Here is a 55,111-nt window from a genome sequence, read left to right as displayed (position 1 = left end):
GATTATCGCCGTCCCGACCCGCAGACCGCGCCCTCGCTCGCCAAGGCCGCGGGCCTCTATATGATCTGCACCATCTCCAAGCATCGCGCCGAGCGCCGCGGCTATGCCGACGCTCTGATGCTCGACTGGCAGGGCCGCGTGGCCGAATGCACCGGCGCCAATGTGTTCTTCGTGAAGGACGGCGTGCTGCATACGCCGCTCGCCGACTGCTTCCTCGACGGCATCACGCGCCGCACCGTCATCGATCTCGCCCGCCGGCGCGGGATCGAGGTCGTCGAGCGGCGCATCATGCCCGAGGAGCTGCCCGGCTTCAGCGAATGTTTCATCTGCGGCACGGGCGCGGAGGTCACGCCGGTCGCGGAGGCGGGCCCCTATCGCTTCACGCCCAGCGCGATCTCGCGCACGCTGATCGAAGATTATACGCGCGAAGTGAATCCGAAGGCGGTCGCCGCCTGAAGACGATTTGCTTCTTTGTCCTTCGTGTCTTCGTGGTAAAAAACCACGAAGGACACGAAGGACACGAAGGGCCCGAGGGGTTGGCGAGGCATGGGAAAGGTCACGGGTTTTCTGGAAATCGACCGGCAGGACCGCAAATACAAGCCGGCCGCCGACCGCATTCGCCATTATGACGAATTCGTCATCCCTCTGTCCGAGGAGGCGACGCGCAATCAGGCGGCGCGTTGCATGGATTGCGGCATTCCGTTCTGCCACAACGGCTGTCCCGTCAATAATCAGATTCCGGACTGGAACGACCTCGTCTATCACGGCGACTGGCGCCGCGCGCTCGCCAATCTGCACTCGACCAACAACTTCCCGGAGTTCACCGGCCGCGTCTGTCCCGCGCCTTGCGAGGCCTCCTGCACGCTCAATCTCGCGGACCAGCCGGTCACGATCAAGACGATCGAATGCGCGATCGTCGACCGTGGCTTCGAGGCGGGCTGGGTTCTGCCCGAGCCGCCGAAGCAGAAGACCGGCAAGCGCATCGCCGTCGTCGGCTCCGGCCCGGCGGGGCTCGCGGCGGCCCAGCAATTGGCGCGCGTCGGCCATGACGTGCATGTCTATGAGAAGCACGCCAAGGCCGGCGGCCTGCTGCGCTACGGCATTCCCGACTTCAAGATGGAGAAGCATCTCATCGACCGGCGCGTGGCGCAGCTCGAGGCCGAGGGAGCGGCTTTCCACTACAATGTGAATGTCGGCGTCGATCTCGATGCGGAAACGCTCGTCGCCGAGCATGACGCCGTGATCCTCGCCGGCGGCGCCGAGCAGTCGCGCGATCTTCCCATTCCCGGGCGTGAATTGCGCGGCGTGCATTTCGCGATGGACTTCCTGCCGCAGCAAAATCGCCGCGTCTCCGGCGAGCCGCTGGCGACCAATGAGCCGATCCTCGCCTCCGGCAAGCATGTCGTCGTCATCGGCGGCGGCGACACGGGCTCGGACTGCATCGGCACGTCGGTGCGCCAGGGGGCGCTTTCGGTGACGCAGCTCGAGATCATGCCGCGTCCGCCGGAGAAGGAGAACAAGCTCGTCACCTGGCCGGACTGGCCGCTGAAGCTGCGCAGCTCCTCCTCGCATGACGAGGGCTCGACGCGCGACTTCGCCGTGATGACGCGAGAATTCATCGGCGGCGACGGCGCCGTCATTGGGCTGCGCTGCGAGCGCGTCGACGGCAAGCTGCAGCCCATTCCCGGCAGCGAATTCACCTTGAAGGCGGATCTCGTGCTGCTCGCCATGGGCTTCGTCTCGCCCGTGCGCGAAGGGCTGCTCGAGAAGCTCGCGGTCACGCTGGACCCGCGCGGCAATGTGGCGGCCGACGTCAAATCCTATCGATCGTCACGCGAGAAAATCTTCGCGTGCGGAGACATGCGGCGCGGGCAATCGCTCGTCGTATGGGCGATCCGCGAGGGCCGGCAATGCGCCGCCTCCGTGGACGTCTTTTTGATGGGCGAAACAAATCTACCGAGGTGAGGAGACCCATGCCCACAGCCCTGTGGTACTGCGAGAATATCGGAAACTCGATCCTGCCCTATATGCTGCTCGCCATGCCGATCGGCGGCGCCTATCTCTATGGGCAGAACAAGAAACGCATCGCCTGGATATTGATCGGCGTCTGGGCCTTCGCCCAGATCATCATCTCCGGCATAACCAACGCCAATTGCGTCGGCTGACGAGATAGAGCGCGCCGCGTCGCTGCGTATTTCTCCTTCTCCCCGCTCGCGGGGAGAAGGAAGGCGGCAGGCGCCACGTCGAGCGAGTTATCGGAAACCGCGTCAGAGCACGCGGACCTGCGTTCCGACCTTCACGCGATTGTAGAGGTCGGTGACGTCGCCGTTCAGCATGCGGATGCAGCCGGAGGAAACGCCATGGCCGATGGTCCAGGGCTCGTTGGAGCCATGGATGCGGAACATGGTGTCGCGGCCTCCCGAATAGAGATACATGGCGCGCGCGCCGAGCGGATTATTCGAGCCGCCGACCATATGGCGCGGCAGATCCGGGCGCCGGCGCAGCATGGCCGAGGGCGGCGTCCAGGCCGGCCAGGCCTGCTTGCGGCCGATATGGGTGTGGCCACGCCAGGTGAAGCCCGGCCGGCCGACGCCGACGCCGTAGCGGATCGCATTTCCGTCGGCCATCGAGAGATAGAGATAGCGATTTTGCGTGTCGACGGTGACGGTCCCCGGCCGTTGACGGGTCGGATCGGCGACCATTTCCCGGGTCGAGGAATATTCGCCCGTGAGGCGGCCGTCGGAATTGGACGGAGCGCTCGCGACGGAACGCCCACTGAACAAGAAAGCGAACGGATTTTCGAAAGCCTGCGCCGCCGGCGCGGCGCCGCCGAAACCCAGCGCGAGCGCGACGGAAAGAGACGAACGACGAAAAGACATGGCACATACTCCCTTCGAGGCGAGATCGGCGCGATCCTCGGGCCCCTCGAGCGGGAGAAAAATGCGGCGCGCGCTCGGCTGTTCCGTCCGGAAGATCGCCGCGTCGCGCTTCATTCGACGTGAATTGAACGCCGAGTTGACGGCTTCCGCGCATTTCGAGCGAAACCGCAGGGGACGCGCGTCAGCGCGTCTCGGCGGCGGAGGAGGCGGGCGCGGGGGCCGGCGCGGGCCGGGCGTCTCCTTTGGGCCAGGAGAAGTCGTCGGCGCGGCCGCGCTGGCTCTTTTGCTCGCCGCCCTCGAGGAAAACATGGTCGACGAGCGCGCGCGCCGCTGCGGCGCCGGCCTCCTCCGCGGCGGGAGCGGAGGCTTTTCCGCGCCGCGCCAGTTCGCCGCCCTCGGCGGAGACGGCGATTGCCGTGAGCGATTGGACGGGACCGATCGCCGGACGATCCGGCAGCGTCGGCGCGGCCGCCGGCGTCGGCTCGGCCGGCGCGATGATCTGGACCGGCGGGGCGACGGCGGCCGCCTCTGCGGAGGGAGGCGCTTCCGCCGAAGGCTGGGCGGCTTCGGCCGGAGCGCCCTCCGGCGCCGCCGGACGACGCGCGTCGAAGAGGCGCTTGATCTCGCCCTCGACGAAATGGGCGAGCTTTCGCGCTCCGACATCGGTGAAATGGACGCCGTCCGCCGACCTCAGCTTGACGATGCGCCCGTTTATGTCCGGGCCGAAGGCCTGATATTGGTTGCGCTCGTCGGCGAAGGCCTCCCAAATATCGATGAAGGGCGCGCCGTCCTGCGCCGCCGCCTGGCGGTAGATGTCGTTGAACTTCGCCATATCTGCGGCGAAATGCTCGCTCTTGGTGACCGGCAGGCCGACCCAGACGAGCGGAATCTTCTTCTCGCGGAAAGCGGCGCGGATGCTCTCGACGCGCTGGGCGTAGCGCTCGCGCCAGCGCGGCGACAGTGTCTCGATCGTCTCGGCCCCCTCATGAATGGCCTGGCGATCGTTGGAGCCGATCATCATGACGGCGATGTCGATCTTCTCGCCGCTCGCGAGCAGCTCGCGCGCCGCCTTCGGCCAGTCGAAATAATCGTCGCGCACGAGGCCGGTGCTGTCCTTGGCCCTGTGCAGAACGCGAATGTCCGACCGATCCGAGTAGGCGTCTTCCAGGCCGTCGGCGAGCATCTGCCCGAGACTGTCGCCGATCACCGCCACTTGAAAGGGCGGCGGGGCGTTGGGGTCCTCGGGCTTCTGCGTCTTGTCCTTTTTCGCGGCCTTGCTCTGGCCGTGCCAATAGGCCGGCGCGCCATATTCGCGGTGCGGCACGAGGCGGCGCATCCGGCCGGTCTCGCGCGCGGGCGGATGCGCCTGCTGGCGGGCGTGGGGGCGGCCGCCGAAGAGGCCCTGGAAGAAATCCGCGACAGGGTCCTGCGCGCGCGCGGCGTCGGCGCCGCCGAGGAGCAGCGCCAAAAGGAGGACCGCGAATAGGCCGAGGGAGCGAGACAGACTGCGCATGTCGCCAATATAGCGCGGCCCCGGCGGCAAAGCGATCCGGCGCTCCGCCGAGGCGGCGGGCTCGCTCCGTTCCCGCCTCGTCGTTTCGCCGCCGCTTCAGCGCAGATGGGCCGGCGCCTGCGGATTATTCGCGGGATTGGTGTCGTGCTTGGAGAGCTTCTCGACGACGCCGCCGCCGACGAGCGGCGAAAGATCCGCCTCGAGCGCGTCCGCGGCGGCCTTGGGATAGACCTCCTCGCCTTCGACATGGATCGAGAAGGATTTTATGTGCTTGGCTTTTTTGACCGGGTCCTCGATCGTCGCCTTGGTCCATTTATAGAGCGGGAAATGCTCGACGCCCTGCGTCTCCGCTTGCGTGACGTAGCCGACGAAGGCGTCGAATTGATTGCGCAGCGCCGCATGGCGCTTCGCCAGAATCTCGCCGATCGGCGCGAGCGCCGCATTTTGCGGATCGGTGCGGGCGATCTCGGCGAATTCATCGCTGATGGTGAGGCGGATCTGATAGTCCCACTCTTCGCTCATGCTCTGACTCCTCGAGGTTCGTGGATCGATGGGCGCGGCGACGCAGAGCGTTCGCGTTTTCGCTTTCATGTTACGTTTCTCGTTCATCGAATATCCTAGTGAATAAGTAGGTTGTGTCAACGCCGCCGACGCCCGCTTGCGCGCGGCTTGACGCGGCGCCTCGCGCTCCGGCATCAATCCGCATCCGGGCTTTTTCGGAGCGGCGCATGTTCAAGCACTCGATCCTCGCCTGCGCCCTCGCGGCGCTCGTCTTCGCCTTTGCGCCGGTCGGAGCCATAGCCGAGCCGGATCTCGCGCCTGCCGCGCCGCGGGGCGGGGCGGGCGCATTCGACTTCTATGTGCTGACGCTCTCCTGGTCGCCGGCCTTTTGCGAGAGCGGCGAGGGCCGCGAATATCGCGCGCAATGCGAGCCGGGTCTCGGCAAAGGCTTCGTCACCCACGGCCTGTGGCCGCAATATGAGCATGGCTTCCCGAGCGATTGCGACGGCGCCGCCTCGCCCTCGCGCATGGCTCTCGAGCGTGTCGCGGGCGTCTATCCGGACGAAGGGCTCGCCCGGCACGAATGGCGCAAGCACGGTCGTTGCTCGGGCAAGAGCCCGAGCGACTATTTCGCCGATGTGCGCCGCGCCCGCGAGAACGTCGCGATACCGGCGCCTTTCGAGCGGCCGAAAGAGCCGCAGACCTTCGCGCCGCTCGACATTCAGCGCGCCTTCATCGCCGCCAATCCACGGCTGCGCCCGGGCATGCTCGCCGTCACCTGCCGCAAAGGCGCGCTGCAGGATGTGCGCATCTGCTTCTCGCGCGATCTGCGCGAGTTCCGCCCCTGTCCCGAGATCGCGCGAAGCGCCTGCCGGGCGGGCGAGGTCTCCGTGCCGGCTCCTCTGTAGCCGATGAATTATCGCCATGGTTTCCACGCCGGCAATTTCGCCGATGTGTTCAAACATGCGCTGCTCGCGCGGCTGCTGCTTTATCTCACGCGCAAGGAGACGCCGTTTCGCGTCATCGACACACATGCGGGGGAGGGCGCCTATGATCTTGCCGCGGACGAAGCCGAGCGCACGGGCGAATGGCGCGGAGGCATAGGGCGGCTCGCCGATCTCGACGGCGCGGACGCGGGGCTGCGCGATCTGCTCGCGCCTTATCTCGACATTGTCGGGCCGCTCGATGCGGAAGGGCGGCCGAGCCTCTATCCGGGCTCGCCGCTGATCGCGACGCATTTCCTACGCGCGCAGGATCGCGCCGTCTTCTGCGAATTGCGGCCGGATGCTTTCGAGGCGCTCGAGGCGCGTTTCGCGCGCGACAAGCGCGTGAAGACCATTCATCTCGACGGCTATGTCGGGCTGTCCGCCTTCGTGCCGCCCAAGGAGCGGCGCGGGCTCGTGCTCGTCGATCCGCCCTTCGAGCAGCGCGACGAGAGCGAGCGAATGGTGAAGACGTTCCTCGAGGCGCATCGCAAATGGCCGACGGGAATTTACGCTCTGTGGCGGCCGATCAAGGACGAGGCGGAGTCATGCTCTTTCATCGGCGCTCTGCGCTCTTGCGGCGTGAAGCGGATTTTGCGCCTCGATCTTTGCGTCGGCGGCGCCGTGGACGATACGAAGCTGCGCCGCACCGGCCTCGTCGTCGTCAATCCGCCCTTCACTTTCGAGGAAGAGGCGCGGATGATTTCCGCCTATCTCGCGGTGCGGCTGGCGCAGGGGCCGGGCGCGGGATTCGAGATCGAATGGGTGAGCGGGGAGTGAGATTTTCTTCGCGAAGACGTAATGAGAGCCGTCATTGCGAGCGAAGCGAAGCAATCCAGAGCCGTGAGGCGGCCCCTGGATCGCTCGTCGCGACGGCGGAGACAGATAGATATGCGACAGACATGAGACAGCCGGCCGTCTACATCGTCGCGAGCAGGCGTAACGGAACCCTCTACACCGGCGTCACGTCGAATCTGTCGCAGCGCGTCCATCAGCATCGAGAAGGTCGCCGGGCTTTACCGCGCGATATGAATGCAAGACGCTCGTCTGGTATGAATATTATGAGCGGATGGATGACGCCATCGCTCGGGAGAAACAGATAAAGGCCGGGTCGCGGACAAAGAAGCTCGCGCTGATCGAGGCGATGAATCCGACGTGGCGGGACCTCTACGACGAGCTCGCTCTCTGAACTCCGTCATTGCGAGCGCAGCGAAGCAATCCAGAGCCGTGGGGCGGCCTCTGGATTGCTTCGTCGCTTCGCTCCTCGCAATGACGGCCCTTTCCGAATGCGAAGGATGGCACGAAAAGCCGGTGACGTGGTCCAGGAGCCGCCTCACGGCTCTGGATTGCTTCGCTGCGCTCGCAATGACGTCAGGCTATTCCGTAGGAACCTCGCGCACAGCGCCGCGCGCGGCGCTCGTCGTCATCGCCGCATAGGCGCGCAGCGCCTTGGACACTTTGCGGGCGCGCGCGGCGGGCTTCCACGCGTCCTTGCCGCGCGCGTCCTCCGCCGCGCGGCGCTTCGCCAGCTCTTCGTCCGAAACCGCGAGGTGGATGGAGCGCGCCGGAATGTCGATCTCGATGCGGTCGCCCTCTTTCACCAGGCCGATGAGGCCGCCCTCGGCCGCCTCCGGCGAGACATGGCCGATGGAGAGGCCGGAGGTGCCGCCGGAAAAACGCCCGTCGGTGATGAGCGCGCAGGCCTTGCCCAGGCCTTTCGATTTCAGATAGCTCGTCGGATAGAGCATCTCCTGCATTCCCGGCCCGCCGCGCGGCCCCTCATAGCGGATCACCACCACATCGCCGGCGACGATTCTGTTGCCGAGGATCGCGTCGACGGCCGCGTCCTGGCTCTCGAAGACGCGCGCCGGGCCGGCGAATTTCAGAATGGAGTCGTCGACGCCCGCCGTCTTCACGATGCAGCCGTCCTGCGCCAGATTGCCGGTCAGAACCGCGAGGCCGCCATCCTTGGAGAAGGCGTGGGCCGCGTCGCGCACGGCGCCTTTCTCGCGGTCGAGGTCGAGCGTGTCGAAACGGCGGCTCTGGCTGAAGGCCACCTGCGTCGGCACGCCGCCGGGCGCGGCGCGAAAGAAGGTCGCGACGCTCTCGCTATTGGAGACGCGCGCGTCCCAGCGCGCGAGCGCCTCGCCGAGCGTCGCCGAATGCACCGTGGGCAGTTCCGTATGCAACAGGCCGGCGCGCGCGAGCTCGCCCAGAATGGCGTAGATGCCGCCGGCGCGATGCACATCCTCGAGATGAATGTCCGGCACGGAGGGCGCGACCTTGCACAGCACCGGCACGCGCCGCGACAGGCGGTCGATGTCGGCCATGGTGAAGGGGACGTCCGCCTCATAGGCGGCGGCGAGAATATGCAGCACTGTGTTGGTGGAGCCGCCCATGGCGATGTCGAGCGTCATGGCGTTCTCGAAAGCCTCGAACTTCGCGATGGAGCGCGGCAGCACGCTCGAATCGTCCTGCTCGTACCAGCGGCGGGCGAGATCGACGATGAGATGGCCGGCCTCGACGAAGAGGCGCTCGCGATCGGCGTGCGTCGCCAGCACAGTGCCATTGCCGGGCAGGGCGAGGCCGAGCGCCTCGGCGAGGCAGTTCATCGAATTGGCCGTGAACATGCCGGAGCAGGAGCCGCAGGTCGGGCAGGCCGAGCGCTCGATGACGGCGACATCGGCGTCGCTGACCTTGTCGTCGCCGGCCGCGACCATCGCGTCGACGAGATCGAGCGCATGGGCCTCGCCATGCAGCGTGACCTTGCCGGCCTCCATCGGCCCACCCGAGACGAAGACGGTGGGGATGTTCAGCCGCAGCGCGGCCATCAGCATTCCGGGCGTGATCTTGTCGCAATTGGAGATGCAGACGAGAGCGTCGGCGCAATGGGCGTTGCACATATATTCGACGCTGTCGGCGATGATCTCGCGCGAGGGCAGGGAATAGAGCATTCCGTCATGGCCCATGGCGATGCCGTCGTCGACGGCGATCGTGTCGAACTCCTTGGCGACGCCGCCGGCCTTCTCGATCTCGCGGGCGACGAGCTGGCCGAGGTCTTTCAGATGCACATGGCCCGGCACGAATTGCGTGAAGGAATTGGCGACGGCGATGATCGGCTTGCCGAAATCGCCGTCCTTCATGCCGGTCGCGCGCCAGAGGCCGCGCGCGCCCGCCATATTGCGTCCATGGGTGGTGGTGCGGGAGCGGAACGGCGGCATGGGCGGTCTCTTCTCTTTCGGAACGCGTGTCGCAGATGGACTATCCCAAGGAGGGGGCGGTCGCAACCGCCGGCCGAAGCCGGGCTCCTCGAGGCGGAGCCCCGATCCGACGGGGCTCCGAGCAGCAGATCACGAAAAGGAGGACGGCGGCTTCGCCTTCAGCTGCACCCAGTCGTAATTCCGCAGGTTGCGCATTTCAGGCACGTCCCGTTGCGCACCAGAGTGAAATTCGCGCATTCGGGACAGGCTTCGCCGACATAGCCCTTCATGCGCGCCTCGGCGCGCTTCTCGGCGACGGTGGTGCATGGACCCTTTAGCGCTCTTTCTTCATCAGCTCATTAAGAGACGAGACGCCTTCCTTCTCCAATACGGTTTTTAGCTGAGCATCGGATCGATATCCTTTGGCGAGTTCTGGGCCGTATTCTTTTCGAAGCGTGCCGATGAGGGTGTTGCCTCTTTTGCGATGAATTTCGCCGTTTTTATCTCTATGTCGATTGTCCAATCCTGGCTGTTTCATGCCCGTATTCTCCTGGAGGTTAGGTGTATTCTGTCACCCTGCCGCATACATCACATTGCAAGCACGTGCCCTTGCGGGTTAGAGTGAAGCAACCGCATTCGAGGCATTCTTCGCAGACGTACCGTCTTTCTGATTTCAAGGCGTCGATCTGGCGCTGAACTACTTGGCGTTCAACGTTGCAGGCAGATGCAATTGCACCGACGTCAAGACGAAACGAGAAGAGGAACTTGCGCGGAACAAGAAGGTTATCTGCAAAAGTATCAGCTTGCCACTCCGCCAGCTCCTCCTTCGGCCAAGCTTTTAGGCGTTCAGAATCGGAGGCAGAGAATGCTTTTGCCGTATCATCGTGTTCAACAATGTGCCCGAGCTCATGGGCGATAATGAATCTTTCGGGGGGATAGCCCACGCGTGCCGCCTCCAACACGTCGCCGTCTACGAACAAGCGCAAAGGCTTATATTTTACTCGCGCAGGCTTGCTGCCCTTGGGGGCGTCGAATAACAAGACTCTTAGAAGACCCTTCTTGGGAACCTCTCGTTTTTCGAACAGCCTAATAGCATCCAGAGGATTGAACTCTGTGCGCTGGTCCGCATCGAGGAGCTTACGCAGTTCTTCTGCATCGGCTGCCAGCTGTTTAGCGGTCGTCGCAGAAACCTTGTAATCGGACGGGTGCGACATGATCGGCCCTCCCGTGCTCTCAGGAGCAGCCTGTTGTTCCTCCGCATGTGTCGCACTTCAAACATGTGCCATTACGCACAAGCGTAAAGTTACCGCACTCTGGACACGCTTCGCCCTCGTATCCTTTTAGTCTGGCTTGCTCGCGTCGAGCGTTTACCGACGAGTTGCTCCAGTCCACGTCCTTAGAAAAAGCCAACCCGCCGCGGGTTGGATCGTCAGTTTCATCACTCACGGGCTCCACCACGTTCGGCGTCGGCTCATTTCGCAGCGCCGTCGCGCCGCCGCGCACCAGCATCAGCCGATCGGTCTTGGAGCGCAGCAGCCCTTTCGAGACGATGGAGGAGGCGGCCTCTGAGGCCTTCCCCTCATGCTCACCCTTGCCCAGCACGTCATGGCCGATGTCGTCCGGCGACACATGGGCGAGATCGTGGCGGCCGAGATAGGACACCGCCAATTCGCGGAACACATAGTCGAGGATCGAAGTGGCGTTCTTGATCGCGTCATTGCCCTGCACCGGGCCCGCCGGCTCGAAGCGGGTGAAGGTGAAGGCGTCGACATATTCCTCGAGCGGCACGCCATATTGCAGGCCGAGCGATATGGCGATGGCGAAATTATTCATCAGGCTGCGGAAGGCGGCGCCTTCCTTGTGCATGTCGATGAAGATCTCGCCGAGGCGCCCGTCGACATATTCGCCGGTGCGCAGATAGACCTTATGGCCGCCGACGGCCGCCTTCTGCGTATAGCCCTTGCGCCGATCGGGCAGCTTCTCGCGCTCGCGCACGACATGATGCACGACGCGCTCGACGATGCGCTCGGCGATCGCCGCCGCCCGCGCCGGAGCGTTGGCGGAGAGGATCTCGTCGGCGACCTCCTCGGCCTCGTCGTCGGCGTCGGCGACGAGCTGCGCGGAGAGCGGCTGCGAGAGCTTGGAGCCGTCGCGATAGAGCGCATTGGCCTTGAGCGCGAGCTTCCAGGAGAGGAGATAGGCCGCCTCGCAATCCTCGATCGTGGCGTCATTCGGCATGTTGATCGTCTTGGAGATCGCGCCGGAGATGAAGGGCTGCGCCGCCGCCATCATGCGGATGTGGCTCTCGACCGAGAGATAGCGCTTGCCGGTGCGGCCGCAGGCGTTGGCGCAGTCGAACACCGGATAATGCTCGGGCCTCAAATGCGGCGCGCCTTCGAGAGTCATGGCGCCGCAGATATGGACGTTCGCCGCCTCGATCTCCTGCCGGGTGAAGCCGAGATGGGCGAGCAGGTCGAAGCTCGCGTCTTCCAGCGCCGCCGAAGGAACCTTCAGCGCGCCCGTGAGGAAATCCGCGCCGAGCGTCCATTTGTTGAAGACGAATTTGATGTCGAAGGCGGAAGGCAGCGCTTTTTCGACCGTCTCGATCTTCTCGTCGGTGAAGCCGCGCGCGCGCAGCGAGGCGGTGTTGATGGCCGGCGCGTTGGAGAGCGAGGCGTGGCCGACGGCATAGGCCTCGATCTCGGCGATCTCGGCTTCCCTATAGCCGAGCGCGCGCAGCGCCTCCGGCACGGCGCGGTTGACGATCTTCAAATAGCCGCCGCCGGCGAGCTTCTTGAATTTCACCAGCGCGAAATCCGGCTCTATGCCGGTCGTGTCGCAATCCATGACGAGGCCGATCGTGCCGGTCGGCGCGACCACCGAGACTTGGGCGTTGCGATAGCCATGTTCCTCGCCGAGCGCGAGCGCCTCGTCCCAGGCGCGCGTCGCGCGGGCGACGAGCGCGGCGTCGGGGCAGGCGGCGTGGTCGAGCGGCACGGGCGCCGTCGCGAGACCCTCATAGCCGGCGCGCTGGCCATGGGCGGCGCGGCGGTGATTGCGAATGACGCGCAGCATCGCTTCGCGATTGGCGTCATAGCCGGCGAAGGCGCCGCGCTCCTTGGCCATTTCCGCCGAGGCGCGATAGGCGACGCCGGTCATGATCGCCGAGAGCGCGCCGCAGAGCGCGCGGCCCGCGTCGCTGTCATAGGCGATGCCCGAAGACATCAAGAGGCCGCCGACATTGGCGTAGCCGAGGCCGAGCGTGCGATAGTCGTAGGAGAGCTGGGCGATCTCGCGCGAAGGGAATTGCGCCATCAGCACGGAGATTTCCAGCACGATGGTCCACAGCCTGACGGCGTGCTCGTAGGAATCGACGTCGATGCGCTTCGTCTCGCCGTCGCGGAACTGCAACAGGTTCAGCGAGGCGAGATTGCAGGCCGTGTCGTCGAGGAACATATATTCCGAGCACGGATTCGACGCGCGTATGGCGCCGCCGGCGGGGCAGGTGTGCCAATCGTTGATCGTCGTGTGGAACTGAATGCCGGGATCGGCCGAGGCCCAGGCGGCGTAGCCGATCTTCTCCCACAGATCGCGGGCCGGCAGCGTCTTCGACGGCTTGCCGTCGAGGCGGCGCGTCAGCGTCCAATCGCCGCCCGTCTCCACCGCCTTCAGAAACTCGTCGGTGACGCGCACCGTATTATTGGAGTTCTGGCCGGAGACGGTGAGATAGGCCTCGCTGTCCCAATCCGTGTCGTAAGTGTCGAAGGAGATGTCCTTATAGCCCTGACGCGCGAATTGGATGACGCGCTTGATGTAATTGTCCGGCACTTCGGCGCGGCGCGCGGCGCGGATCTCGCGCTTCAGCGCCGGATTCTTTTCGGGATCGAAGCAGTCGAAGCCCGGGCCCTCGCAATTGACGCAGGCGCGCATCACGGCTTTCAGATGCTTCTTGACGATCTTGGAGCCGGCGACGAGCGAGGCGACCTTCTCCTCCTCCTTCACCTTCCAATCGATGAAGGCTTCGATATCCGGATGGTCGACGTCGACGACGACCATTTTCGCGGCGCGCCGCGTCGTGCCGCCGGATTTGATCGCGCCCGCCGCGCGGTCGCCGATCTTCAGGAAGGACATGAGGCCGGAGGAGGAGCCGCCGCCCGAGAGCTTCTCCTTCTCGCCGCGCAGCTTGGAGAAATTGGAGCCGGTGCCGGAGCCGTATTTGAACAGGCGCGCCTCGCGCACCCAGAGGTCCATTATGCCGCCGTCGTTGACGAGATCGTCCTCGACCGACTGGATGAAGCAGGCGTGCGGCTGCGGATGCTCATAGGCGGTCTTGGATTTGGTCAGCTTGCCAGTCTGGTGATCGACATAGAAATGACCCTGGCTCGGTCCATCGACGCCATAGGCCCAATGCAGGCCGGTGTTGAACCATTGCGGCGAGTTGGGCGCCGCCATCTGCCGCGCCAGCATGTAGCGCAGCTCGTCCTGAAAGGCGGAGGCGTCCTCCTGCGAATCGAAATAGCCGCCCTTCCAGCCCCAATAGGCCCAGGCGCCGGCGAGCCGGTCGAACACCTGACGCGCCGAGGTCTCGGAGGCGTAGCGCTCGGCCTTCGGCAATTGCGCCAGCGCCTCCGAATCGGGAACCGAGCGCCACAGGAAGCTCGGAACGTCATGTTCTTCAATTCGCTTCAGCCGGGCCGGCACGCCCGCCTTGCGGAAATATTTCTGCGCCAGAACGTCGATCGCGACCTGGCTCCACTCGGCCGGCGCGTCGATATGCTCGAGCGAGAACACCACCGAGCCGTCGGGATTGCGGATTTCGCTGCGCGCCGCGCGAAACTCAATGTCCGCATAGGGGGACTGTCCGGCTCTCGTGTGGCGTCGGTCGATCTTCATCGTCTCAGGGTCCTCGAAAATGCGCGCATTGAAGGGTTCGCGGCCGAAGCCTCGGCCGCGCGAAGGTCATGGGGGGAGGGACTCTACCTCGGAAGGAAACGCAGATACCGACCAGGCGAAGGGCGCAGCGAGGCGAAGTCGAGCGAAACGCCCCGCGCCGCTGGGCCCCGGCGCGCGAAAATCGGCTGTTTCGATCGTCCGCCGCTGCGTCATTAGGTGACCTCGCAACAGTGCGTCACTCCGCTAGCGGCGTCAAGATGTAGTGTGAGGGAATTAATAATCAAACAATATGTTGCAAAATGTCGGGGATAATGGCCGCGGACGACTCGACCTTGGCCAAAAGCCTCGACGATGCCGCGGCTCTTGGCAAGAGGCTTCGCGCGCAAGCCGCAGCCGCGGCGCAGCCTTCAGAAGGCGACGCCCTCGGCGGCGAGGGCCGAGACGACCGATTCGCGATCGGCGAGAGCCTCGGCGAAGGCGGCATAGGCAGGATAGGCCGTCCTCATGTCGAGGTCGATCCGATTTCCCCAGAGATAGAAGACGAGGAGAAAAGGGTCGACGGCGGTGAAGACGCAGGGCGGCCGTCCGGCCGAGAGGTCGCGGTCGATCATTGCGAAGCAGTCGCGGATCGTGCGCGCGCCTTTCGCCTGAATATTCGCGAAGTCACGCGGATCGTCCGAGAAGCGCGCGGGACGCCACAAGCATCCAAATCCCTGGCCGTGGAGCGTTCCAGAGAGCCAGTTCATCCACTCCAGAACCCTCACGGCCTCGGCCGCGCTGCGCCCCATGAGGCCGCGCTCGGGCGCGAGGTGAGAAATCGCCGCCGCGATCGCCGGAAGCTCGGTGACGATCTCGCCGTCGAGAGACAGGACCGGCACGCGCTGCTTGGGATTGAGGCGCGTGAAGTCCTCGGTGAGATTGGCGCCCTGCGCGATCGGCGTCGCTATGGCCTCGAAGGCGACGTCGATCTCATGCAACAGAATATGAGGAGCCAAGGAGCAGGCTCCTGGGGAGAACCAGAGCTTGATTTCGGGCATAGGAAGGCTCTCGAGTAGTTAGGTAGACCGATCGGTCTATATCCAAAACCTCCACCCTGTGTCAAACTGACGAACCATGAAGAGAACGAATGGATCGCCGCGAGCGTCCGTCGGCCGTCAGCGCCTGCTGGAAACGGCCGGGCGGCTGTTCCTGAGGCGTGGGACGGCCAATGTCGGGATCAATGAAGTGACCGAGGCGGCCGGCGTCGCCCGAATGACGCTCTACAATAATTTTCCCTCGAAAGAGGCGCTCACCATCGCCGTCTATGAGCAGATGGCCGAAACGGTCTTGCAGGCTCTCGAGCGTCTCGGACGGCCGCCGACGGAGGCGGCGCGAATCGAGGCGATCTTCGATTTCTTCGCGGCCTCGGCGGCCATTCCTGGTCGACGCGGCTGCCCTTTCATCCATGCGAGCCTGCAGGAGGCCGAGCCCGCCGGACCGATTCACTCTCTCGTGGCGGGCTACAAGCGAAAGTTGCGTGAGCTGGTCCTGGGCGCGCTCGACGCGGAGCGGGGCGATCGCTGCGAGGTCGCCGATCAGATCGTTCTCCTGCTCGACGGAGCTGTGACCGAAGCCTATATCGGCGGCGTCGTCGATCCCTTCCTCGCGGCGCGGCGCGCCGCGGCGACCCTGCTCCGTTCCCGGTGACTGGCCCCGATCGCCGCATCCGCACGTCGACCATGCGCTCCCTTGACGCGCGCCCTCGCGGCGTCGTTATCTGCTCCAACGGCGCCTTCGGCGCCCGAAGCGCCTCGCAGGGGAAAAGCTCATGTCATTCGTTATCGCGCGCCGGGGAATTGTTCTGGCCGCTCTCTCGATCGCGGCTCTCGCGCCCTCCATCTCCTTCGCCCACGGCCCCTCCCGCCAGAAGGTGACGGAGACGATCGAGATCGCCGCCCCGGCCGAGAAGGTCTGGGCGATCGTCGGCAATTTCCAGGATCTGAGCTGGCTTCCGCCCGTCGAGAAGACGGAAGGGACGGGCGACAACACGCCCGACAAGGCGACTCGCCATCTCACGCTCAAGAACGGCGGCGAGATCGACGAGCTGCTCACCAAATATGACGCCAAGGACTTCTCGCTCGCCTATCGCATCGAGAAGGTCGATGTGAAGATCCTGCCGGTGAACAATTACTCCTCGACGCTGACGGTGAAGCCGCAGGGCGACAAGAGCGTCGTCGAATGGCGCGGCGCCTTCTATCGCGGCTTTCCGAACAACGACCCGCCGCCGGAGCTCTCCGACGAGGCGGCGCTGAAGGCGATCACCGATCTCTACAAGGCCGGCCTCGCCTCGCTGAAGGCCAAGGTCGAGGGCAAGTGATCTCCATCTCGGTGATAGGGCGATCGGGGGAAGGTTTCCTCATCCTGAGGAGCCCGCGCAGCGGGCGTCTCGAAGGACGAGGAAACCGTTTGCGCCGCCTTCTGGAGCTCGCCCTCGTGCTTCGAGACGGCTCCTGCGGAGCCTCCTCAGCATGAGGGCGAGGGTGATTGCCCTTCACTCGATCGCCCTGATCCCGGTGATCTCCATCTCCTGGGGAAGGGCGGCGCGCGCCGCCCTTCTCGGGCTCGCGCTCGCCTCGCCGGCGGGGGCGGACGAGGCTTTCGTCACCAATCAGGGGAGCGGTGATCTGACGATCGTCGATCTTTCGACGATGCAGCCGATGGCGACGCTGCCGATCGGCGGCAAGCCGGCGGGCGTCGCCGTCTCCACTGACGGCGCGAGAGCCTATGTGACGAGCCCCGAAGGCAAATATCTCTCCGTCGTCGACACGCGCGAGCGCCGCGTGCTGCGCAGAATTCCGCTGGAGGGCGGCCCGCTCGGCCTCGCCGTCGCGCCGGACGGCAGGCGCGTCTATGTCGCCGACATGTACGAGCAGCGCCTTTTCGCGGTCGATCCCGAATTGGGCGTCGTCGCGACGGCGAAAGTCGGCCCCACGCCATCGGGGGTCGCGGTGACGCCGGACGGCAAGACGATCCTGGTCGCGATTCGCGACGCCGATAAAATCGCCTTCGTCGATGCGGCCTCCTTCGAGAAGCGCGGCGAATTGGATGTGGGCCGGCATCCTTTCGGCGTCACCATCGATGCGAAAGGCGAGCGCGCCTATACGGCCAATGTCGAGTCGGACGATGTCAGCGTCGTCGATCTCGCGGCGCGGCGCGTCGTCGCCACGGTGAAGGTCGGGAAAAGGCCCTATTGCGTGGCGCTGGCGCAGGGCAGGGGCTTCGTGACGGATCAATACGCCGAGGCGGTGAGCGTTTTCGATCTCGAGACCTTCGCGCCCCTCGCCCAGGTGAAGGTCGGCGAATATCCGGAAGGAATCGGCGCGAGCCGCGACGGCAAGACGATCTACGTCGCCAATTGGTTCACCAATGAATTCTGGTCGATCGCCGCCGACAGTCTGAAGGTGATCGCCAAGGCCAAGACCGGCGACGGGCCCCGCGCCTTCGGCGCCTTCATCCGCGCGATGAATTGACATGCTCCGGCCGCACGCCGAGGCCGATCAGCCGCGCCGGAATCTGCCGTAGAACGGGAAATATGTCGAGGAGACGCAGCGCCAGCGGCGGCTCGAAGGGAGCATCCGCCGCCAGCACGCTGCGAATCACCCGGTTCTGGATGAAGAGCTGTAGCCGTTGCGTGAGACGCGCCGGCAATTCGCGGCGCCTCTGGACGGCGGCGAGATCTTCGTCGCGCAGCGACCCTGTCCGCAGCTTTTCGGCGATGAGATTGGCGGTCGCCACCGCATCCTGAATCGCGAGATTGATTCCGACGCCGCCGACCGGCGACATCGCATGGGCCGCGTCGCCGATGCAGAGCAGGCCGGGCCGGCTCCAGACCTTCAGCCGATCGACCTGCACGGTGAGCAGGCTGACGTCCTCCCAATCGCGCAAATCCTCGACGCGGTCGGCGAGGAAAGGAAGGCAGTCGACGATCGTGTCGCGAAACGCGCCGATCGGCCCGCTCCGTATCGCCTGCGCGCCGCCTTTGGGGATCACAAAGCCGATCTGCCAATAGGCGCCGCGCTCGATCATCGCGACCATGCGACCCGGCGCGATGCTGCCGAAAGTCTCTTCCGGATCGCTCGCTTCGCGCCGCAGCTCGAGCCAGAGCACATCCATGGGCGCGCCGAAATCCTCCACCTCGAGGCCGGCCGCTTCGCGCATGCGCGACGTCCGACCGTCCGCGGCGAGGACGAGATCGGCGCTTATCTCCATCTCTCCCTCCGGCCCCGCGGCGCGCACGCCGACGACGCGGCCCTGGTCCTCGAGGAGACCGCTCGCCGCCGTCTTCATGAAGAGCCGGAAATTCGGCAGCTTCTTCGCCTCGCCCGCGATGAAGTCCAAAAAATCCCATTGCGGCATGAAGGCGACGAATTTGCACAAGGTCGGCAGGCGGCGGAAATCGGCGACGACGAATTTGCGATTTCCCAGCTGAGCGGAAATCTGAAAGGCCTTGCGATGCGGCAGCTTCAAAAAATCGTGGAGCAGGCCGAGCTCGAACATGAGTTGCAGCGTCGAAGGGTGAATCGTGTCGCCGCGGAAATCGCGCAGGAAATCCGCGTGCTTCTCTATGACGACGACGTCCACGCCGGCGCGGGCGAGCAGGAAGCCCGCCATCAGTCCCGCCGGTCCGCCGCCGACGACGCAACATCTCGCGGCGATCGTCTGCGGCATCGGCCTCTCCCTCGATGAAAAGGCCGCGCGCGGCCCGCTCGCTTCTTTAATGGTCAATTCAGCAGCGGTTTTCCATTCGCATCCTTCACATTGGCCGCCCAGCTCTTGCGGATGAGCGTCACGACGGAGGCCGGCATGGGCTCGAAGTCGAGCTCCTCGGCCGCCGCCGCGCCCTTGGAGAAGGCCCAGTCGAAGAATTTCAGCGCTTCGAGCGCCGCCGCCGCATCCTTCGGCTGTTTCGGCAGCAAGATGAAAGTCGCCGCCGCGATCGGCCATGAGCGCGCGCCGGCTTGTTCGGTGAGCAGTCGGAAGAAGCCCGGCGCGCTCTCCCAATCGGCGTTGGCGGCGGCGGCCTCGAAGCTCTCCCTGCCCGGCGCGACGATCTTGCCGTCGCGGTTCACCAAGTTGACCGCGGCGAGCTTGCCCTGCTTGGCGTAGGCGTATTCCACATAGCCGATCGCGCCCTTGGCGGCGGCGACATTGATGGCCACCCCTTCATTGCCCCTGGCCCCGAGGCCGAGCGGCCATTCCACGGTGACGTTCTCGCCGACCTTCTCCTTCCATTCCGCCGAGACGCGGGACAAATAATCGGTGAAGCAGAAGGTGGTGCCGGAGCCGTCGGAGCGATGCACGACGACGATCGGCGTCGCCGGCAATTGCGTCTTCGGGTTCAGCGCGCGAATCGCGGGATCGTCCCAGCTCTTGATCTCGCCGAGAAAAATGCGGGCGAGCGTCTGCCCGTCGAGAACGAGCTCGCCGGATTTGATCCCCTCGACATTGACGACGGGCGTGACGCCGCCGACGACCTGCGGCCATTGGATGAGGCCGGCGGCTTCGAGCTCCTTGGCCGTCAGCGGCTGGTCCGAGGCGCCGAAAGTGACGGTTCGCGCCTTGATCTGGCGGATGCCGCCGCCCGAGCCGATCGACTGATAATTGACCCGATTGCCGGTCTCCTCGGAATAGCTCTGCGCCCATTTGGCGTAGACGGGGAGGGGAAAGGTCGCTCCGGCTCCGGAGATATCGAGGGCGCGCGCGCCCTGGGCGGAAAGGATCGCCGCCAGCACGGCGGCAACAATACATCTCGAACACTTCGAAATCATGTTGTGGTCTCTTGGGATTCGACGCGTCGCTTCTCGTCCGCTCGAGCTGAAATCAAATAATTTTCAACTTGCTGCGGCGCGCCATCGCGGGCGCGGCGATTGTCGTCTTTCTGTCACACTCCTCCTTTTCCACGACTGGCCGCCAAAAGCAAAGCTCGCGGATGAGGCCCAACGACGCGGCGCCTGCGACTGGACATCGCGCCGTCTTGACGCAATAAGGAGCCACGCAAACTCTCTCGGACGCTCCGACATGTCCTACATCATTCGTTTCTTCACCTGGTGGAATCGGGCGACGCTCAGCACGAGCCTGTGGACGCTGCTCTATGGCGAGCGCGTCGGGACGGATGAGTTCGGCAACGTCTATTACCGCCGCCGCGGCGGCAAGAAGGACAAGGCGCTGGGCTTCGAGCGCCGCTGGGTCATCTACAAGGGCTACGCCGAAGGCTCGGCGACGCCGCCCGGCTGGTACGGCTGGCTGCACCACACCGTCGACACGCCGCCCACGCAGGAGACATACGAGTCGAAGGAGTGGGAGCTGCCCTATCGCCCCAATCTGACCGGCACCTCCGCCGCCTATCATCCGCCGGGCTCGATCCTCGCGGAGGGCCGCCGTGACCCGGCCGGCGGCGACTATGAGGCCTGGACCCCGCAGGCGTGAGATCGGCGGCGGCGCGCGGCGTCGCCCGCCGCGACCACGGATTAGCCACGCTCTTTTCGTTCATGGCGGCATGAGGCGCGGGCGGCTGGCCCGAGCCAGAGATCGTTAAACGAGACCCGATACATGATCTCCCGCTCCTTTCGCCTCGGTTTCGCCCTTGCCGCGACTGCGGTCGTCGCAGGCGGCGGCTGGGCGTCGGCCGATCCCATCCGCAATCCCACCGCCGTTTTCGCCGGCCTCGACAAGACGACCGGCCGAATCATCAATTTCGACGTCGCCGTCGACGAGACCGTGCAATTCGGCTCGCTGCAGGTGACGCCGCGCGTCTGCAACACGCGGCCGCAGACGGAGGCTCCGCAGACGACGGGCTTCGTCGAGGTCGACGAGCAGGACGTCACGAAGATCGAGGCCAAGCGGATTTTCTCCGGCTGGATGTTCGCCGCGAGCCCCGGGCTGCATGGCGTCGAGCATCCGGTCTATGACGTGTGGCTCGTCGATTGCCGCGGCGGCAAGGAGATCGTCCAGGCCCCGGCGGCCGATCCTGGGGCGGCTTCCGCCAACGTTCCCGCCGCCGCGCAACCCGAGAAAAAGCGCTCGCGCTCCCGCAAGGTGGAGCCCGTCGCTCCGGTTCCGGTCGAGGCGGCGCCGATCGGCCCGCGCGATTCGGTCCTGCCGGAGGGCGTGAAAGCGCCGGACGACGGCGCGCCCGCGCCGCCCGCCGAAAAACCCAAGAAGAAGAAAAAGAAGCAAGCCTCGCAGCCGGCCGCCGCGCCCGCTACGTCGCCGTTTCCGTTCTGAGCGCGGGCTCGGGACGCAGGACGGCGACGACGTCCCGCCCGGCGATGGGTTCGTCCGCCCAGCGCGCAGGCTCGGCGAGCGCCGTCTCCAGCAAAGCGTGATAGGAGTCGCGGCTGATCTCGACGGCGCCGAGCGAAGCGAGATGCGTCGTCATGAATTGCGTGTCGAGCAGGCGAAAACCGCCTTTGACGAGCCGGGCGACGAGATGCGCCAGCGCCACCTTGGACGCGTCCGTCTCGAGATGAAACATGCTCTCGCCGAAAAAGGCCGCGCGCATGGAGACGCCATAGAGGCCGCCGACGAGCCTGCCCTCCCGCCAGCATTCGACGGTATGAGCGAAGCCCATGTCGAACAGCTGTCGATAGAGACGCTTGATCTCGGCGTTGATCCAGGTGTTCTCGCGCTTGGGCGCGGAGGCCGCGCAGGCCGCGATGACGGCGTCGAAATCCGTGTCGGTCCTCACCTCGAAGCGATCGGAGCGGATCGTCTTGGCGAGTGAGCGCGAGATCTTGAAGGCGTCGAGCGGAAAAATCGCGCGTTCCTGAGGGTCGACCCAGAAGAGCTGCTCCTCTTCGGCGCTCTCGGCCATGGGAAAAAGGCCGATCGAATAGGCGCGCAGCAGAATCTGCGGCGTGATGGCGTAATTTGCGGAAGAGGGGCGCGACATCCCGCAGATTGTAGCGCAACGGGCGACGGAATCGAGAGCGTTCGGGCGCCTAGTGCGTTTCCAGCCGAAGTGGCCGCCGGTTCGGCGTTGGAAACGTGTGGAAAGAAAAGACTCCGGCCGCGCGGTCGTCGGCGAAGGCGGGCGACGGCGCGGGCGAGATCTTCGAAAAATTTGACGGCGGCGACGCTTCGCGCCGCCGCCGTAGGAAAACCATCCGTCCTGTCGGGGCTTACTTCGTCGCCGCCTCGTACAAGGACTCGACATATTCCCAGTTCACGAGATGGTCGAGGAAGGCCTTGAGAAAGTCGGCGCGGCGATTGCGGTAGTCGATGTAATAGGCGTGCTCCCAGACGTCCGCGACGAGCAGGGGCGTCGCGCCATGGACGAGCGGATTCTCGGCGTTCGGCGTCTTGCGCACGGCGAGCTTGCCGTCCTTCGCCTCGAGCCACACCCAGCCCGAGCCGAACTGGCCGAGACCTTGGGTCTGGAACTCCTCCTTGAACTTGTCGACCGAGCCGAAGGAGTCGACGATCGCCTTCTCCACCTTGCCGGGGATGGCGCCGCCGCCATTGGGCTTCAGCCACTTCCAATATTCGGAATGGTTGTAGTGCTGGGCGACATTGTTGAAGACGGGCACATTCTTGCCGAAGGAGGCGACGATGATCTCCTCGGTCGACTTGCCTTCGAACTCGGTGCCTTTGATCAGATTATTGGCGTTGGTGACATAGGTCGCATGATGCTTGTCATGATGATACTCGAAGGATTCCTTCGACAAATAAGGCTGTAGCGCATCATAGGCGTAAGGAAGGTCGGGAAGGGTGAAGCTCATAATCCTTGCTCCTGACTGGGGTTCGCGAGCGCAGCATTCTCCGCTCGCCTCTACCTAGAACCCGGCAGGGCTCCAAGCAACTTCGCACGGCCGCAGTCTAACAAGTTTCATGCAAAGCTCGGACGACAAGCCCGCGCGCGGCGCGAAAAAGCCCGCCCGACAGGGTCGGGCGGGCCGGGCAGGACTTGCGCTGGGCGGCTATTTCACTCGGCCTGGTGGAGCGCCGCCGCATCGGCGGCGGGGTCGGCCGGTCCTTTCCTGCGCTTCCACGCCACGAGCCAGAGGCCGGCGCTCAGCGCGAGGAAGCCGATCGCATAAAGGATATATTCGATCGTGTTCCACAGGCTGAAAACGCCCACTTTGAAGGGAAAGCTGGAACTCCATTCCCTGCCGTCGCGATCGGCCACGGTGATGATCGCGACATAATTCCCCGCCTCCTTGAAGTCGTGCTCGAAGGTCATCGTGGCGTTGCGGTGGATCTTGGGAGGCGCATAGAACTCGGTCGCCGCGCCGAGATCGGCCTTTTCCTTCTCCTCGCCGAGGTTTTTGACGATGCGCACGCCTATGGCGAGGTCGCGCAGGTCGACGGTCGGCGCCGCGGGCTCTGCGGTCGGGGCCTGATTCTGAACCATGTAGGAATCGGGGAGGCGGGCCGATTCGAGCGCGCTGAGAGCGATCACCGTCGGGCCGGTCCGCGGGATGTCGTCGCAGAATTCCTCCGGCTCGCCTTTGCGCTGATAGCCGATGAAGTGCACCTTGACGGGCCCCACTTTCACCACGCATTCGTCCTGCTCCAGCTTGACGCCGCCATGCGCGAAAGCAGATCGTGGCGCGTAAGCATAACTTCCCATCGCCAAAGCGAATAGAAGGGTAAGCATAAATAGATTACGCCTCTTAGAGCGCGTATCCATGGTTTCGACTCCCCTGAATTAGGCGGATCGTCTCCGAACTTCGTTATAGAGACATTGATATCTTCGATGTCTGCATTGCATTCGAGAAATTCTATGTGATGTTACGCCGCGGATATATCGTGACTCATGGGATTGAATTTCGTCTCGGGGCGCCATTGCGGCGGCTGTCGTCCGGCCTCCACACTCGCGCCTGAATTTTCGTGGCGAATGCTCGTGGAAAACCGTCGCAGCGGCGCGTGCGCGAGCGTGCTAACAGACGGCGGGCGAGGCGGCGGCGTCGCGCGATCTCGATCGCGAGAAGAGGCGGAACATGCGGGGCGTTTGGTATTTTCGTCTGACGCGTTGGGGAATTTTCGGGCTCGGCGGAGCGCTCGTGCTCTGGGGGCCGGCTGCTATGTTCGAGGGCTGGGACAAGATCCAAATCGAACGCGGCTGGAGCCTGTTCATCGCCGGCGCGGTGGCGGCCTCCGGCGGCGTGGTGACGCTGGCCATCGCCGCGGCCCTGTCGCGTCTCGACCATGCGCTCATGACGTTCGCTCCGCGCGTCGCGGCGCCGGCGCCGGCCGCGGAAGCGCCTGTGCAGAGCCCGCCGCCGGCTCCCGTCGCGCCGCCGACGATTCCGGCTCCCCCGGGAATTGAAGCTTTTGCGCCAAAGCCGCGCTTCGTCGAGGAGCCTGAGCCGGTCGTCGAGGTCGATCGTTATGAGAGCGGAGGCGCGCTCTATGTGATGTTTTCGGACGGCTCGGTCGAATTTCGCGGCGACGGGCAGGTGCGGCGCTTCGGCTCGCTCTCCGAGCTGCGCGCCGCGGTCGGCACCGCCTGACGTCAGACCGAAAGAGAGAGCGTCACCGGCACATGATCGGACGGGCGCGTCCAATTGCGCGCCTCGCGCAGCACGGTCATTTGCGCGAGCTTGTCGGAGAGCGCCTCGCTCGCCCATATGTGATCGAGCCTGCGGCCGCGATCCGATTTTTCCCAGTCGGAGGCGCGATAGCTCCACCAGGTGTAGAGCTTCTCCTCCTTCGGCACGAAGCGGCGCATCGTGTCGATCCAGCGCCCGGCCTCGATCACGCGGCCGAGCTTCTCCACCTCTACGGCCGTGTGGCTCACCACTTGGAGAAGCGCCTTATGGCTCCAGACATCCTGCTCCAGCGGCGCGATGTTGAGATCGCCGACGAGCAGCACGCGTCCGTCGGTCACGCGCTCGCGCGCGACCCATTCGGACATCTCGTCTAGAAAATCGAGCTTATGGGCGAATTTCGGATTGATCTCGCGGTCGGGCTCGTCGCCGCCGGCGGGCACGTAGAAATTATGGATGGTGAGCGGCGTCCCGCCATTGGGCAGGCCGACCGAGACATGGCGCGCGTCGCCCTTCTCGCAGAAGTCGCGCGTCTCGAGCAGCTCGAGCGGATGTTTCGAGACGATCGCGACGCCGTGATAGCCCTTCTGGCCGTTTATCGCGAAATGCTCGTAGCCGAGCGCGCGAAAGTCCGAAGTGGGGAATTCGGCGTTGCGGCACTTCGTCTCCTGCAGGCAGAGCACATCCGGCGCGTGCTCTTTCAACAATTGCGCGACGATCGGCATGCGCAGGCGCACGGAATTGATGTTCCAGGTGGTGATCTTCATCCGCTTGTCGTCTTCTCGAGAGGGGATCGTCGCGATCCGGCGGCGTCAGCCATTGCCGCGGTCGCCGAACAAGAAAGGCGCCACATCGGCGACGCCGGGCGGCTTCTCGGCGCTGAAGGGCATGGGCCGGCAGACCGCCATGGCCGAGAGGCCGACGCGCGCCGTCAGCAGGCCGTTGAGCACGCCTTCGCCGAGCCGCGCGGAGAGTTTCGCCGCAATGCCGTGTCCGACCACCTGCTGCAACAGCGAATCGCCGATGGCGAGGCCGCCGGTGATCGCAAGATGCGCGCCGACCGAGCGCGCGAGCTTGAAGAAGCCGAGCAGACCTGGCCGTCCGCCATAAATTTCCGCGATGCGGCGCGTCAGCCTTATCGCCTGGGCGGCGACGAACAACAGATCGAGCAGCGCGCGCGGGCTGACCGTGGTGACGATCGACACGCGCTTCGACGCGTCGGCGATCTCGCGGCGCGCCAGCGCGTCGAGCGGATGGGCGATATGGCGCTCGGCGAGATCGACGAGATCGCGCCCGTCGATGATCTGCTGCGAGAATTCCAGCACGAGGGCGCGGGCGCGGCCGGTCTCGGGGCGGTCCTCATAGAGCTTGCAGAGCGCCTTCACATGCTCGCGCGCGGATTTGATGTCGTCGCGAAGGCGCGCTTCGGCGAGGGCGATATGCAGCTTGGCGATCCGATTCTGCCGCGCGATCGCCGCGATCTCCTTGGCGAGCAGCGCCAGCAGCGCGACCAGCGCCGCGCCGGCGAGGACGAGGCCGATGGTTCCGAGCAGCGCCGAATGGGCGAAGAGATCCTCGACGAGATTGGTCAGCCACATTCCGCCGGCCAGCAGCAGCAATCCCGTGACGGCCGACACGAACAGACCGCTCCAGGAGACCAGCATGTTGCGCAGAACGCCGCGCTTCTGCGCGGCCTCGATCGCCTTCTCCTCCTCGACGAAGTCGCGCGGCGGCGTCTCGAGCTCGAGCGCGAAGACGTCCGTCTGCGCCTCGAAGACGCTCGTCTGGGCCGCTCCGTCCGCCGCCTCGGGCCTCGCGCTCTTGGGAGGAACGATCTGCTCGCCGTCGAGGCGGAAGGCGCGTGGGCGCGGTCTGCGTTCTGGTTCCGTCATCCTGGTCGCTTCGTCGCGAATTCGCCCCGCCGCTTTCTAGCGCATGAGGAACGGCGCCGCTCGGGAAAACTGCGGCGCGCGCCGAACTCTCGACAGAAATCCGAGCTCTCTACAGAAATTATGGGGGCGGCGCGTCTCGCCCCGCCGGAGGGGTCGCCTCAGGCGGAGAGACGCTCGTCTCGCATGCGCTCCACCGTTGACGGGGTGTCGGCGGCCACGCGGGAGTCGCAGCCGCTCGAAAAGGCGGGCGGCGCGAACATGGGCGTGAAGTTAGCGCTTTCCGCTCGAACGATTCCGTTCGAGCGGCCAGAATTCGCTCCGCATGGAAAATTAGACCAGTCTTTGATCCAAAAGGATCGGAGACTGGTCTAGCATGATTTGCCTTTGAATTTCGCCGGCGGCGATCGACGCGCCCCCTCGTCGCGCCGCGGCTTTTCGTCGTCGGACAAAGGGAGCTCGATCTGGCTCGCGAGCAGCGCGGCGAGCTGAGACTGCCGGCCGACGCCGGTCTTGGCGAATATGTTCTTGAGTTGGCAGCGCACGGTCGCCTGCGAGGTTCCGTGTCGCGCGGCGATCTGCTCCGGCGACAGGCCTTCGACGATTCCGCTCGCGACATTCGCTTCGGCGGCGGTGAGATCGAAGAGCCCGCGGATGAGGGCCCGGTCGGGGGAGCGGCGGGTCCTGACCGGCGTGACGACCAGAAGGCCGAAGCCGCCGTCGAAGAGATCGCGCGCTTCGCCCGCAATCGGAACGACATGGACGATGACCGTGTCGCCGTCGCGCGCTCTCGCGGGAAAAGAGCGCACGGTGGCCGCTGCGGGGTCGAAGATGTCCGCCACGGCGCGCCGCAGCATTTTATCGGCGGAAGCGTCGGCGAGCGCGAGGCGATCCCCGGCCAGCCACATGATGTGCCGCGTCATCTTGTCGAGGAGGGAGTTTGTCGCGAGAGTTTTGCCGCGCGCGTCGAAAATCGCGGCGGGCAGCCCGATCATCGAGAGCGCTTGCACGGCGGCGTGCAGCCGCTCGAGGCGCCAGCGCGCCGAAAGAAAGCCGGCCCGCGCGAGATGGGGGCGAAAAGCGTCGAGACGGGCGATGTCGCCGGACTCGAAGCGATGCTGGCCGATGCGGCGGTTGATCTGCACCACCAAGAAATCGTCGCTGGGCGTCGGAATTGCCACGGCCGCGGCGTGCAGCAGGCCGGCGGCGGTTCCCCATTGCGTCATCAGCGAATCGGCGAGCCATTCCTCCTGCGTGAAGACCTCGTAAGCGTCGACGAATCCGGCGCGATTTGCGGCGAGCAGCCGGTCGGTCGCCTCGCTCGTCGCGACGGCCGGCGATCTGAGGTAGTCGTCGACCCCGGCCATTGCGGAAGAATAGCGCCAGCCGAGCCATGCGTCGCTGCGGCGGGTGAGAATGACGCCGCCGGCCGCGTCCACCGATGCGGCGAGATCCTCCATGACCTGCGGCCACAAGTCGGGATCGGTCGCGGCGCTGTAGATTGCATCGACGAGACTTTCGAAGTCGACTGTCCGGCGCTTCATAATCAGGTGTCCCAAAAAGGGAATGCAACACGCTGTTAACCAGGTCAGGCAGTTTCCGAGCCAGTCGGAGGCCGCCGTCGGCGAGGCTCCTTACTGTCGAGGCTCCTTGCTGTCGAGGCTCCTCACTGTCGCGAGCAGACATGTTTCCAGCGTCATGGCCGCGCTTGTCGCGGCCATCCACGCCACGACGCTCCGGAAAGCTGAGAACAAGAGCGGAACAATGCCGCCTCTTCTCCCCGCGTGCCGCAATGTCCCGGCGCGGATGGCCGCGACAAGCGCGGGCATGACGCGGCTGTATGGAAGTTGTTGACCTGGATTCGGAGCCCTGCTGTCGCGAGGCGCCTTCTTGCGGGGCGCGGCGGGCTCGATTAATTTCGGCCGCGCGTGCGGCGAATGGCGCCGAACGCTTGCGGCTCGGGTCTCCTCTCCTTGACTTTCTTTTCATTTCCAGAGCTCGGCGCGCTGGCGATCGGCTATCTTCTCGGCTCGATTCCCTTCGGCCTGCTGCTGACCCGGCTCGCGGGCACCGCCGACATTCGCTCGATCGGTTCGGGCAATATCGGCGCGACCAATGTCTTGCGCACCGGGCGCAAGGACCTCGCGGCGGCGACCTTGCTGCTCGACGCCCTGAAAGGGCTCGCCGCCGCGCTCGTCGGCGCGCAGATTTCGCCAGACGGCGCCGTGATCGCGGCCGCGGCGGCGTTTGTCGGCCATATCGCTCCCATCTGGCTGCGCTTTCGCGGCGGCAAGGGCGTCGCGACATTTCTCGGCGCGCTGTTCGGCTCGAGCTGGCCCGCCGGCCTCGCCTTCGCGGCGGTTTGGCTGTCCATGGCCGCCCTGTTTCGATATTCCTCGCTCTCGGCGCTCGCCGCGAGCCTCGCCACGCCGGTGGTCCTCGCCGCGAACGGCCATGGCCGCGAGGCTGTCGTCTTCGCCGCCATGGCGGCGCTGTTGTGGTGGAAGCATCGCGACAATATCCGCCGCCTGCTCGCTGGCGGCGAGAGCCGGATCGGACAGAAGTCGTGAGCGAGCCATCCTCCGCGAGCAGATTGACGGAGGAGCAGCTCTTTCACTGGCTGCGGCTCATACGTTCGGAAAATGTCGGGCCGCGCACTTTTCGTCAGCTCGTCAATCGCTTCGGCGGCGCGCAGGCGGCGCTGGAGGCGCTTCCCGATCTCCTCGCGCGCTCCGCTCATGGGCGGACGATCCGCATCGCCGAGCCGGGCGAGGCGCGCGCCGAGCTCGAGCGCGCCAAAGAGCTCGGCGTGCGCTTCATCACGCTCGGCGACGTCGATTATCCGCCGCTCTTGCGCGAGATCGAATCGGCGCCGCCGCTGCTCGCGATCCGCGGCTTCGCGGAGATATTGTCGCGGCCCTGCGTCGCGATCGTCGGCTCGCGCAACGCCTCCGCCGCCGGAATGACTTTCGCCGAGCGGCTGGCTCAGGGCCTCGCGCGGGAAAATTACGTCATCGTCTCCGGCCTCGCGCGCGGCGTCGATCTCGCCGCCCATCGCGCGAGCCTCGGCACGGGGACGATCGCCGTCCTCGCCGGCGGCCATGCCCGGCCCTATCCCGCCGAGCACCAGCCGCTCATCGAGGAGATCGTCGCTCGCGGCGGCGCGGTGGTGACGGAAATGCCGCTCGAATGGGAGCCGCGCGGCCGCGACTTTCCGCGCCGCAACCGCATCGTGTCGGGCCTTTCGCAGGGCGTCGTCGTCGTCGAGGCGGCGCGCCGCTCCGGTTCTCTCATCACGGCGCGCTTTGCCGCGGAGCAGGGCCGAGAGGTCTTCGCGGTCCCTGGCTCGCCGCTCGATCCGCGCGCGGAAGGGACCAACGATCTGTTGCGTCAGGGCGCGACGCTCTGCGTCGGGGCGGACGACGTCACGCGCGCGCTCGCCGCGAGCGCCGGCCGTCAGGGCGATCTCTTCGGGGAAGGCGCGCGCGCGGAGGACGCGCATGCGGAAGAGCCGCTGTGGGAGGAATTGAACGATTTGTTCTCCCTGCAGGAGCGGCCGACGAAATTCGCTCATGATCGCCCTGCGGCGGCTGCGTCGCCCGCGCCTGCGATCGCGCCTCTCGTCGCGGCCGCGGCTGCGGGCGAGGGGACGCAGGCGGTCGATCCCGTCGCGCGGATCACGGCGCTGCTCGGACCCGCTCCGATCGCCGTCGACGATCTGATGCGCGCCGCGGGCCTGCCCGCGCGCGACGTCAACGCCGCGCTGCTGGAGCTCGATCTCGCCGGGCGCCTCACGCGGCACGGCGCAAACCTCGTCTCGCTGGCGTGAATGACGGAGCCGGTCAGGCGCGGCCGCGCGCGCCGGCGGCGAGAGAAGCGGTGATCTCGCGCGATTTCGTCTCGGCTTCGACGCGCGCCAGATTGAGGAAATAGGCGAGCATGGTGAGCTCCGATCGATCCGCCATCGTCGCCAGCTCCCCTGCCATTTCCGCTATATAGCTCGCGAGAGAGGCCGCCGTCGCGTCGCTCGTGTCGCTGTCGGCGGGTTGGGCGTCTCGGCTCTTTTGCATCGGGTCCTCGCGTCGGCGCGAGGCGGCGCCGGCAATTAAATTTTTCAACCTATAGTCGTAAAATGCCTCTTGGCCTTTGGTTTGTCAACGCGGCCGCGCCAATGTCATCGCGTCGCCGATGGCCGATACGGCTCCGATCTTCGCATGAGATGGTCGAATGTCGCGGCGCGCGTCGAAGCGCGCTGATTACAGCTGCTGGTAGGTATTTTTCGATGCGCCCGCGAAGGCGAGAGCGTTAACGGAGGGTTTTTTTTGATCCTCGACGGTCTGGACGGCCGGTAAGCGCGCCTTAGTTCCCCTTCACCTGGGCCGCGGTTCTCGTGCAACGGCGGCGTATTGGAATTTTTCTCGAGGCGCGACTTGAGCGACAGATGAGTTGGAGGACTGATATGGGCGTTCGCTTGGACTTACCGACCGCGCTCCTCCTCGCGCAGCCTTTCGGCGCAGCAGTCGTTCGCGCCGCCGCGACTACCGTCATCACGATCGTCCGCGCCGGGGACTGCCGCCGACGCTGAGCCGGCGCGCGCGTCGCGCCGTGACGAAAGGTTCCCGCCGCTCCTCGGGGCGACGGGAAAGGGGGGCGAGAGCCACGAGGAGGCTTGGGTCATGAGCAATGTTGTGAAGTTGTCTCTACTGGGCGCCGCGAGCGCCGTGATCGGCTTCGCCGCGCCCATCGGCGGCGGCGTCGCCCTGGCCGGACCGGTCGGTATGGCCGATGTCACGTCGGTGTCTCTGCCGGCGGCGACCGATCAGGTTCATTATCGCCACGGCCGTTCGATCTACCGAGGCCGTTCGGCTCACTACTGCCCGCCGCGCCGCATCGAGCATCGCACCGTCTATGTGCGCAACCGATACATCGTCGAGCGCCGCACCGCCTATGTGGCGGCCCCGGTGGCGACGGCGGTCGCGGTTCCGGTCGTCGCGGCGACCTATCCCGGCTATGGCTACGGCTACGGCGGCCCGGGCATCGTCGGCGCCGGCGCCGGCCTGCTGGGCGGCGCGCTGAACATCGGCTTCGGCGGATGGGGCGGCCCCGGTTGGGGCGGCGGCTGGGGCTGGCGTCGCGGCTGGTGGTGGTGAGCCTTCCGGCCTAGCCTCCCGAAGCGAGGCGCCCGAGCCTGTCGAGGGCGCCTTGCAGAATATAGGCCGCGGCCATGCGATCCACGACCTCGGCCCGCTTGGCGCGCGAGACATCCTGCGCCAACAGCTCTCTGGTGACGGCGGCCGTCGAAAGCCGCTCGTCCCAGAATGCGTAAGGGATACGGCGCATCGCGCCGAAATTGCGCATGAAGGCCCGCGTCGCTTGCGCCCGCGGGCCTTCGGATCCGTCCATGTTGAGCGGAAGCCCGACGATCAGCGCGCCGATCTCGTGTTGCGCGACGAGCGCTCCGAGACGTTCGGCGTCCTTGGTGAATTTCACGCGGCGTATCGTCTCGAGCGGCGTCGCGATGCGGCGCTCGACATCGGAGAGCGCCAAGCCGATGGTTTTCGTGCCGATGTCGAGCCCCATCAGCCGGCCCTTCCGCGGCAAGAGAGCGGCGAGCTCCTCGAGCGTCTTTCGTTCGTCGGTCATCGTCTCCGCCTAGCACGGCGCGGCGGCGGCGGGAAATCCGGCGCGGCCCGGGATTCCGGCGCGGCCCAGGGAATCGGCGCGGCCATTGCATCGCGGGCGGACGCGCGCATTGCGCCGGCGAAGCCGCGAGTGGTATAGCGCGCGGGACGAAGTCGGAACGGAGCTCCATACAATGTCCGTCGATCAGGCGACAGTCCGCCGCATCGCCCATCTCGCGCGCATCGCCGTCGAGGACGAGGAAGTCGAGCGCCTCGGCGCGGAGCTCAACGCCATTCTCGACTTCGTCGCCGAGCTTTCGAGCGTCGATGTCGATGGCGTCGAGCCTTTGACCTCCGTCCTGCCCATGCAAATGAAGAAGCGGAGCGACGTCGTCACCGACGGCGGCGTCGCTTCCGACATTCTGGCCAATGCGCCGGAAAAGGAAGACCATTATTTCGTCGTGCCCAAGGTCGTCGAATAGCCGCCTTCCGCGACGACCGCCCGCGATAGACGCGGGGGCGCGAGCGTTTCCAGCCGAATTGATGCCGGTTCGGCGTTGGAAGCGCGTCAAAAACAAAAGCCGAGAGTCTTTTCTGTTTCAATGAAGCATGAAAAGACTCTAGGCTCGAACGAGCGAAACGCATTCATGTCCGATCCTACGCATTTGTCCCTCGCCGAGGCGCGCGACGCGCTCGTTTCGAAGAAACTCTCGGCGGTCGAGCTCACGCGCGCCCATGTCGAGGCGATCGAGAAAGCGCGCGCTCTCAACGCTTTCATCACCGAGACGCCGGAGCCCGCGCTCGCGGCCGCGCGCGACAGCGACGCGCGCATCGCCCGCGGCGAGGCGCGGCCGCTCGAGGGCCTGCCGCTCGGCATAAAGGACCTCTATTGCACCAAGGGCGTGCGCACGACGGCGGGGAGCCGCATCCTCGACGATTTCACGCCCACCTATGAATCGACGGTCTCCGCCAATCTCTGGCGCGACGGCGCGCTGATGCTGGGCAAGCTCAATCTCGACGAATTCGCCATGGGCTCGTCGAATGAGACGAGCGCCTTCGGCCCCGTCGTCTCGCCCTGGCGGCGCAAGAAAGGCGAGGGTTTCGACGAGGCGAGGATCGTCCCCGGCGGCTCGTCGGGCGGCTCTTCCGCCGCCGTCGCCGCGCGCCTCGCGCTCGGCGCCACGGCGACCGACACGGGCGGCTCGATCCGCCAGCCGGCGGCTTTCACCGGCACGGTCGGCATAAAGCCGACCTATGGCCGCTGCTCGCGCTGGGGCATTGTCGCCTTCGCTTCCTCGCTCGATCAGGCCGGGCCGATCACGCGCACCGTGCGCGACGCGGCGATCATGCTGCGCTCCATGGCCGGCCATGATCCCAAGGACACGACCAGCGTCGATGCGCCCGTTCCAGATTACGAGGCCGCGGTCGGCGCCTCGGTGAAGGGACGCCGCATCGGCATTCCGAAGGAATATCGCATCGGCGGCGGCGCCGAGATCAATGCGCTGTGGGATCAGGGCGTAGCCTGGCTGCGCGACGCCGGCGCCGAGATCGTCGAGATTTCCCTGCCGCATACGCGCTATGCGCTTCCAGCCTATTACATCATCGCGCCGGCGGAGGCCTCCTCCAATCTCGCGCGCTATGACGGCGTGCGCTACGGCCTGCGCGAGAAGGGCCGCGACATTGTCGACATGTTTGAGAAGACGCGCGCCAAGGGCTTCGGCGCCGAGGTGCGCCGCCGCGTGATGATCGGCGCCTATGTGCTCTCGCACGGCTATTACGACGCCTATTATGTGCGCGCGCAAAAGATCCGCAGCCTCATCAAGCGCGATTTCGACGAGGCTTTCGCCGCCGGCGTCGACGCGGTGCTGACGCCGGCGACGCCCTCGACGGCTTTCGCGCAAGGCGAGAAGGGCGCGGCCGATCCGGTCGAGATGTATCTGAACGACATATTCACCGTGACGGTGAATATGGCGGGCCTTCCCGGCATAGCCGTGCCGGGCGGGCTCGGCGCCGACGGGTTGCCGCTCGGCCTGCAGCTCATCGGCCGCCCCTTCGACGAGGCGACCTTGTTCTCGCTCGCCGCCGCGCTCGAGAGCGCCGCGCCGAAAATCGAATTTCCGCAGCCCTGGTGGACGAAGGCGAAATGACGCGCAGAGCAGAGGCCAAAGCGCTCGACCCGCGCGACGAGATGGCGGATGTGCGGGCGACGATCGACGCGCTCGACGAGGAGCTCGTCGCTCTGCTCGCTCGCCGTCAGCGCCAGATCGAGCGCGCCGCCGCGGTGAAGCCCGGCCTCGGCATTCCGGCGCGCGTGCCCGAACGCGTCGACGAGGTGCTGGCGCGCGTCGCCGCGGCCTCGCAGCGCGAGGGACTCTCCGGCGAATTGGCGCAAGCGCTGTGGCGCGCCATGATCGAATGGTCGATCGCCTATGAGGAGCGGCTGATGGGCGATCGTGCGCCTCGAGGCGAGGACGACGGGTCCTCCCGCTCCTGAGCCGTCATCGCGAGCCGGAGGCGAAGCGATCCAGCGCCGCGGGGCGGCCCCAGGATTGCTTCGTCGCTTCGCTCCTCGCGATGACGGGCGCGGGCCTCTGATGTAAAATCCTTCCAATCGAAGACGCTGGTCGAGGAAGACGAGACATGAACACGCGCGAGACGCAGCCGAGCAAACTCATCAAAGGCGCGACCGGCGACTGGGAAGTCGTCGTCGGCATGGAGATTCACGCCCAGGTGACGAGCAAGGCCAAGCTCTTCTCCGGCGCTTCCGCCGAATATGGCGGCGAGCCCAACAACCATGTCTCGCTCGTCGACGCGGCCATGCCCGGAATGCTGCCGGTCATCAATGAGGAATGCGTCAAACAAGCCATCCGCACCGGCCTCGGCCTGCAGGCGAAGATCAATCTACGGTCCGTGTTCGATCGGAAGAATTATTTCTATCCCGATCTGCCGCAGGGCTATCAGATTTCCCAGTACAAGCATCCGATCGTCGGCGAGGGCGAGGTGATCGTCGATGTGACGCCCACGGAGCGCATCACCGTCGGCATAGAGCGGCTGCATCTCGAGCAGGACGCCGGCAAGTCCATTCACGACCTCTCGGCCACAGAGAGCCATGTGGACCTCAATCGCTCGGGCGTGGCGCTGATGGAGATCGTCTCCAAGCCGGACATTCGCTCGGCCGAGGAGGCGCGCGCCTATGTCTCCAAGCTGCGCACCATTCTGCGCTACATCGGCTCCTGCGACGGCAATATGGAGCAGGGCTCGCTGCGCGCCGACGTGAACGTCTCCGTGCGCAAGCCCGGCGCGCCCTTCGGCACGCGCTGCGAGATCAAGAACGTCAACTCCATCCGCTTCATCGGCCAGGCGATCGAGGTCGAGGCGCGCCGCCAGATCGGCATTCTCGAAGACGGCGGCGCGATCGCGCAGGAGACGCGCCTCTTCGATCCCGGCAAGGGCGAGACGCGCTCCATGCGCTCCAAGGAGGAGGCGCATGACTACCGCTATTTCCCGGACCCCGATCTGCTGCCGCTCGAATTCGACCAGCCCTATGTCGACGCGCTGAAGGCGGAGCTCCCTGAGCTGCCGGACGACAAGCGCGCGCGCTTCGTCGCCGATTACGGCTTGCCGCCCTATGACGCCGGCGTGCTCGTCGCCGAGCGTGCGAGCGCCGATTTCTTCGAGGAGGCGGCGAAGGGCCGCGACGCCAAGCTCGTCGCCAATTGGGTCATCAACGAGCTGTTCGGCCGCCTCAACAAGGAGGGGCTCGACATTACGCGTTCGCCCGTGTCGGCGCAGGCGATCGGCGCGATCGTCGATCTCATCTCCGAAGGCGTCATCTCGGGCAAGATCGGCAAGGACGTGTTCGAGATCGTTTGGCGAGAGGGCGGCGATCCGCGCGCGATCGTCGAGACGCGCGGCTTGAAGCAGGTGACCGACACCGGCGCGATCGAGAAGGCCATCGACGAGATCATCGCCGCCAATCCGGACAAGGTCGCGCAAGCGAAGGCGAAGCCGACGATGCTCGGCTGGTTCGTCGGCCAGGTGATGAAGGCGACCGGCGGCAAGGCCAATCCGCAAGCCGTCAACGAGTTGCTGAAAAGCCGCCTCGGCGTCTGAGCTCTTTCGGTACGGCCGAAAAGCGAATCACTCGCGCGGCGCCGATTTGAGCGAATCGGCGCCGCGCAGAGGCCGCGACGCGGCCTTCGCGAAGCTCGGCGCGCGCGCTGCGCACAATTTTTTTTCACGCGAGCCACGGCTCACGCTCGACGCGCGCGACGGGCGTTCGTCGGCGCTGCGCCGACGCCTTCGCGCGCGCTCGCGAACCTGCGGCGCGCGCGTCGACGAGCGTCGGCGACGGCGCGAAACGCAATCTCGAAACATCGATCCATCACGCGCGAGAAGCTGCGCGAGCTTGCGCCGCGCAATTGCGCGGCATGTCTTAGTATTCGAAGAAAAACAATAGATTGAGCGACGCGCTCGATCGCGCGCGCGCAATGCGTCGTCGCAATGGCGCGACATCCGCGCGGATGCTCTGCGCCTCGTTGCGTCGCCGCCGAGATCATCGTGAAGCTGCGGCGCGCCTGCCGCGAGTCTCATTGCCGCGATGCGCGTTTCGACATGTCGAGCGTCGCGCCTTCGCGCATGTTTTGCGACATGCGGCGACGTTCGCGCGTGCAATTCGTGAAAGCGCCACTTGAACGACTGGTTAACCACGTTACGCTATTGCGGCGTATTGTCGGTCATAGCGACATTCCGACGATATGGATCAAGGGGACTTAAGATGGCGAAACCAACGACGAAGCGTAAGCCTGCGAAAAAGGCGGCCGCGAAGAAGGGTGCTCGTAAGACCGCGACCAAGAAGGCGGCGACCAAGAAGACCGCCGCGAAGAAGACCGCTCGCAAGGTCGCCCGCAAGACCACGCGCAAGACGACGCGCAAGACCGCTTCGAAGAAGGTCGCCCGCAAGACCACGCGCAAGGTGGCCACGAAGAAGCGCGCCGCGACGAAGAAGCGCACCGCCACGAAGAAGACCGCCGCCAAGAAGGCCGTGCGCAAGGCGCCCGCCAAGCGTCGTTCTCCGCGCAAGCCCAAGGAAACGCCTCCGGCTCCGGAAAGCTCGGAGACCGTCTGAAGAGAGACCGGCGGTCGAAACGCGTTCGCCATGCGCAGCCGATCCACCTCGCATCGTGAACGCGTTTCGCTAGCATTCTTCTGCCCGGGCCGGCTCGGCCCGCGCTCCTCGTCGAGGCAGGGCGCGCTTTTCCCCGCGGCCCTCGACGCGACAGCCGCAGACTAGAAGAGCGGAACTCGTTTTCCGGCCTTCAGCGGGTGAGACATCGGTTCGCGAATTCGCGCCAGCTCGATCCCACCGCGCGACCTTCCTGCTTGATCTTCATCCATTGCATGGCGCATTGGCGCATGCGCTCGCGCGAGGCGCGCGGCAGCGACGGCGGCGGAACCGACGTGTCGAGCGGCGGCAGCTCCCGAGGAGCGGCGGGCGGAGCCTCGACGGCGGGCGGTTGCGGCGCGCGTTGCTCGGGCGGACGCCGCGGCGGCGGCGGCGCGCGCGGGGCGCGGCGCTGCTGGACATGCGGACGATCGCTGGATGGAGCAGGATCGGGCGCCGCGGCGGCCGCGAAGGCGCAGAGCGAAACGAGGACAGCCGCGCATGCGCTCCGCGGCAAAAAGGGAGCGCAGGAGTCTTGCGCGATCACTCGTTCCGCCATCGGCTCCCTAGCTGTGTCGCGCCGTCGTCGCGGCCCGACGACCGCTCTAGACCGGAACGCGCCGGGACGTCAACGCCCCGAGTTTTCGCGACCTTCCCAAGCGAGCGAGCGGCGTGCTAGACCGGAATCCGATCCGACTGGATCGGATTCCGGTCTAGCTTTTTTGCTTGGAGCGAATTCTGATCGCTCGAACCATTCCGTTCGAGCGGAAGGCGCTCTGGGGCTCGCTTCGCCGGGCGCGAGTCCTCGTTTCACGCAGCTGCGCTGGAGCTCTCCATGGACTCTTCCGAAAACAAATTCGGCGCGACATCCGCGCGGCTTGCGCTCGCGACGCGCCCGCGCCGCAATCGCAAGAGCGAATGGGCGCGCCGTCTCGTGCGCGAGACGCGGCTCTCCGCCGACGATCTGATCTGGCCGGTGTTTCTGCTCGACGGCGCCGGGCGATGCGATCCGATCGCCTCCATGCCGGGCGTCTATCGCTACTCGATCGACACGGCGCTCAAGGCGATAGAGGAGGCGGCCTCGCTCGGCGTGCCGGCGGTCGCGCTCTTTCCCAACACCGATCCGGCGCTGCGCGACCCGCACGGCTCCGCCGCGCTCGATCCGGAGAATCTCGTCTGTCGCGCCTGCCGCGCGATCAAGGGCGCGATCGCCGACATAGGGATCATCACCGATGTCGCGCTCGACCCCTATACGAGCCACGGCCATGACGGCCTGCTCGTCGGCGACGAGATCGTCAATGACGAGACCGTCGCCGTGCTCGCGGCGCAAGCGGTCAATCAGGCGCGCGCCGGCGCCGACGTCATCGCGCCTTCGGATATGATGGACGGCCGCGTCGGCGCGATCCGCGCGGCGCTCGACGCCGAGAGATTCGAGAACGTTCAGATCATGAGCTACGCCGCCAAATACGCCTCGGCCTTCTACGGACCGTTCCGCGACGCGATCGGCACCAACAAGACTTTGCGCGGCGACAAGCGCACCTATCAGATGGATCCCGCCAATAGCGACGAGGCGCTGCGCGAGGTGGCGCTCGATCTCGAGCAGGGCGCCGATATGGTGATGGTCAAGCCGGGAATGCCTTATCTCGACATCGTGCGGCGCGTCGTCGACGCCTTCCACGCGCCGACCTTCGCCTATCAGGTGTCCGGCGAATATGCGATGATCGAGGCGGCGGTCGCCAATGGCTGGCTCGACGGCGAGCGCGCGATGATGGAGAGCCTCATAGCCTTCAAGCGGGCGGGCGCGGCCGGCGTGCTCACCTATTACGCGCCGCGCGCCGCCGCCGCGCTGCGCCGCGGCTGAGGCCGCGACGCCGCTTCTCGTCCGTCATCGCGAGGAGCGCAGCGACGAGGCGATCCGAGAGCCGCTCGACGGCGCCGGATCGCTTCGCTCCGCTCGAAACGGCCGCGGGCCGTCTCACCATACGGCCTTCACCAGCGGCAGCTTCTGCTTCAGCCTCGTGATGAGGTCCTTCAGGCTTCGCCGATTGCTCTTGTCGCAGAGCTGCGCGTCGAGATCGGCCTGCACCGATTGCGACAGCCACCAGCTCATCGACACTTTGGACATGGACAGCGTCTGGCCCTTGAAGCGGGCGCAGGTCTTGTCGAGCAGGGGATCGTCGCCGCCGTCGGCGACGAGCGTCGGCTGCACGCGCACGCCGATCTGGAAGAAGCTCGCCGTCATATCGCCGGCGTAGCGGTCGGTGTCGGCGTTCATCTCGACGAGGCTGCGCTGAGCGAGCGCCGCCTGTTCCGCCGCATGGCCGGCTCTGGTCGCCAGCAGGGCGTCCACCGGGGCGGCGACGAGGCCGAAAATGTCGGAGAGGAAACTCACTCCCGTCGCGCCGAGCCGCGGCGTGCCGGCGGCGCGCGGCGGCAGCGTATTGTCGGTGAGCGCGCCGACGGGGTCGTTCTGCACCCATAGGATCAGCGGCGTGATTCCTTCGTTCTTGAGCGCGCGCGCCACATCGAGGCCGGAGGCGAGGCCGGCGTTGTCGAAATAGCCGCCGTCGACGATGCGGTCGCCATGCGTCGCATTGTCCTTGGCGCGCAGCGTTCCCGCCGGCGAGATGATGGGGAAGCGCGCGCTGAGCAGCGCCGCCGTCGACAGGAGAATGTCGGGTCCGTCGCGCAGCGCCGGGACGTCCCTGTCGCCATCGCCCGCCGCCGGGCAAATGTCGCCCTTGGGCGTCTTGCAGGGCGTCGAGACCATTTCGAAGAAATCATAGGCCGCCGGATAGAGCGGCGCGCGCGAATGGGTCGCGGGGGCCGGGCGCGTCGAGATCAGATCGGTTCCGATGATCCGCGCGCCGCTGTCCACGGAGGTTCCGTTGAGCAGCAGCAGCGGCGTCCATTTGCCCGGCGGCGTGGCGCGCGCATAGCCGAGGCGCCGGCACATGCCCTTCGTCGCGCCGCTCGCGCAGGGCTCGCCGGTCTGGATCAGCTCGCCGGTCCAATAATCATTCTTATAGGCCGGATTGGTCACGAAGTCGTAATGGCGCTCCCACGACTTCTCGAGCAGAGCGGCGCGATCCTCCATCCAGGGCTCGTCGAGCACGAAATATTTGCGCGGCGAGAAATTGTCGCGAAAGCCGAGGCCGACGAAGGCGGGCGAGAGATAGTCGCCGGAAACCAGCAATTGCAGACAGTCGCGCCAGCTCGCGGTCGGATCGCGATTTTCATGGGCTCCGACCCACACGCGCGCCTTGTTGACGCAAGGCGGCGTCGTGACGCCTTTTTCCGCCGCATCGGCGAGGGCGGCGCGGAAAGTGGCGGAGCCGAAGGCGCCGCCGGAGACGCCGGAGAAAGCGAAGATGCGCCGTCCGGGCGAGGTCAGCTCCGGCGCGTCCTGGAGATCGCCGTCGCGATCGATCAAATGGCCGACGACCGTCGCCGCCATGAAGGCGGCGCGGCTCGCTCCGCCTTCGGCCGCGACGATGAGCGCCGGCGGGCATCGGCTCTCGGTGCAGCCATTGGCCGCCTTCCAATTCCGGATCGCTTCGGGAATATCGATCTGCCGATCGTCTTTCTTGGGCGAGCCGGAGGTCTCGGGCAGCGTGCGCACATCGTCGAGCCGCGTGTTCGCCGCCGTGATCGCCACGGCGACGATGATCGCGCCGAGGAGCAGAGGCCGTCCGGTCTCATAGCTCTTGCGCACCAGCCAGCTCGCGCCGAGCACCAGGCTGCCCAACAGAAAGGGAACGATCAGCGCGCGGGGCGCGTGATCGGCGAGGAAGAAAGGCCAGATCAGAGCCGAGACGAACACCGCCGTCGTCACATGGAGCGAGGCGTCGGTCAGCAATTGCAGATCGACGCTCGCGCCGACGAAGCGCGCGATGCGCTGGCGTTTCACCACGAAAAGAACGAAAGCGGCCGCGGTCGCGGCGTCGAGCGCGAGCAGCGCCCATAGCTGGTCGCGCGTCGCCGTCGCTTCGGAAAGGATGGCGGCGTTCTCGATCGACGCCTGCGCGCCCATGAGGGCGAGCGCGACCGCGACGAAAGGCGTGAGGCCGAGAAGGCGCGGCGTCCAGGCGATGACGCGCGCATAGCGGCGGCGGACATGGTCCCGGATCGAGCGTATGTCGTTGTCGCGCATCTCGACGCGGAGAAAATAGGGGATCATCCAGGCCGAGTCGGCGTCCTCGAGCACGCGGCGCGCGCCGTAATGGACGGGAAAGGCCCAGACCAGGAAAACGGCGGCGAAGACCGAGAGCCAATAATGCGCGCCGAAGAGAAGATCGTCGAAGGAGCGGTCCGCGAACAGATTCTGCGCCTGGTCGACGAGGCCGAACAGAAGGAGCCCGGCGAGGGCGCTCGCCACGCTCACGCGGCAGGCCCACAGAATGCGGAAGATCCAATAGAAATCCGTCTTCCATTGCGGCGACGGCGAGGCGATCTCGTCCTCGCTCGCGGGTTTCGTGTCGAGCAATTGCGACATGGAGCTCTCCTTTGAAAATCGACGCCCGGACTATTGTCGATCCAGAAATCCGGCTTCGAACTCTACGCTAAGCCCCCGCCGTGACAAGACGGCCACGCCAGCGACAATCGCGCCGGCGGAGGCCTCGTCGGGGTGGACAAAGCGGCCGTCCCGTGGTTTGGCTGTGCGTGCGCCGCTTCGGGCCGGCGGCCCGCGGCGCCGCCCTTCGATCCTCTCGCGATTGTCCCCCCATGTCCGGCCGCATCGCTCCTTTTGTGATCGTTTTGTGTTGTCTTTGCGCTATATCCGCCGCGAAGGCGGATTTTCGGCTGTGCAACAACACGACGAACCGCGTGAGCGTGGCCCTGGCCTATACGGACGGGCGCAATTGGCTGTCGGAGGGATGGTGGAATCTGCGCGCCTCCGCCTGCGAGACGCTGTTGCGCGGACAGCTCGCCGCGCAGTACTACTACGTATATGCGATGGACGAGCGCGGCGGCGAGTGGAAGGGCAAGGCGTTCATGTGCACGCGCGATCGCGAATTTCGCATCGACGGCCGGGAGGATTGCTTCGCGCGCGGTTTCGACCGCACGGGCTTCTTCGAGATCGACACCGGGCGCGAGGCCAAGAACTGGACGGTGCAGCTCACCGATCCCACTCCGTCCTCGACGCAGTGACGAGAATGGCTCCGCGGCTCTGTCAAAACAGGATTGGGCATAGAAAATGAGAAGGTTGCGGCGCGTGAAGATCATCGCGACGCTCGGTCCCGCGAGCGTCGAGAAGACCGTCGTGGCCGGCCTGTCGACGGCCGGCGCCGATGTGTTTCGGATCAATATGAGCCACACCGATCACGCCGGGCTCGCCGCCTATGTCCGCATGATCCGCGAGATCGAGGCGGAGACCGGGCGCGCCATCGGCATATTGGTCGATCTGCAGGGCCCCAAGCTGCGCATCGGCGCCTTCGCCGACGGGCCGGTGCATTTGCGCAAGGGCGACCATTTCGTGCTCGATTCGGATCCGACGCCGGGCGACGCCGCGCGCGTGCAGCTTCCGCATCCGGAAATTCTGCAGGCGTTGAAGGTCGGCGACACCATCCTCATCGACGACGGCAAGGTCCGCCTCCATGTCATGGAGACGTCGGAGGATATGGCGCGCGCCGTCGTCGACATCGGCGGACGCGTCTCCAATCGCAAGGGCGTGAGCCTGCCCGATACGGATATTCCGATCACCTCGATGACGCCCAAGGATCGCGCCGATCTCGACGCCGCTCTCGTCGAAGGCGTCGATTGGGTGGCGATCTCCTTCGTGCAGCGGGCGGAGGATGTGCTCGAGGTCAAGCAGGTCGTCGGCTCGCGCGCTCTGGTCATGGCCAAGATCGAGAAGCCGCAGGCCATCGCCCGTCTCGACGAGATCATAGAGGTGACCGACGCGCTGATGGTGGCGCGCGGCGATCTCGGCGTCGAAGTGCCGCTCGAGAAGGTGCCGAGCCTGCAAAAGCGCATCACCCGCGCCGCTCGCCGGCTCGGCAAGCCGGTGGTGGTGGCGACGCAAATGCTCGAATCGATGATTTTGGCGCCGCTGCCGACCCGCGCCGAGGTCTCGGATGTGGCGACGGCCGTCTATGAGGGGGCCGACGCCGTCATGCTCTCGGCCGAGAGCGCCGCCGGCCAATATCCGGTCGAGGCCGTGGCCACGATGAGCCGCATTGCGGAAGAGGTCGAGAGCGACGCCGTTTATCGCTCGATCATCAACGCCCAGCGCAATGCGCCGCCCAATCCGACCGCCGCCGACGCGATCGCCGTCGCCGCCCGCGACGTCGCCGAGACGCTCGACTCCATGGCGATCTGCGCCTGGACCTCCTCCGGCGCGACGGCGCTGCGCATCGCCCGCGAGCGGCCGCGGCCGCCGATACTGGCGCTGACGCCCAAGCGCGACACGGCGCGCCGGCTGGCGCTGGTCTGGGGCGTGCATGCGCTGGAGACGCGAGATGCGCGCGACGTCGAGGACATGGTGGATCGCGCCTGCGTCAATTCGCTGGGCGAAGGTTTCGCCGCGCCCGGCGACCGCATCATCATCGTCGCGGGAATGCCCTTCGGCTCGCCGGGCGCGACCAATATGGTCCGGCTCGCGCTGGTCGGCGAGGAGAGCGGCTCTTAAGAGTCTTTCCGTGTTTCATTGAAACACGGAAAGACTCTAAGCTTTTATTTTGACACGTTTTCGGACGCCAAACCAGCGTCCGCTTCGGCTGGAAACGCTCTAGAGTCGCTCCGCTCTTTTAGCCGCCGGACGCGGCGGACGACCATTCCATGATCAGCGTCGGCCGTCCCGAGAGGCTCGGCCCGCCCTCGGCGACGCGCACGAATCCCTCTCGCCGATAGAAGGCGATCGCTCTCTCATTGTCCTGATTGACGTCGAGCCGCAGGCGCGCCGGCGAGAGGCTGCGCGCCGCCTCGATCAACGCTTCCGCCGCGCCGGAGCCGAAACGGTCTGGACGCACGCAGAGCTGGTCGAGCCAATGCGAGGCCGGATCGACGACGACGAAGCCGACGAGCGCGCGGGCGGCGCCCTCGAGCAGCAGCAGCGTGCGGGCTCCGCCACTCTCCAGCTGGACGATATGGTCCTTCAGCCAGTCTCGGCGCGCCTCGAAATCGATATCCGCATAGGTCTGCCGCCAGGCGACGACCCAGAGGTCGAGAAGCTCGCTCCAGTCCGAGTCGCGCCGAGCGATGATGCGCGGGCCGGAGATCGGGCCGCGCATCGTCGCTCAAGCCTTGCGGACGGTGTCGAGCAAAAGGCGGTGGATCGCCTCATTGCCGGCGCAGATCGCGCCTTTGGGCAGCATGTCGCCGCCGCCGTCGAGATCGCTGACGAAGCCGCCGGCCTCCCGCACCAGCACGATTCCCGCCGCAATGTCCCATGGCTTGATGCCGCGCTCCCAATAGCCGTCGCAGCGGCCGGCCGCGACGGAGGCGAGATCGAGCGCGGCGGCGCCCATGCGGCGGATGTTGCCGGTCTTGGCCATGACGGCGGCGAGCTCCGTCTGGAAGCGGGCGTGGCGCTCCTGCCCGGCGAGGGGAGGAATGCCGCAGGCGACCAGCGACTCGGCCAGCGTCTTGCGCGAGGCGACCCGCATCCGCCGATTGTTGAAATAAGCGCCCTGGCCCTTCTCGGCGACGAACATGTCGTCGGTCGCCGGATTATAGACGACGCCGGCGACGAGCTGGCCCTCCCGCTCGAGGCCGATCGAGACCGCGAAGACGGGAATGCCGTGCAGGAAGTTGGAGGTGCCGTCGAGCGGGTCGATGTGCCAGGTGTGGGTCTTGTCGCTGCCTTCGACCGCGCCGCTCTCCTCCATCAGAAAGCCATAGCCCGGACGGGCGCGCGACAATTCCTCGAAGACGATCTTCTCGGCGCGCCGGTCGGCGGCGGAGACGAAGTCGCCGGGGCCCTTCACCGACACTTGCAGATTCTCGACCTCGCCGAAGTCGCGCTTCAGGCTGCGCCCGGCTTTGATGGCCGCGGCAGTCATGACGTTCATCAATGCGGATCGGATCATGGAGTCCTGGAAATCGGCGCGAGGGGGCGGGGCGATGCCTCAAATGACAGGGAGGTTACGGGCGCGTCAAGCATTCCCTTGTCGCTCGCGCGACCGAACGCTTCAACCAAGCATAAACCATGAGGGCGCCGATCGTCGCGGCTTCACCGTTTCGAAAGCGCTGCTTCGCCACAGTAGAGCCCTTCGGCCCGTTTCGAGGAGTAAATCCGTGCCGCGCGATCCTGTGGACATTGCCCAGACGAGGGGCGGCCGGCCGGCCGCGGCCATTCGGCGGCGCGCGTCCGCCGCGACGCGGCCCCAGGCGACGCCGCGGGCGGGCCGCCCGACGCCTTCGGCGGGCCAGCTCTTTCGCGTCGGCCTGCTGCTCGCGGTCGTCGCGCTCTGCGCCGGGGCGCTCAAAGCCGGTCTCGGACGAACCGTCGCCGGGACCGAGCGCACGGCCTCGCCGCAAACCTCCGGCGGAACTGTAAAAGCTTGATCCAAGCTACGGAAGTAGCATCATTTTTTGCCGATGTTCCTGCCGTGCGACGGGCGTAATTGGGCGCTTTTTCGAGCGACGGTTAACGCCAGCCGATAAAATTCGATATTTCATTTAGTTAAATGAGAAAGCTAATCCTCATTATCAGCATTTGCCCGTCGCGGCGGGCGGAGGGTCGCGGCGGCGGGAGCGGCTCAGCCGGCGTGACCTCCGGTGTGTTACGTACGGAATCGAAGATTAAGGTTAAGCAAAACCTAATAAGGCGCTCCCCGCAAATTTGCGTTACATAGGGACCCATCGGAACGGCGCGGCCCATCGCGACGTTCGAGCGTTCGAGAGCGTCGTATCATGGGGCAAGCGTCGGATTCGGTGGAAAGCGTTCAATCTGCGGTCTCCTTCGCGGAGAAGCTCGCAGGGTCGGAAGCGTTCGGGGCCATGTTCCGCGAGGGCATGGCGCTGGTCGAGGAGGCCGCCGCTTATCTCGACGGCGCCGGCCGTGACGACGCCAAGGCGCTGCCGCGTCCGGAAGCTCTGGCCTATGCGGCCGAGAGCATGCGGCTGACGACCCGGCTGATGCAGATCGCCTCCTGGCTGCTGCTGCAGCGCGCGGTCAATCAGGGCGAGATCACGCGAGCCCAGGCTGCGAGCGACAAGCATAAGGTGCGGCTGTCGCAGCAGGAGCTCGCCTCCAATCCGGACGTCTTCGCGCATCTCCCGCAGACGCTGCGGGATCTCGCCATTCATTCGCTGCGCCTTCAGGCGCGCGTCATTCATCTCGATCAGCTGATCTATGGATCGGAGTCGGGCTATCCTGCGACGCCCGCGGAGAGCCCCGTCGAGGCGCAGCTGCAGCGGCTGCGCAACGCTTTCGCTCCGGGGCTCTAAAACACCGGGCTGTGACCGCGTAATATCGTTTCTGCGTGAACACTTCGCATTCCGCCCCGTCCGTCATTTGCGAGGAGTGGAGCGACGAAGCAATCCAGAGCCGCCCCACGGCGCTGGATTGCTTCGCTTCGCTCGCAATGACGGACGGGGCGGTATGCGAAGTGTCCGCGTGGAAGCCGTATGAGAGGCAGAAAAACGAAAGCCGCGCCCGGAGCGCGGCTTTTTTTTTCGAGCCGTCCGGCGGCGCGCTTACTTCTTGCCGAAGGACAGATTGCCGAAGCGCGAGTTGAAGCGCGAGAGGCGGCCGCCGCGGTCGAGCAGCTGCGCGGAACCGCCGGTCCAGGCCGGATGGGTCTTGGGATCGATATCGAGATTGAGCGTGTCGCCCTCGGAGCCCCAGGTCGAGCGGGTGAAATATTCCGTTCCGTCGGTCATCACGACTCTGATCGTGTGATAGTCGGGATGGATTTCCTTCTTCATCGTCTTTCCTCGGAATGAGAGCCGCGCCGGCGCCGGCGTTTGGCGGCGCTCATAGCGCATGGCGCGAAAAGGAGCAAGGTCGCGCGCCGCGCGGGCTCGCGCCGGAGCGTCGCTCTGTTCTCGGCGCTCAGGCCGCGAGCAGGCGCTGCACCTCGTTGACGAGGTCCCTGAGGTGGAAGGGCTTGGAGAGGATTTTGGCTTGCCGAGGCGCCTGATTGTCCGGATTGAGGGCGACGGCCGCAAAGCCCGTGATGAACATAACTTTTATGTCCGGGTCGAGCTCGGTCGCGCGCCGCGCGAGCTCGATGCCGTCCATCTCCGGCATGACGATATCGGTGAGCAGCAGCTCGAAGGGCTCGACGCGGAGCTGATCATAGGCGGAGAGGCCGTTGTCGAAGGAGGTGACGGAGAATCCGGCCGTCTGCAGCGCGCGCACCAGGAAGCGGCGCATGTCGGTGTCGTCTTCCGCCAGCAGGATTTTCGCGGCAATCTTATCGGTCATATCGCTCCTCGCATGTTCTATGACATAAGGGCGCAGTTTGGTAAAAATCGGGTGAAAATAGGGACCCGCTCAGGGCTGCGGTGGAGATTCTGGCCCTTGTTTCGCATGAACGGAAATTTTCGGGAATATGCGCGCCGATGAGTCTATGCTGCTTTTCCGCGTTATTCTTTCGAGGGGCGAGATGAGGGGCGGATCGGAGAGGCGCCGATGGTGAAGGACGAGGAGCTGCACGATAGCCAGACGCCCGTCGATCCCGAGCTCAGCCTTCCGTTCGAGCTGGTCGAGCCGGCCGAGCTCGCCTCGCCGCTCGTGTTGTCCTCGCCGCACTCCGGCGACGTCTATCCGGCGAGCTTTCTCGCGCGCTCGCGGCTCGACATTACGAGCTTGCGCCGTTCGGAGGACGCCCATGTGCAGGATCTCTTCGCCCGCGCCCCCGCGCTCGGCGCGCCGCTGCTCAAGGCGCATTTTCCGCGCGCCTATCTCGATTTGAACCGCGAGCCCTATGAGCTCGATCCGCGCATGTTCGAGGATGCGCTGCCCGATTTCGCCAATACGCGGTCGCTGCGCGTGGCGGCGGGCCTCGGCGCCATTCCCCGCGTCGTCGCCGACGCGCGCGAGATCTATTCCGGCCGGCTGCGCGTCGCCGAGGCGCTCCACCGCATCGAGAGCCTGCACAAGCCCTATCACGCGGCGCTGCGCTCTTTGATGGAGCGGGCGCGCCGGCGTTTCGGCGTGGCGCTGCTCGTCGACTGTCACTCCATGCCTTCGAATGTCGCCAAGGAGAGCGCGACCGGGCGCGGCGAGAAGCGCAAGCCCGATTTCGTGATCGGCGACCGTTTCGGCGCGAGCTGCTCCTCGGACGTCGTCGAGGCCATAGAGACGCGGCTGCGGCAGTGGGGCTATCACGTGCAGCGCAACCGACCCTACGCCGGCGGCTACATCACCGAGCACTACGGCAAGCCTAGCGCCGGCTGGCATGCGGTGCAGATCGAGATTTCACGAAATCTCTATATGAACGAGGCCGATCTGCGCCGCGGCGTCGACTTCGACCTCATCGCCTCCCGTCTCGGCGAGATCGTGCGGCTGTTGACGCAGATCGTCGCGCCGCGCGAGCAGCGCGACGCCGCCGAATAGGGCGTTTCCAGCCGAAGCGGACGCGTCGAAACAAAAGACACTAGACTCAGCGCCCGGAGAGGCGAATGACCGCCGTCGATTTCGAGAAATTCGTCGAACGCCTGGCCGACGCCTCCGGCGAAGCGATCCTGCCCTTCTTCCGCACGAGCCTCGCCGCCGAGGACAAGGCCCATGGCGGCGCCTTCGATCCGGTGACCGAGGCCGACCGCGCCGCCGAGATCGCCATGCGGCGGCTCATCGAGGGCGCCTTTCCCGATCATGGGATCATCGGCGAGGAATTCGGCGACGCCCGCGTGGACGCCGAATATGTCTGGGTGCTCGATCCGATCGACGGCACCAAGAGCTTCATCTGCGGCCTGCCGCTCTGGGGCACGCTCATCGGCCTCGAGCATCGCGGGAGGCCCTGCTATGGGCTGATGCACCAGCCCTTCACGCGCGAGCGATTCTCCGGCGACGGCGAGGCGGCCTTCTGGCGCGGGCCGGCGCGGCGGCGCCATTCCGAGTCCAACTGGAAGGCGCAGCCCGCCGTCGAGGAGCGCCGCAAGCTGCAGACGCGCCCCTGCGCTTCCCTCGCCGAGGCGACGCTGATGACGACCTCGCCCAAGCTCATCGACGAAAATTTGCGCGACGCCTTCTTCCGTGTGGAGGCGCAAACGCGCCTGTCGCGCTATGGCGGCGACTGCTACGCCTATTGCGCGCTCGCGGCGGGCCATGTCGATCTCGTCATCGAAACCAATCTCAATCCTTACGACATCGTCGCGCTGATCCCGATCGTCGAAGGCGCCGGCGGGATCGTCACCACCTGGGACGGCGGCTCGGCGGCGCAGGGCGGCGCGATCGTCGCCGCCGGCGACCGGCGCGCGCATGAGGCGGCGATGGCGATGTTGGCGAAGGGGTAGGCGTTCGCCCCTGCCTCTCCGAGAGCAGCCGGTATCAAAAGAACATCATCCCCAAGGGCGTCTATGAGAAGATCGAGGACGAGATCATCGCCGAGCAGAAGCGAGCGCGGCCCGCGCTCTGAAGCGCGAACGCGTCTTTGATCGCATTCTCCGACGCACTGCCGATCGACGAGGTTCTGCCGCGCGTGACGGCGGCGCTCGGCGCGGCGCGCAACCTCGTCGTCGTCGCGCCGCCGGGCGCCGGCAAGACGACGCGCATCCCGCTCGCTCTGCTGGACGCCGATTGGGCGAAGGGAGGCAAGATCATCCTGCTCGAGCCGCGCCGCCTCGCCGCGCGCGCGGCGGCCGCCCGCATGGCCGCGACCTTGCGCGAATCCGTCGGCGAGACGATCGGCCTGCGCATGAGGCTCGAATCCAAGGTCTCGACGAAGACGCGCGTCGAGGTCGTCACCGAGGGCGTCTTCGCGCGCATGATCCTCGACGATCCCATGCTCGACGGGGTCGCCGCGGTTCTCTTCGACGAGTTCCACGAGCGCTCGCTCGACGCCGATGTCGGCCTCGCGCTGGCGCTCGACGCGCAAGGCGGGCTGCGCGACGATCTGCGCATCGTGGTCATGTCGGCGACGCTCGACGGCGCGCGCGTCGCCGCTCTGATGGACGGCGCCGAGGTCGTCGAGAGCGAGGGCCGCGCCTTTCCGGTGGAGACGCGCCATCTCGGCCGCGACGCGAGCGAGCGACTGGAGGAGGCGGTCGTCCGCGCCGTCTCGCGCGCGCTCGCGGAAGAGAGGGGCTCGATCCTCGTCTTTCTGCCGGGACAGGGGGAGATTCAGCGCGTCGCGACTCTGCTTTCCGAGCGGCGTCTTCCGACGGATGTCGATATCGCGCCGCTCTATGGCGCGATGGACCGCAAGGAGCAGGATCTCGCCGTCGCGCCCGCCGCGCCGGGGCGGCGCAAGGTGACGCTCGCCACATCGATCGCCGAGACCTCGCTGACGATCGAGGGCGTGCGCGTCGTCATCGACAGCGGCCTCTCTCGGGTCGCGGTGTTCGAGCCCGATCTCGGCCTCACGCGGCTCGAGACGGTGCGCGCGGCGCGGGCGAGCGTCGATCAGCGCCGCGGTCGAGCGGGGCGCACCGAGGCGGGCGTCTGCTATCGCCTGTGGGACGAGGCGACGACCGTCTCGCTTCCCGCTTTCGCCGCGCCGGAAATTCTCGCCGCCGACCTCTCCGGTCTCGCGCTCGATCTGCGCTCCTGGGGCCTCGACGATCCGGGTCGGCTCGCCTGGCTCGATCCGCCGCCGGCGCCGGCCTGGAAGGAGGCCGTCGCGCTGCTGCGCGAGCTCGGCGCGCTGGACGAGGCGGGCGCGCTCACGCCGATGGGACAGGCGATCCGCGCTCTGCCGCTCGCGCCGCGGCTTTCGCGCATGATCCTCGAGGCGGCGCGTCATGGCGAGGCGGAACGCGCCGCCGATCTCGCCCTTCTCCTTTCGGAGCGCGGGCTCGGAGGACCCTCCTGCGATCTCTCCGAACGCCTCGATCGTTTTCGCTCCGACAACTCGCGCCGCGCCCGTGACGCGCAACGGCTCTCGGCCTCTTGGGCGAAGCAGGCGAAAGCGGCCGCGCGGCGCGAGGCGGACGCCGATCTCTCGGATGGCGCGCTCGTCGCCATGGCCTATCCCGACCGCATCGCCAAGGCGCGCGGTGCGGGCGACGAATTTCTGATGGCGAACGGCCGCGCCGCCGCCGTCGGCCCGCAGGATCATCTCGCCCGCGCGCCCTTTCTGGCGATAGCGGAAATCGCCGGCCGCGCCGCGCAGGCGCGCATACTCGCCGCCTGCGCGCTCACCGGCGAAGAGGTGGAGCGCATCGGCGCCGATCGGATCGAGACGCGCGACGAAACGATTTTCGATGCGCGGAGCGCGAGCCTGCGGCGGCGGCGCTTTCGGCGGCTCGGCGCGATCCGGCTCGCCGAGCAGAATCTCGCGGTCGAGGCGAGCGAGGAGAACGCCCGCAGCCTCGCCCGCGGCGCCGCGGAGCTCGGGATCGCGCGTCTTTCCTGGAGCAAGGCGCAGGCGCAATTGCGCGACCGCATCGCCTTTTTGCGACGCGCCGAGGGCGACGAAGCCTGGCCGGATGTGAGCGACGAGGGCCTCGCGAAAAGCATCGAGGACTGGCTCGCGCCTTTCATCCTCGGCCGCGCGAGCCTTTCCGCCATAACCGCCGATGATCTCGGCGCCGCGCTCGCGGCGCTGCTCCCTTATGAGCTGGCGCGGCGCCTCGACCAGGAGGCGCCGGCCTTTTTCGAGACGCCCGCCGGATCGAGCCACGCGCTCGACTATGCCGCCGCCAATGGCCCGCTGCTGTCGGTGCGGGTGCAGGAATTATTCGGCCTCTCGGTCCATCCGACGCTCGCCAAGGGCCGCGTTCCCGTAACGTTGGAGCTTTTGTCCCCGGCCCATCGCCCGATCCAGACGACGCGCGATCTTCCCGGTTTCTGGGCCGGCTCCTGGGCCGAGGTGAAGCGCGAGATGAAGGGGCGTTATCCGCGCCATCCATGGCCCGACGATCCCGCGAGCGCGGCGGCGACGACGCGGGCGAAGCCACGGGGAACGTGAGCTTCGCGTCTCATGAAAAAGCCGCCGAGACGCCAAGGCTTGAATTCGCGCTTCATCGCGACACATACGCCGCCTGCAGGGAATCTCGCACATGACCGAGGTTCAGACGCTCGCGGAATTCGTCGAACGGGCGCGGCTCGAGGAGATGAGCGACGCCGCGCTGCGGCAATTGAAAATCCGCGTTCTCGATACGATCGGCGTCGCCATAGGCGCGCTGGACGCGCCGCCGATCGCCGCGATCCGCGAGATGACGCGAGAGCTCGGCGGCGCGCCGGTCGCGACGCTCATCGGCGGGGCTAAGACCGCGCCCGACCGCGCCGCCTTCTATAATGGCGCGCTCTCCCGCTATCTCGATTTCATGGACAGCTATCTCGCCCCCGGCGAGACCTGCCATCCTTCCGACAATCTCGGCGCGGTCCTCGCCGCGGCGGAGAAAAGCGACGCGAGCGGCGCGGAATTTTTGACCGCGCTCGCCGTCGCCTATCAGGTCCATACGCGGCTGAGCGATGTCGCGCCCGTGCGTGCGCGGGGTTTCGACCATACGACGCAGGGCGCCTATGCGGCCGCCGCCGGCGTCGCCAAGGCGCTGCGTCTCCCGCGCGAGAAAATCGCCAACGCCATCGCCATCAGCGGAACCGCCAATAATGCGCTGCGGGTGACGCGCACCGGCGCGCTCTCGCATTGGAAGGGTCTCGCCTATCCCAATACGGCGATGGCGGCGACTCATGCGGCGCTGCTCGCCGCGCATGGGATCACCGGGCCGGCGGAGGTGTTCGAAGGCAATAAGGGGTTCAAGGAGACGATCGCCGGCCCCTTCGAGATCGACTGGCCGCGCGAGGACTTGGAGAGCGTGACGCGCACCATCGTCAAGAAGCACAATGCCGAGATTCATTCGCAATCGGCGATCGACGCGGCGCTGGAGATTCGCGCGCGTCCGGGATTTTCGGCGGCGGCGGCGCGCGAGGCGCGGCTCGAGACATTCGCCGTCGCCTTTCAGATCATCGGCGGCGGCGAGGAGGGCGACAAGCGCCTCGTGCGCAACAAGGAGGAGGCCGATCACAGCCTTCCCTATATGCTCGCCGTCGCGCTCATCGACGGAGAGGTGCAGCCGGAGCAATATGAGCCGGCGCGAATCCTCGCCGAGGATGTGCAGAGTCTCATGCGCAAAGTGAAGATCGCGTCCTCGGCCGAGCTCTCCGCGCTGTTTCCGAAATGGCTGCCGGCGCGTCTGGCGATCGAGCTCGAGGACGGGCGCCTGCTGGCCTGCGCGCGCGGCGATTATCACGGCTTCTACACCGATCCTTTCGACTGGGCGGCGGCGCGGCAAAAATTCGATCGCGTGACGCGGGGGAAGACCAGCGCCGAAGAGCGCGACGCCGTCGCCGAGATCGTCGAGACGCTGGAGCGCCGGCAGGTTTCGGAGCTGACGGAGCTGCTCGGACGCATCGGCGCGTCGTCGGAGGGGGAGGGACGAATGCGAGGCTGAAGGCTCGCATTTCCAGCATGAGGATGAAACGCCATGGCCGAGACCACATTCTCCTTCATCCCCCGCGCCGTGCGGACGCAGAAGCCCCGCAAGCGCGGCGTCACCGAGATTCGCGGGTCCTATTACAGCGCCTATGGAAAGCGCCATCTCGCCGATCTCTTCGAGACGATGGGCGAATGGATCGACGGCGTGAAATATGCCGGCGGGTCCTTCGCGCTGATGCCGCCCGAGGCGGTGAAGAGCTTCAACAAGACCGCGCATGACCATGGCGCCTATATTTCGACCGGCGGCTGGATCGAGAATGTGCTGCGCTTCGGGCCCGAGGCCGTCGCTCATTACATCGAGGAGGCGAAGTCGCTCGGCTTCGACGTGATCGAAATCTCCGCGGGCTTCGTCAGCCTGCCGATCGAGAGCATGTTGCGCCTCGTGCGCATGGTGAAGAAGGCCGGGCTGAAGGCCAAGCCAGAGGTCGGCATTCAATTCGGCGCGGGCGGCGACACGCCGGCCTCGGAATTGGAGGCCGAGGGAACGCGCGACGTCTCCTGGCTCCTCGCCGAGGCCGAGCGCGCGCTCGACGCCGGAGCCGACATCATCATGATCGAGAGCGAGGGGATCACCGAGAATGTGAAGCGCTGGCGCACCGATGTCGCCGCGCGCGTCATCGATAAGCTCGGCCTCGAAAAAGTGATGTTCGAAGCCGCCGATCCGCCGGTCTTCGAATGGTATGTGAAGAACTACGGCAATGACGTCAATCTCTTCGTCGATCACAGCCAGATCGTGCAATTGGAGGCGCTGCGCCAGGGAATCTGGGGCACGAAGAGCACATGGGGCCGCATTCAGAATGTCGGCGGGTGATCAGGCCGGCCCGGTGCGGAAGGTCCACAGGCGATTGCCGAGATAGGACCAGAAGAAGACGATTCCCGTCGTGACGACCTGCGCCGGCAGATAGGGCGCGCCCAGTCGCTCCACGAAGAGGCCCATGAAGCCGTAAGTCAGGCAGAATCCGACGAAGGCGACGAGGGCGAAGCGCCAGGTCGTCTCCTCATGCGGGCGGTCGCTCTCGAACGTATGCCGTCGATTGAGGAGATAGGAGACGATTCCGCCGGAGAGATAGCCGGCGAGCGCGCCCGAGACGGGCGGCCAGGCGGCGAGCTCCACGAGGCCGACGAGCACGACATAATGAAGGGTTGTCGCGACGACGCCGACAAGCGCGAAGACCGAGAGCTGGCGGGGGAGCGACATGGCGAGACGATCGCATGTTTCACGCCGCCGCGCGAGTGGAGCCTATCAGCGGGGCAGGGCGATCGGGTGAAGAAATAGGTGACAAGACGCGTCTGAGCTGAATCTGTCGGAATCCTCTGATTCGATCTTTGGGGGATTGCGATGGACGCGAGCGGACGCGACTTCGAGGCTCTGGCCGAGACGACGGC

54 protein-coding genes and 1 pseudogene (1 of these 55 cut by a window edge) are annotated in these 55,111 nt (G+C 66.1%); 30 read left to right on the top strand and 25 right to left on the bottom strand.

What is annotated here, in order from left to right:
• The 3 genes from Mspo_RS03935 to Mspo_RS03925 all read left to right on the top strand — a co-directional run.
• A protein-coding gene (locus Mspo_RS03935; protein WP_159727056.1) for a branched-chain amino acid aminotransferase crosses the window boundary here: on the top strand, window positions 1–456 show its 3' portion. 432 nt of this gene lie to the left of the window's left edge; 456 of the gene's 888 nt are visible here — the last part of the coding sequence; the start codon falls outside the window, past its left edge; it ends in the stop codon at window positions 454–456.
• Between the two features lie 90 nt (window positions 457–546).
• On the top strand, window positions 547–1,965 hold the full coding sequence (locus Mspo_RS03930; protein WP_159727054.1) for a glutamate synthase subunit beta: 1,419 nt from the start codon (window positions 547–549) through the stop codon (window positions 1,963–1,965).
• 8 nt (window positions 1,966–1,973) lie between these two features.
• The gene (locus tag Mspo_RS03925; protein WP_159727052.1) at window positions 1,974–2,165 is read left to right on the top strand and encodes a hypothetical protein; all 192 of its coding nucleotides are present in this window, start codon (window positions 1,974–1,976) and stop codon (window positions 2,163–2,165) included.
• Window positions 2,166–2,267: 102 nt separating this feature from the next.
• On the opposite strand, the gene Mspo_RS03920 is transcribed toward Mspo_RS03925, so the two are convergent.
• From Mspo_RS03920 to Mspo_RS03910, 3 genes are all read right to left on the bottom strand, one after another.
• Complete coding sequence (locus tag Mspo_RS03920) at window positions 2,268–2,879, bottom strand: L,D-transpeptidase (RefSeq protein WP_159727050.1); 612 nt, start codon at window positions 2,877–2,879, stop codon at window positions 2,268–2,270.
• Between the two features lie 181 nt (window positions 2,880–3,060).
• Entirely contained in the window at window positions 3,061–4,392 is a 1,332-nt protein-coding gene (locus Mspo_RS03915) for an SGNH family hydrolase (protein ID WP_159727048.1), read from the bottom strand.
• 96 nt (window positions 4,393–4,488) lie between these two features.
• Window positions 4,489–4,914 (bottom strand): hypothetical protein, encoded by a 426-nt coding sequence (locus Mspo_RS03910; RefSeq protein WP_159727046.1) that lies wholly within the window; start codon window positions 4,912–4,914, stop codon window positions 4,489–4,491.
• 206 nt (window positions 4,915–5,120) lie between these two features.
• Between Mspo_RS03910 and Mspo_RS03905 the strand changes: the two genes are divergently transcribed.
• The 3 genes and pseudogenes from Mspo_RS03905 to Mspo_RS03895 all read left to right on the top strand — a co-directional run bounded on the left by Mspo_RS03905 (window position 5,121) and on the right by Mspo_RS03895 (window position 7,065).
• Window positions 5,121–5,801, top strand: a complete 681-nt coding sequence (locus tag Mspo_RS03905; protein WP_159727044.1) for a ribonuclease T2 — start codon at window positions 5,121–5,123, stop codon at window positions 5,799–5,801.
• A gap of 3 nt (window positions 5,802–5,804) precedes the next feature.
• Window positions 5,805–6,656 (top strand): 23S rRNA (adenine(2030)-N(6))-methyltransferase RlmJ, encoded by an 852-nt coding sequence (locus Mspo_RS03900; RefSeq protein WP_159727042.1) that lies wholly within the window; start codon window positions 5,805–5,807, stop codon window positions 6,654–6,656.
• 122 nt (window positions 6,657–6,778) lie between these two features.
• A pseudogene (locus tag Mspo_RS03895) lies at window positions 6,779–7,065 on the top strand (GIY-YIG nuclease family protein).
• 187 nt (window positions 7,066–7,252) lie between these two features.
• Here the strand turns inward: Mspo_RS03895 and ilvD are convergent.
• The 5 genes from ilvD to Mspo_RS03870 all read right to left on the bottom strand — a co-directional run bounded on the left by ilvD (window position 7,253) and on the right by Mspo_RS03870 (window position 15,006).
• Window positions 7,253–9,097, bottom strand: a complete 1,845-nt coding sequence (gene ilvD, locus Mspo_RS03890; RefSeq protein ID WP_159727040.1) for a dihydroxy-acid dehydratase — start codon at window positions 9,095–9,097, stop codon at window positions 7,253–7,255.
• A 313-nt stretch (window positions 9,098–9,410) separates the two neighbouring features.
• Window positions 9,411–9,614, bottom strand: coding sequence for a hypothetical protein (locus tag Mspo_RS03885; protein ID WP_159727038.1), 204 nt, complete (start codon window positions 9,612–9,614; stop codon window positions 9,411–9,413).
• Between the two features lie 19 nt (window positions 9,615–9,633).
• Complete coding sequence (locus Mspo_RS03880) at window positions 9,634–10,290, bottom strand: ImmA/IrrE family metallo-endopeptidase (RefSeq protein WP_159727036.1); 657 nt, start codon at window positions 10,288–10,290, stop codon at window positions 9,634–9,636.
• 19 nt (window positions 10,291–10,309) lie between these two features.
• Window positions 10,310–13,969, bottom strand: coding sequence for a vitamin B12-dependent ribonucleotide reductase (locus Mspo_RS03875; RefSeq protein ID WP_159727034.1), 3,660 nt, complete (start codon window positions 13,967–13,969; stop codon window positions 10,310–10,312).
• A 407-nt stretch (window positions 13,970–14,376) separates the two neighbouring features.
• Window positions 14,377–15,006 (bottom strand): glutathione S-transferase family protein, encoded by a 630-nt coding sequence (locus Mspo_RS03870; protein WP_159727032.1) that lies wholly within the window; start codon window positions 15,004–15,006, stop codon window positions 14,377–14,379.
• Window positions 15,007–15,082: 76 nt separating this feature from the next.
• Here Mspo_RS03870 and Mspo_RS03865 point away from each other — a divergent pair, with 76 nt between their 5' ends.
• The 3 genes from Mspo_RS03865 (at window position 15,083) to Mspo_RS03855 (ending at window position 17,478) form a co-directional block, all read left to right on the top strand.
• On the top strand, window positions 15,083–15,655 hold the full coding sequence (locus tag Mspo_RS03865; protein ID WP_159727030.1) for a TetR/AcrR family transcriptional regulator: 573 nt from the start codon (window positions 15,083–15,085) through the stop codon (window positions 15,653–15,655).
• Window positions 15,656–15,776: 121 nt separating this feature from the next.
• Entirely contained in the window at window positions 15,777–16,325 is a 549-nt protein-coding gene (locus tag Mspo_RS03860) for an SRPBCC family protein (RefSeq protein ID WP_159727028.1), read from the top strand.
• A gap of 196 nt (window positions 16,326–16,521) precedes the next feature.
• Window positions 16,522–17,478 carry a YncE family protein gene (locus Mspo_RS03855; RefSeq protein ID WP_159727325.1) on the top strand — a complete coding sequence of 319 codons (957 nt, stop codon included), beginning with the start codon at window positions 16,522–16,524 and terminating at the stop codon, window positions 17,476–17,478.
• Here the strand turns inward: Mspo_RS03855 and Mspo_RS03850 are convergent.
• Window positions 17,459–18,676 (bottom strand): FAD-dependent oxidoreductase, encoded by a 1,218-nt coding sequence (locus Mspo_RS03850; protein ID WP_159727026.1) that lies wholly within the window; start codon window positions 18,674–18,676, stop codon window positions 17,459–17,461. The genes Mspo_RS03855 and Mspo_RS03850 overlap by 20 nt on opposite strands.
• Before the next feature lie 53 nt (window positions 18,677–18,729).
• The gene (gene pstS / locus Mspo_RS03845) at window positions 18,730–19,776 is read right to left on the bottom strand and encodes a phosphate ABC transporter substrate-binding protein PstS (protein ID WP_159727024.1); all 1,047 of its coding nucleotides are present in this window, start codon (window positions 19,774–19,776) and stop codon (window positions 18,730–18,732) included.
• Window positions 19,777–20,026: 250 nt separating this feature from the next.
• Between pstS and Mspo_RS03840 the strand changes: the two genes are divergently transcribed.
• The gene (locus tag Mspo_RS03840; protein WP_159727022.1) at window positions 20,027–20,434 is read left to right on the top strand and encodes an NADH:ubiquinone oxidoreductase subunit NDUFA12; all 408 of its coding nucleotides are present in this window, start codon (window positions 20,027–20,029) and stop codon (window positions 20,432–20,434) included.
• Window positions 20,435–20,557: 123 nt separating this feature from the next.
• On the top strand, window positions 20,558–21,232 hold the full coding sequence (locus tag Mspo_RS03835; RefSeq protein ID WP_159727020.1) for a DUF2155 domain-containing protein: 675 nt from the start codon (window positions 20,558–20,560) through the stop codon (window positions 21,230–21,232).
• On the opposite strand, the gene aat is transcribed toward Mspo_RS03835, so the two are convergent.
• From aat to Mspo_RS03820, 3 genes are all read right to left on the bottom strand, one after another.
• A complete protein-coding gene (gene aat, locus Mspo_RS03830; protein WP_159727018.1) occupies window positions 21,210–21,899 on the bottom strand; it encodes a leucyl/phenylalanyl-tRNA--protein transferase in 690 nt (229 codons plus the stop codon). The two genes, Mspo_RS03835 and aat, sit on opposite strands and share 23 nt — an antisense overlap.
• A 229-nt stretch (window positions 21,900–22,128) precedes the next feature.
• Window positions 22,129–22,728, bottom strand: coding sequence for a superoxide dismutase (locus Mspo_RS03825; RefSeq protein ID WP_159727016.1), 600 nt, complete (start codon window positions 22,726–22,728; stop codon window positions 22,129–22,131).
• A 203-nt stretch (window positions 22,729–22,931) separates the two neighbouring features.
• Window positions 22,932–23,579, bottom strand: a complete 648-nt coding sequence (locus Mspo_RS03820; RefSeq protein WP_159727014.1) for a hypothetical protein — start codon at window positions 23,577–23,579, stop codon at window positions 22,932–22,934.
• Between the two features lie 370 nt (window positions 23,580–23,949).
• On the opposite strand from Mspo_RS03820, the gene Mspo_RS03815 reads away from it, so the two are divergent.
• Window positions 23,950–24,462 (top strand): hypothetical protein, encoded by a 513-nt coding sequence (locus Mspo_RS03815; RefSeq protein ID WP_159727012.1) that lies wholly within the window; start codon window positions 23,950–23,952, stop codon window positions 24,460–24,462.
• Window positions 24,463–24,464: 2 nt separating this feature from the next.
• On the opposite strand, the gene xth is transcribed toward Mspo_RS03815, so the two are convergent.
• The 3 genes from xth to Mspo_RS03800 all read right to left on the bottom strand — a co-directional run bounded on the left by xth (window position 24,465) and on the right by Mspo_RS03800 (window position 27,931).
• Window positions 24,465–25,265 carry an exodeoxyribonuclease III gene (gene xth, locus Mspo_RS03810; protein ID WP_159727010.1) on the bottom strand — a complete coding sequence of 267 codons (801 nt, stop codon included), beginning with the start codon at window positions 25,263–25,265 and terminating at the stop codon, window positions 24,465–24,467.
• Between the two features lie 45 nt (window positions 25,266–25,310).
• On the bottom strand, window positions 25,311–26,390 hold the full coding sequence (locus Mspo_RS03805) for a YcjF family protein (RefSeq protein WP_159727008.1): 1,080 nt from the start codon (window positions 26,388–26,390) through the stop codon (window positions 25,311–25,313).
• A 368-nt stretch (window positions 26,391–26,758) separates the two neighbouring features.
• Window positions 26,759–27,931 carry a helix-turn-helix transcriptional regulator gene (locus Mspo_RS03800; RefSeq protein ID WP_159727006.1) on the bottom strand — a complete coding sequence of 391 codons (1,173 nt, stop codon included), beginning with the start codon at window positions 27,929–27,931 and terminating at the stop codon, window positions 26,759–26,761.
• A 393-nt stretch (window positions 27,932–28,324) separates the two neighbouring features.
• Between Mspo_RS03800 and plsY the strand changes: the two genes are divergently transcribed.
• Together plsY and dprA are read left to right on the top strand one after the other, a co-directional pair.
• Window positions 28,325–28,957 carry a glycerol-3-phosphate 1-O-acyltransferase PlsY gene (gene plsY, locus Mspo_RS03795; RefSeq protein ID WP_159727004.1) on the top strand — a complete coding sequence of 211 codons (633 nt, stop codon included), beginning with the start codon at window positions 28,325–28,327 and terminating at the stop codon, window positions 28,955–28,957.
• Window positions 28,954–30,216 carry a DNA-processing protein DprA gene (gene dprA / locus Mspo_RS03790; protein ID WP_159727002.1) on the top strand — a complete coding sequence of 421 codons (1,263 nt, stop codon included), beginning with the start codon at window positions 28,954–28,956 and terminating at the stop codon, window positions 30,214–30,216. The genes plsY and dprA overlap by 4 nt, the downstream gene beginning before the upstream one ends.
• Before the next feature lie 13 nt (window positions 30,217–30,229).
• On the opposite strand, the gene Mspo_RS03785 is transcribed toward dprA, so the two are convergent.
• The gene (locus Mspo_RS03785; RefSeq protein WP_159727000.1) at window positions 30,230–30,457 is read right to left on the bottom strand and encodes a hypothetical protein; all 228 of its coding nucleotides are present in this window, start codon (window positions 30,455–30,457) and stop codon (window positions 30,230–30,232) included.
• A 606-nt stretch (window positions 30,458–31,063) separates the two neighbouring features.
• On the opposite strand from Mspo_RS03785, the gene Mspo_RS03780 reads away from it, so the two are divergent.
• Entirely contained in the window at window positions 31,064–31,537 is a 474-nt protein-coding gene (locus tag Mspo_RS03780) for a hypothetical protein (RefSeq protein WP_159726998.1), read from the top strand.
• Window positions 31,538–31,547: 10 nt separating this feature from the next.
• Here the strand turns inward: Mspo_RS03780 and ruvX are convergent, their stop codons facing one another.
• Window positions 31,548–32,030 (bottom strand): Holliday junction resolvase RuvX, encoded by a 483-nt coding sequence (ruvX, locus tag Mspo_RS03775; RefSeq protein WP_159726996.1) that lies wholly within the window; start codon window positions 32,028–32,030, stop codon window positions 31,548–31,550.
• A 172-nt stretch (window positions 32,031–32,202) separates the two neighbouring features.
• Here ruvX and gatC point away from each other — a divergent pair, with 172 nt between their 5' ends.
• The 5 genes from gatC (at window position 32,203) to Mspo_RS03750 (ending at window position 37,136) form a co-directional block, all read left to right on the top strand.
• Window positions 32,203–32,490 (top strand): Asp-tRNA(Asn)/Glu-tRNA(Gln) amidotransferase subunit GatC, encoded by a 288-nt coding sequence (gatC, locus tag Mspo_RS03770; protein ID WP_159726994.1) that lies wholly within the window; start codon window positions 32,203–32,205, stop codon window positions 32,488–32,490.
• 165 nt (window positions 32,491–32,655) lie between these two features.
• Window positions 32,656–34,155: an Asp-tRNA(Asn)/Glu-tRNA(Gln) amidotransferase subunit GatA gene (gene gatA / locus Mspo_RS03765; RefSeq protein ID WP_159726992.1), complete on the top strand. Its 1,500-nt coding sequence runs from the start codon at window positions 32,656–32,658 to the stop codon at window positions 34,153–34,155.
• Window positions 34,152–34,502: a chorismate mutase gene (locus Mspo_RS03760; protein ID WP_201281616.1), complete on the top strand. Its 351-nt coding sequence runs from the start codon at window positions 34,152–34,154 to the stop codon at window positions 34,500–34,502. Before gatA ends, Mspo_RS03760 begins: the two co-directional genes overlap by 4 nt.
• A 146-nt stretch (window positions 34,503–34,648) precedes the next feature.
• The gene (gene gatB / locus Mspo_RS03755; protein WP_159726990.1) at window positions 34,649–36,121 is read left to right on the top strand and encodes an Asp-tRNA(Asn)/Glu-tRNA(Gln) amidotransferase subunit GatB; all 1,473 of its coding nucleotides are present in this window, start codon (window positions 34,649–34,651) and stop codon (window positions 36,119–36,121) included.
• A gap of 664 nt (window positions 36,122–36,785) precedes the next feature.
• Window positions 36,786–37,136, top strand: coding sequence for a histone (locus Mspo_RS03750; protein ID WP_159726988.1), 351 nt, complete (start codon window positions 36,786–36,788; stop codon window positions 37,134–37,136).
• A gap of 190 nt (window positions 37,137–37,326) precedes the next feature.
• Here the strand turns inward: Mspo_RS03750 and Mspo_RS03745 are convergent, their stop codons facing one another.
• On the bottom strand, window positions 37,327–37,731 hold the full coding sequence (locus Mspo_RS03745; RefSeq protein ID WP_159726986.1) for a hypothetical protein: 405 nt from the start codon (window positions 37,729–37,731) through the stop codon (window positions 37,327–37,329).
• A 276-nt stretch (window positions 37,732–38,007) separates the two neighbouring features.
• Between Mspo_RS03745 and hemB the strand changes: the two genes are divergently transcribed.
• Window positions 38,008–39,033 carry a porphobilinogen synthase gene (gene hemB, locus Mspo_RS03740; RefSeq protein ID WP_159726984.1) on the top strand — a complete coding sequence of 342 codons (1,026 nt, stop codon included), beginning with the start codon at window positions 38,008–38,010 and terminating at the stop codon, window positions 39,031–39,033.
• A 114-nt stretch (window positions 39,034–39,147) separates the two neighbouring features.
• Here hemB and Mspo_RS03735 read toward each other — a convergent pair whose 3' ends face one another.
• A complete protein-coding gene (locus Mspo_RS03735; RefSeq protein ID WP_159726982.1) occupies window positions 39,148–41,667 on the bottom strand; it encodes a hypothetical protein in 2,520 nt (839 codons plus the stop codon).
• Between the two features lie 230 nt (window positions 41,668–41,897).
• On the opposite strand from Mspo_RS03735, the gene Mspo_RS03730 reads away from it, so the two are divergent.
• Complete coding sequence (locus Mspo_RS03730) at window positions 41,898–42,323, top strand: DUF1036 domain-containing protein (RefSeq protein ID WP_244613117.1); 426 nt, start codon at window positions 41,898–41,900, stop codon at window positions 42,321–42,323.
• Window positions 42,324–42,369: 46 nt separating this feature from the next.
• Window positions 42,370–43,803, top strand: a complete 1,434-nt coding sequence (pyk, locus tag Mspo_RS03725) for a pyruvate kinase (RefSeq protein WP_159726981.1) — start codon at window positions 42,370–42,372, stop codon at window positions 43,801–43,803.
• Between the two features lie 118 nt (window positions 43,804–43,921).
• On the opposite strand, the gene Mspo_RS03720 is transcribed toward pyk, so the two are convergent.
• Together Mspo_RS03720 and Mspo_RS03715 are read right to left on the bottom strand one after the other, a co-directional pair.
• Complete coding sequence (locus Mspo_RS03720) at window positions 43,922–44,404, bottom strand: GNAT family N-acetyltransferase (RefSeq protein WP_159726979.1); 483 nt, start codon at window positions 44,402–44,404, stop codon at window positions 43,922–43,924.
• A gap of 6 nt (window positions 44,405–44,410) precedes the next feature.
• On the bottom strand, window positions 44,411–45,202 hold the full coding sequence (locus Mspo_RS03715) for an inositol monophosphatase family protein (protein ID WP_159726977.1): 792 nt from the start codon (window positions 45,200–45,202) through the stop codon (window positions 44,411–44,413).
• 208 nt (window positions 45,203–45,410) lie between these two features.
• Between Mspo_RS03715 and Mspo_RS03710 the strand changes: the two genes are divergently transcribed.
• Together Mspo_RS03710 and Mspo_RS03705 are read left to right on the top strand one after the other, a co-directional pair.
• Window positions 45,411–45,680, top strand: coding sequence for a hypothetical protein (locus Mspo_RS03710; protein ID WP_159726975.1), 270 nt, complete (start codon window positions 45,411–45,413; stop codon window positions 45,678–45,680).
• Between the two features lie 348 nt (window positions 45,681–46,028).
• Window positions 46,029–46,565: a DUF1465 family protein gene (locus Mspo_RS03705; protein ID WP_159726973.1), complete on the top strand. Its 537-nt coding sequence runs from the start codon at window positions 46,029–46,031 to the stop codon at window positions 46,563–46,565.
• A gap of 249 nt (window positions 46,566–46,814) precedes the next feature.
• Here Mspo_RS03705 and rpmE read toward each other — a convergent pair whose 3' ends face one another.
• A complete protein-coding gene (gene rpmE / locus Mspo_RS03700; protein WP_159726971.1) occupies window positions 46,815–47,045 on the bottom strand; it encodes a 50S ribosomal protein L31 in 231 nt (76 codons plus the stop codon).
• 127 nt (window positions 47,046–47,172) lie between these two features.
• The gene (cpdR, locus tag Mspo_RS03695) at window positions 47,173–47,547 is read right to left on the bottom strand and encodes a cell cycle two-component system response regulator CpdR (protein WP_159726969.1); all 375 of its coding nucleotides are present in this window, start codon (window positions 47,545–47,547) and stop codon (window positions 47,173–47,175) included.
• A 207-nt stretch (window positions 47,548–47,754) separates the two neighbouring features.
• Between cpdR and Mspo_RS03690 the strand changes: the two genes are divergently transcribed.
• From Mspo_RS03690 to Mspo_RS03670, 5 genes are all read left to right on the top strand, one after another.
• Window positions 47,755–48,681 carry an N-formylglutamate amidohydrolase gene (locus Mspo_RS03690; protein ID WP_159726967.1) on the top strand — a complete coding sequence of 309 codons (927 nt, stop codon included), beginning with the start codon at window positions 47,755–47,757 and terminating at the stop codon, window positions 48,679–48,681.
• Window positions 48,682–48,746: 65 nt separating this feature from the next.
• Window positions 48,747–49,580, top strand: coding sequence for a histidinol-phosphatase (gene hisN / locus Mspo_RS03685; protein WP_159726965.1), 834 nt, complete (start codon window positions 48,747–48,749; stop codon window positions 49,578–49,580).
• Between the two features lie 140 nt (window positions 49,581–49,720).
• Complete coding sequence (hrpB, locus tag Mspo_RS03680) at window positions 49,721–52,195, top strand: ATP-dependent helicase HrpB (protein WP_159727319.1); 2,475 nt, start codon at window positions 49,721–49,723, stop codon at window positions 52,193–52,195.
• Between the two features lie 91 nt (window positions 52,196–52,286).
• Window positions 52,287–53,681, top strand: coding sequence for an MmgE/PrpD family protein (locus Mspo_RS03675; protein ID WP_159726963.1), 1,395 nt, complete (start codon window positions 52,287–52,289; stop codon window positions 53,679–53,681).
• 33 nt (window positions 53,682–53,714) lie between these two features.
• Complete coding sequence (locus Mspo_RS03670) at window positions 53,715–54,536, top strand: phosphosulfolactate synthase (protein ID WP_159726961.1); 822 nt, start codon at window positions 53,715–53,717, stop codon at window positions 54,534–54,536.
• Here the strand turns inward: Mspo_RS03670 and Mspo_RS03665 are convergent, their stop codons facing one another.
• A complete protein-coding gene (locus tag Mspo_RS03665; protein ID WP_159726959.1) occupies window positions 54,537–54,923 on the bottom strand; it encodes a GtrA family protein in 387 nt (128 codons plus the stop codon).
• Between the last annotated feature and the right edge of the window lie 188 nt (window positions 54,924–55,111).

The organism is Methylosinus sp. Ce-a6, from assembly GCF_009811655.1.
Lineage (GTDB): Bacteria > Pseudomonadota > Alphaproteobacteria > Rhizobiales > Beijerinckiaceae > Methylosinus.
This window is presented reverse-complemented; position numbering and strand designations above follow the sequence as displayed.

Bases quoted from the DNA above. Each gene is read 5' to 3' on its own strand.
- Mspo_RS03730 (WP_244613117.1), top strand. From the start codon at position 41,898: ATGTCCGGCCGCATCGCTCCTTTTGTGATCGTTTTGTGTTGTCTTTGC.
- plsY (WP_159727004.1), top strand. From the start codon at position 28,325: ATGGCGCCGAACGCTTGCGGCTCGGGTCTCCTCTCCTTGACTTTCTTT.
- Mspo_RS03915 (WP_159727048.1), bottom strand. From the start codon at position 4,392: ATGCGCAGTCTGTCTCGCTCCCTCGGCCTATTCGCGGTCCTCCTTTTG.
- Mspo_RS03675 (WP_159726963.1), top strand. From the start codon at position 52,287: ATGACCGAGGTTCAGACGCTCGCGGAATTCGTCGAACGGGCGCGGCTC.
- ilvD (WP_159727040.1), bottom strand. From the start codon at position 9,097: ATGCCGCCGTTCCGCTCCCGCACCACCACCCATGGACGCAATATGGCG.
- Mspo_RS03665 (WP_159726959.1), bottom strand. From the start codon at position 54,923: ATGTCGCTCCCCCGCCAGCTCTCGGTCTTCGCGCTTGTCGGCGTCGTC.
- Mspo_RS03900 (WP_159727042.1), top strand. From the start codon at position 5,805: ATGAATTATCGCCATGGTTTCCACGCCGGCAATTTCGCCGATGTGTTC.
- Mspo_RS03750 (WP_159726988.1), top strand. From the start codon at position 36,786: ATGGCGAAACCAACGACGAAGCGTAAGCCTGCGAAAAAGGCGGCCGCG.
- Mspo_RS03715 (WP_159726977.1), bottom strand. From the start codon at position 45,202: ATGATCCGATCCGCATTGATGAACGTCATGACTGCCGCGGCCATCAAA.
- Mspo_RS03745 (WP_159726986.1), bottom strand. From the start codon at position 37,731: ATGGCGGAACGAGTGATCGCGCAAGACTCCTGCGCTCCCTTTTTGCCG.
- gatC (WP_159726994.1), top strand. From the start codon at position 32,203: ATGTCCGTCGATCAGGCGACAGTCCGCCGCATCGCCCATCTCGCGCGC.
- Mspo_RS03690 (WP_159726967.1), top strand. From the start codon at position 47,755: ATGGTGAAGGACGAGGAGCTGCACGATAGCCAGACGCCCGTCGATCCC.
- Mspo_RS03860 (WP_159727028.1), top strand. From the start codon at position 15,777: ATGTCATTCGTTATCGCGCGCCGGGGAATTGTTCTGGCCGCTCTCTCG.
- Mspo_RS03910 (WP_159727046.1), bottom strand. From the start codon at position 4,914: ATGAGCGAAGAGTGGGACTATCAGATCCGCCTCACCATCAGCGATGAA.
- gatA (WP_159726992.1), top strand. From the start codon at position 32,656: ATGTCCGATCCTACGCATTTGTCCCTCGCCGAGGCGCGCGACGCGCTC.
- cpdR (WP_159726969.1), bottom strand. From the start codon at position 47,547: ATGACCGATAAGATTGCCGCGAAAATCCTGCTGGCGGAAGACGACACC.
- Mspo_RS03735 (WP_159726982.1), bottom strand. From the start codon at position 41,667: ATGTCGCAATTGCTCGACACGAAACCCGCGAGCGAGGACGAGATCGCC.
- Mspo_RS03840 (WP_159727022.1), top strand. From the start codon at position 20,027: ATGTCCTACATCATTCGTTTCTTCACCTGGTGGAATCGGGCGACGCTC.
- pyk (WP_159726981.1), top strand. From the start codon at position 42,370: ATGAGAAGGTTGCGGCGCGTGAAGATCATCGCGACGCTCGGTCCCGCG.
- Mspo_RS03925 (WP_159727052.1), top strand. From the start codon at position 1,974: ATGCCCACAGCCCTGTGGTACTGCGAGAATATCGGAAACTCGATCCTG.
- Mspo_RS03880 (WP_159727036.1), bottom strand. From the start codon at position 10,290: ATGTCGCACCCGTCCGATTACAAGGTTTCTGCGACGACCGCTAAACAG.
- Mspo_RS03920 (WP_159727050.1), bottom strand. From the start codon at position 2,879: ATGTCTTTTCGTCGTTCGTCTCTTTCCGTCGCGCTCGCGCTGGGTTTC.
- rpmE (WP_159726971.1), bottom strand. From the start codon at position 47,045: ATGAAGAAGGAAATCCATCCCGACTATCACACGATCAGAGTCGTGATG.
- Mspo_RS03885 (WP_159727038.1), bottom strand. From the start codon at position 9,614: ATGAAACAGCCAGGATTGGACAATCGACATAGAGATAAAAACGGCGAA.
- Mspo_RS03875 (WP_159727034.1), bottom strand. From the start codon at position 13,969: ATGAAGATCGACCGACGCCACACGAGAGCCGGACAGTCCCCCTATGCG.
- Mspo_RS03870 (WP_159727032.1), bottom strand. From the start codon at position 15,006: ATGCCCGAAATCAAGCTCTGGTTCTCCCCAGGAGCCTGCTCCTTGGCT.
- Mspo_RS03705 (WP_159726973.1), top strand. From the start codon at position 46,029: ATGGGGCAAGCGTCGGATTCGGTGGAAAGCGTTCAATCTGCGGTCTCC.
- Mspo_RS03760 (WP_201281616.1), top strand. From the start codon at position 34,152: ATGACGCGCAGAGCAGAGGCCAAAGCGCTCGACCCGCGCGACGAGATG.
- Mspo_RS03800 (WP_159727006.1), bottom strand. From the start codon at position 27,931: ATGAAGCGCCGGACAGTCGACTTCGAAAGTCTCGTCGATGCAATCTAC.
- pstS (WP_159727024.1), bottom strand. From the start codon at position 19,776: ATGATTTCGAAGTGTTCGAGATGTATTGTTGCCGCCGTGCTGGCGGCG.
- Mspo_RS03820 (WP_159727014.1), bottom strand. From the start codon at position 23,579: ATGGGAAGTTATGCTTACGCGCCACGATCTGCTTTCGCGCATGGCGGC.
- Mspo_RS03815 (WP_159727012.1), top strand. From the start codon at position 23,950: ATGCGGGGCGTTTGGTATTTTCGTCTGACGCGTTGGGGAATTTTCGGG.
- Mspo_RS03670 (WP_159726961.1), top strand. From the start codon at position 53,715: ATGGCCGAGACCACATTCTCCTTCATCCCCCGCGCCGTGCGGACGCAG.
- Mspo_RS03805 (WP_159727008.1), bottom strand. From the start codon at position 26,390: ATGACGGAACCAGAACGCAGACCGCGCCCACGCGCCTTCCGCCTCGAC.
- hisN (WP_159726965.1), top strand. From the start codon at position 48,747: ATGACCGCCGTCGATTTCGAGAAATTCGTCGAACGCCTGGCCGACGCC.
- gatB (WP_159726990.1), top strand. From the start codon at position 34,649: ATGAACACGCGCGAGACGCAGCCGAGCAAACTCATCAAAGGCGCGACC.
- Mspo_RS03825 (WP_159727016.1), bottom strand. From the start codon at position 22,728: ATGAGCTTCACCCTTCCCGACCTTCCTTACGCCTATGATGCGCTACAG.
- Mspo_RS03930 (WP_159727054.1), top strand. From the start codon at position 547: ATGGGAAAGGTCACGGGTTTTCTGGAAATCGACCGGCAGGACCGCAAA.
- xth (WP_159727010.1), bottom strand. From the start codon at position 25,265: ATGAAGATCACCACCTGGAACATCAATTCCGTGCGCCTGCGCATGCCG.
- Mspo_RS03720 (WP_159726979.1), bottom strand. From the start codon at position 44,404: ATGCGCGGCCCGATCTCCGGCCCGCGCATCATCGCTCGGCGCGACTCG.
- Mspo_RS03865 (WP_159727030.1), top strand. From the start codon at position 15,083: ATGAAGAGAACGAATGGATCGCCGCGAGCGTCCGTCGGCCGTCAGCGC.
- hemB (WP_159726984.1), top strand. From the start codon at position 38,008: ATGGACTCTTCCGAAAACAAATTCGGCGCGACATCCGCGCGGCTTGCG.
- Mspo_RS03780 (WP_159726998.1), top strand. From the start codon at position 31,064: ATGAGCAATGTTGTGAAGTTGTCTCTACTGGGCGCCGCGAGCGCCGTG.
- Mspo_RS03905 (WP_159727044.1), top strand. From the start codon at position 5,121: ATGTTCAAGCACTCGATCCTCGCCTGCGCCCTCGCGGCGCTCGTCTTC.
- Mspo_RS03850 (WP_159727026.1), bottom strand. From the start codon at position 18,676: ATGCCGCAGACGATCGCCGCGAGATGTTGCGTCGTCGGCGGCGGACCG.
- ruvX (WP_159726996.1), bottom strand. From the start codon at position 32,030: ATGACCGACGAACGAAAGACGCTCGAGGAGCTCGCCGCTCTCTTGCCG.
- Mspo_RS03835 (WP_159727020.1), top strand. From the start codon at position 20,558: ATGATCTCCCGCTCCTTTCGCCTCGGTTTCGCCCTTGCCGCGACTGCG.
- Mspo_RS03785 (WP_159727000.1), bottom strand. From the start codon at position 30,457: ATGCAAAAGAGCCGAGACGCCCAACCCGCCGACAGCGACACGAGCGAC.
- aat (WP_159727018.1), bottom strand. From the start codon at position 21,899: ATGTCGCGCCCCTCTTCCGCAAATTACGCCATCACGCCGCAGATTCTG.